The organism is Desulforhopalus sp. IMCC35007, from assembly GCF_005116575.1.
GTDB lineage: Bacteria > Desulfobacterota > Desulfobulbia > Desulfobulbales > Desulfocapsaceae > Desulforhopalus_A.
Map to the genome: position 1 here is coordinate 1 of NZ_SWCN01000017.1, position 57,671 is coordinate 57,671.

Here is a 57,671-nt window from a genome sequence, read left to right on the forward strand (position 1 = left end):
AGTGTATAGTAAAAAATTATTTTTAGCGGCTTGAAAAACGAAGTCACCCCTTCCCCGCGGGGAAGGGGTGTGGAAACAGATCTGAAACTATGCGTCATATCTAAAAACAGCCAAGTGGTGGTCTAAACAGCGAGACCACTTCTCTTCCCGGAAAAAAGCTATTGAGCTCCACAAGGTCTTCGTCAATAAATGGGAAATAACTCTCCCTTCAGCAGTTTCTTGTTTGGACAGATCGATTCACTCTTATCTGACTTTTTACAAATTCCCTAAAGAGGAATGGATTTCTCTGCGAACGACAAATATCATAGAGCGATTGAATAAAGAATTTAAACGTCGAACCAAACCCATGGAGATTGTGGCGAGTGAAAATACATGCTATTGCCTGCTGGCATTTTTATCTCTGAGAATGGAATTACATTGGCGATCAAACCCTATTGGGAAGGTGCCGAAGAACGCGCCGTTCTTGAAGAAATTGGCTTGGGATAATTTCACACAAAAGAATTGACACTACCTTGGGTACCATTAACTGAGCCTGTTGGAGGGGGGCGAAATGGGTCCCCAAAACCGACAGACTCCTAGCAGGAACGCGTTGCGCGTAGTAAAAACACAGAGGGTATTGCCAATAAGAGTACAATTTTTAACTGTGTGAACGATAGACATTCAGTACATTTTATGATTAACTGAAAGTATGCTATTAAACTGGTGGTCATTATAGTGTAAGATTACAAAGTTCCAGGCCGTAAATATTGATCAATTATCAGTCAGATAGCATCCGTCGGCGTTGCTCTAATTGCCAGCCGGATTAATATAACGATAGTGAACTATCATCATCAAGCTCCCTCCGGGAGAATTAAATTGTTACTCTGAAAACTCATCATCAATAGCCGTAAAAAATCATACCCATCTGGGAGGTCCCACACATGAAGAGAATAATTATTTCATCTATTTTCTTTTTAACCTTTATATTGCCGCTTCAATTGTCAGCAGCTGACACAAGCGTTCAAATCCAGTGGGCTATACCCACAGCAAACGTAGCAGCTATACAAAACTACATCATTAATTATTCGCCATACAGCGACATGCGAGAATCTTACCCTCTAAATTGTGACCCATGGGAGACAACAGGTGCGGATGCTGAACAGACAACCTTTTCCATAATTTGTCATAGTGTTCCAGATCTTCAAGTTCAACCAGCATATTTTGCTCTGGTAGCACAAGATATAGACGGGACCTCATTTATTTCGGAAACTTTCTCTAAATTTATTATCCTGCCGACTGTTGCAGATTTTCGTTTAGTATCTGTAGATACCTTTATTGAAACCGATGAAATACAAACGACAACTGGGATAAAATTAAACTGGACGGCCTCCTCAGACATCATAAACAATCCTTTTGAAAAATCTGCAGTTAGAGTGGGAGACGGAGAGTATGTCTCAGCAGGATGCTTCCTAGACAACTGCTATGACAACAAAAGTACAGATAACTATGTTAGTTTTCCAATAGTCGCTGGGGATATTTTAAACCAAGACGATTTCCAAATCGAGTTTTACTTTAACCCTCAAACTCTTGGCAATTATGATTATCTTTTCGGGATAGGTAGTGACACAAACAATAGTCATCTTGTACATATGTATGAAGATGGCAGACTCTACTGTCGAAGTATATTAAATGGAACATCATATTATGGTTTTATCCTTAATAGCGATAATGTATTAGAAATCAATACTTGGTACAAGCTAACCTATAGTTACTCAAGAATAAATGGACAAATTAGAATTTTCATTAACGACGAATTAAGGCTTGAGAAAAATACAACAGAAGTAATGCAGGGCGAAGCTACCAATGTTTATTTAGCAGCTGACTCTAGGGGCACACAAAGAACAGACTGTTTACTAGATGAACTAACGATCAAATAACCATTAAGGTAGTTTTTTACTTCTAGGCAAGAACAATTCGAATTTTAAAACATGGAGAATAAATAAAATGCGCCTTCTAATAGGAATTCTGCTGACAGGGTTCATTTTCAATAGTTTTACTTTAGCTTATGCTGCAAATCCTGCATTATTTTTCTCTGACTTAATCAGTGGACCATCGTCCGGATTAAATGATGGTTTAGGTGATGGTGTTATCGTAACCGTATGGGGTTATGGTCTCGGAAGCTCACAAGGCGACTCAACATTAAGCATATCCGGTCAACCACCTGCACATATTTATTACTGGAAAAATGCAGACGGCAAACTCCCTAGTGGGCCTGCTGATCTTTACACCTACAATGGAATGCAGGAGATTGCTTTCTCAATACCATCTTCTTTGTCTTCTGGCACCCATGATATCACTGTCAAGGTTGGTGGAAACATAACAAATTCACTCCCATTTACAGTCAGAGCAGGAAACATTTATCACGTTAAGACAACAGGTAATAACGGCACCGGAAATGGTTCATGGACATCACCATGGGCAACTGTTGAGGAGGGAGCAGATAATTATCTTTCTATTGGAGATACTGTTTATATCCATAATGGAGTCCAAGATGTAAGCACAACTTATGCAATTCGTTTTTCTTACACAGAAGGTAGCCTTGCACAACAAATTGGCCTAATCGCATATCCCAACAGTAGAGTTCTAGCACAGGGATATGAAGATGGATTTGATATGTATCATTCAAGAGCATTTGTCATATCAAAATATAATGTAGAAGTAGGTAACTATGTTGAACCCACGACCCTACACACTGGTGTAGATACCGTACTTCATTATGAGCATGCACGAGGGATTCAAACTACGGCAGATGGTCGAATAGTTGGTTGTGAAATAACAGACATAGCTGGACGTTGTACCTCAGGAGGGCAAGGTGCAATATCTTCCAATGCAGCAAGCTACGACAATGTCGGCAATGCAAAAATGTTTGGCAATTATATTCATGACTGGGGATGTGATCAAACGTCTAAATTACAGCATACATTTTATTTGTCTATTCGTAGCGACACGATAGACAATGTGGACCCTTGGGAAATGGGTTGGAATCTGTTGCTTAATAATAAATCGAAATATGGCTTACATATTTATGACGAAACATTTGGAACATCGTGTGGTAATTGGACAGGAATTGTTAAAATCCACAACAATTTTGTAAAGAACCAAAGAGGCCCTGGAATCAATGTTGGATCAAGGGCCGCAGATGGCAGTGTGTGCTGGACAGGGGGCGTTGACATTTACAACAACATCTTAATTAACACTGGGCTTGGCCCGTCCGATGAAGCCAGTGCTGAAGCAGCAGCTATCCGCATTGGTGACAGAGGAATGTCCAGCAATCTGCGAATATTCAATAATACAATCTATGGGTACGGGGATGCTGACGGAGGCGCCGGAGAAGCGGGGATTTGGTTCTATACAATAGCAAACTACGGCGAAGTAAAAGCCGAAATAACGAATAATATAATTATTGACACAATGGGGTATTCATTTACTAATATCCCCAGCGATGCTTACCCATACGTTAATGGAACAACGAATATATGGTACAGCACTCAAGGCACACCTGAAACTACTATAACATCGCTGCTTAGTAACAACATTATGATTGACCCTCTCCTTTCAGGAATAGATTTACCAGGCTTCTCTTTATCAACAGATTCCGCCAGCTTAGTAGATATTGGTGTTAACAAAAGTAGTATAGTTTCAACTGACTTCCACGGGGTAATCAGACCCCTAGGAAATGCTATGGATATCGGTGCATTTGAAAGTAGTGGTATTATGACTCCTCAACTTAAGATTACTATTCTGGGGGTAACAAAAATCACCCCGTAAACAATTACGAACAGAAAAGCACTGAGTTTTGTTTGTCACACTTTTATCAATTGTGACAAACAAAATCATCAAACTCTTTTTGCGGAGAAAGTACTACCACATCCCCTTGCAAGTAAATACACAAAACACACAATATAATTCCTAAAGACATTGACTATGGAAGAGCCAAAAACCATTTTCTTTACCATCATCATTAATGGGAGTAAGGTTATACTAGATAAAGAAATTAAATATATAAAAGACAAAATATCATTTTGAAACCATATATTTACCATATAAGAGAATATACCCCCAACAAGGCAAAAGAAAAATAATAATGGTACTACTACAGATGGGAACTCTTGGAGGCTCATGCCATGACTAATGAAACCTGTGATATTATCTCTTCCCCTCCACATCTCACGCCGAAAAAGCTCTATTAAAGTCTTAGATCCTCGTAAGTGCTGAAACGGGACAGAAAAATCGATGACTATGGCCCCAAACTTGGATAACCTAGAGCCAAGATCAGCGTCTTCACATGTTGTTAATTGTTCGTTGAAACCTCCAATCTTTAAAAAATCAGCTTTCCTTATCAACAGGGCACCACTTGCACACCAAGTAGAAAGTAATAACCCATTAGCAGGAGGAGCACCATGCTTCAAACCTGACCACGTCGTTTCAACCCACGTAGCCCCCACCACAGGCGCAGATTCTGGTGCACCCACTGCGTAAATAGACTCATCGGTCATCAAATGACTGACTCCTTTTGCTAACCAATCAGGATGAACGATACAATCAGCGTCAACAAAACCGAGTATCTCACCACTTGCCATCTGAGCACCATAGTTCCTCATACTTGCAATCGAACCATTATTGCGCGTTAGGACCTTGGCATCCAAAGAAGCTGCTATATGAGGAGTCTGATCAATAGAACCATTGTCGACAACTACAATTTCAATACTATCTGATCGATACGTGGATTCAAGCACACCCTGGAGACAACGGGAAATGTATAACTCTTCATTTTTGGCTGGAACGACAATTGAAACTATAGGTTGAACTGTCAAAGTATATCTCCAAGTATGGTTATTCTGCAAAAGGATCTTTGTTAAAATATTTAATCATAAACCCATCAATTATATTCAATTTAAAGAGAAATATTAGTCGCATCAGGAATTCATGGAATTTGAACAACTTTTTATACATCCAATTAATCTCACCTTCATCATATGTAAACGTGTAGCCGTATTTATCTAATGTAGTTGATGCCATATTCTCAAATATCTTTATATTTCGATGTGACATTCTTGTTTTCCATTTGTTAAAATTTCTACCTCGGATACTTTGGATCAGTGCAGCACACTCATCAGGGATAATTTTTTCATCAAGAAAGCTATACAAATTTGGAACAATTTTTTTAGCATCACGCAATAGATCTTCATACTTAAGGTATAAGAGCTGATCATTATTTTGGAGTTTAGTGAGAAGTTCACTAGAGGTATTATACTTCTTCCATAACTCAGCGCAGCAAAATATATTATTAGGACCCCAAGGCCGCTCTAATAAAGACAAGGCTACATCTCTCCCATCGCGAACTATAAAGATATATTTTGCTTCCGGGAATAGGGAATGGATGATATCAAGGTCTAATGTATATGTTGGTGTCTTATCTCCCCAGTGAACATAACCTTTTTTTGTACTTTTGAGGCGGCAAATATAGTCACAGATATGTGAATAATCGATCTTATCTAGCTCATCATATATATGATCTGCATTAATATCTACTTTCCACTGGCTAACAACACGCTCTACGGAAATATCATGTACTAATTTTCGGAAATTTTCTCTCTGAGAGATATCACCATATGAAGATAACAATTTATAATACTTTGTAATAAAATGCGTTTCAAAAGGTTTACCATACAAAGAAAACTCAAGCAATTCGGCAAGAAGTGTGGTCCCAGAACGTGGACATCCAAGAATAAAAACAGGTGATTGTAACATATTTTAGCCTGACAACTGAATTATAGAAAAAAAATCAATTCATACAATATTTCTAGCCTTCGTAAACAAATACGTTCTCTGTTGTTTATCAAAACTAAATAATAAACCAAATAGAATAAAAAGCAGAGAAACGCAAATACAATACGACAGAAATGAGAAGTATGTTTCGGGTCTTATTGGATAAATATAAAAAGCATACCCTAACAACATTACAAACGTAGATAAAGCCAAGTATACTTCACAAATATACTTAAAGAAATCAATCTTTAGCACATAGCATGTATAGAGAGGAACTATTACCAGATTTGTAACAACTAGCGGAACAGTTGTCCCGAAAGCTACACCATTTATCCCATAATATTTTATCAACAAAACACTTAAACCGAGATTGACAATTGCTTCTATAGCCAAGATATAGGCAAAGGCCTTGTGCTTGCTAACTCCTTTCAAAATACTACTAGCTATGACCTGCGACATTGCAAAAAAATACCCAACCGATAAAATCTTTATAACACCGCCACCTTTCTCACCATATTCAGTTCCCATCCACAGTGAAATAAAACTGTCACCATTCGTATACAAAACAAACAATATTGGAGCACAAGCTAACACTGAATACTTTGACCCCAGCACGTATAATTGTTGGTTTTTACCATAGTACCCCAAGGCATCATTAACACTTATGATAGGGGTAAAAACACTAATAGCAGAATAGACAAATCGTTCAAGATATTGCATCAATGTAACAGGTATAACATAAAAGGTTACCGATGCTACTGAAAGTAACGAGCCTATAACAATTGAGTCGGTAAAAAACAAAACTTTTAGTGCAATACTAATAACGAAACTATAAATACTATAGTCAAATATTTTTTTTACAGTATCTTTATCAAAGTCAGAACGCTCAAAAAACAAATAATTATATTGTTTATTTATAAGTAGATATTGCAGCAAATTTCTTAACAAATCAGAGCACAATATCACTATTGCTAACGCCAGCAAACCAAACCCATTAAGCAAAACAACTGCTATAAGTGAATTTTTCAATAAAAGGACAACTATTGAAATCACATTTAACCGATAAAATTCCTGTAATGCGCGAAGCGTACCAATGAATGGAGACAATAAAATATTGATTGCAAGCCCAATACCAACCACTAAGAACACAATGTAGACTTCTGATCTTGACGAACTAACAACATTGAAGACATCGACAAAAAAATAGGCAAATATTAAAGAAAAAATGGCAACTGCCACACTTACATAAAAGAAAAAAATAAAAGCATTACTATATATCTTTCTGGCATCAAGATGCCTACCTTCGGCATCATATTTAGAAATAAAGCGAATAATCGCTGTACTCACCCCGAAATCAAGGACAGAAAAATAACCTGTAACCGAAACAATAAGCGTCCAAATGCCATACTTTTCATTCCCTAACTGGTGAACTAAAATTGGACTCACAACTAAAGCTGCAATGACAGTGAAAACAAATGTTGTCCAATTCGAAAAAATATTTGCTATGAGCTTTGAATCTTTTATTGGTTTAATGTCAGACATTTTCAATTTATATACAGATAATTGATTTATTATTTAATGCATATCGAAGAAGATTCAAAAAATCATGCGATACTTCACTTGACCCGTTAAACAAAAAATTGCGCAACAGAATCTCTACAAAACATAAATGGAAGAGACACTCAAATGTATTTTTGGAATACTCAAAGTTGACCCGATAAATGTCTAGGTATTTTTTAAGAAAGATATGGTTAGGTCCATCATTACAATACAAGCCACTTACAATTGCCTCAGACAAGGTTATGTTTGCACGGTGTCTTTGACTTATGCAGTAAGCAAGGTTAGACACAAACCAAATGATATCAGTAGAATAGTCTTTAACAGATGCAAATTCCCAATCAATCACCCCTGCAACGTTATTTTTTCTACAAAATATATTTGTAGGCCAATAATCACCATGCTGGAAATATTTGCGGTTAGATTCCTGTAGCACCATTTCTTGGGAAGAAATGAGCTTACTAAGATCTTGGTTATTAATCCCTGCATTAATCAAAATCTGGGCTACCTCATTATCTTTTAAAATATAATCTTTCCCAAGCAGAGGAGGCCCTTTCAGATTGTTAGAATCAGGAACTGAAAGGTTTATATGAATGAGGGCCTCTATACTCTTCTTAATGAGTGTGTCAGTTCTAGATGTAAAGCCAGTATTTTTGATAATTTTCCATAGGCTTTTACCAGCGATTGCTTTTTGTATAAAAAAGAACTTCCCATTAACCACATCAGAAAAAAAAGGAATTGGTATCAATCCACCAATATTATTGGTATTACTTAAAAATGATAAAGAAGCAAACTCTTGCTCTAACTTGAGATTAAAATTGCAATTTTTAGAGATTTTCAAGACGAATGAGGGTTCTTCTTCTTTATTTACAAATATCAATACTAAATTATTGCCATATTCCTCCTTACAAGATGAAAGAGGTAACAAACTAATATCCCTTGGTATTTCTTGACCAAAAAATTTTCCCCAATTGTCATATAGAAAGGTTAATAGCATAGATACTCATTGTATTAATTGACCTGATCATTACGCACATAACAAATAACAACATATCCATCAAAAAGAGCTTGAGAATAATTCATTAGCGCCAACATTTTTTTTACAAATATTTTCAGTTGTCCTTTGACTGAATGATCGAATTTCAAATCCAGCACATACTTCTCAATATTTCTTTTATTCTTAGAGCATAAGGGAACAAGAGTAAAAAAATAATCTGGATCGACCCCATACATTTCTATACAACCACCAGCTATAGCATCTAATTTTTTTCTTGCACTTCGAGCTTGCTGGATGGTTTCACATAAAATGAAACATCCAATTTTTTCTAAATCCTTAATGATTTTTATGAAATTATTTATTGCACTGCTCTTATCAGCAACCAAACCATACAAAGGGTATTGCAGAGAAGACTGAACTGGAGTGTAATCCTCTCTATTTAAATTGTACATCAGTAACTCAACATCTTTGAAATTCCAGAACAAATTTGTCACCAAGCTAATCGTCGTATCGATATATTTTTGATCCATTATTATCAACTACCTTGATTTGCAGAACTATTATTATCAATATTGTCTATTTCTATATTCATATTAGTTCTAATTATAGAACAAACTGTTATTTGGACATATTGCATCACTCCAGTGTTTCCATCAATAAACATGTTGCAAACACAAATTGCAATAATGCCATTTTCTATAGCTGTCAGTAGGCCTGACATTTTATTACATTTATCTGACCTTAAAAAACGAGCACGTTTTCTTATCTGATGATTTGAGTATATTGTGCCTAAAATCAGCAGCATATATGGCACAAAACCTGCCAAACCGGTATCTGCAAGGAATTTGATATATGTATTATGCGTCACCTTAGGGCTGGTTGATCGAAAGATTGAATTATGGAATTGCTGAGGCAAACTGTTAAATTGGTTCTGATATTCAAACTTAGCTACGGGATATGTTAAAAAACCAGTCCCTAGAAAAGGATTATCGTAAAAAATCATCAACCCTAATTTCCACAAATACAAACGTGATTCCGCAGACCAATCCATCTCTCCTTGTGAGGTGTCTACTTCCTGAAATCGGTCAGAATATTGTTGGCTTATTAGCGGCATTAGTAAGCATGTAACCATTGCAACATAGATGAGTATTTTTGACCTCTTTTTTGATCGAAAAATAGTTAAAATAACTCCAACCAAGAGGCCTAATAAACCACCTCTTGATTTTGTAAATAAGATTGCCACAGTTAACAACCCAGTTGGGACAAAAAACAAAGCTCTTTTTTTGGAGTTTTTAGCAAGAAGCAGTTGACTGAAGCACAGGGGGAAAAATAATGCAAAAAAGGCTGCTATTCCATTTGAGTCAAAGCCTCCAAGTTTTTCCAGGCGAACATTGCCGCGAAAATGTTGATCCACTCCCCATAATGCTAAAAATACTACACAGATCAAAATCCATTTCTCATACCTGTAAATCTTCTCAGCTGAAGTCATTGTTATCAACATAAATGCGCATAAAATTGCAATTTTACCAAATTCATTAGCATACTCATATTGTCTAGGAACGCTATAATCTCCAAAATAGACAGAAGATATCACTCCAAGATAAAGAAGACATAACAAAAAGAATTCTTTTGTTATTAAATTTTTAACAACAATTTTATTAGAATTAAAAAGACACCCGAGAAAAGTGGCGCCGATGATTATCGGCATAGAATTAGCCGCATGCTGAGAGGAACCCCAAAAAAACAGCTCAGGACGCAAAATATTTATACAAGAATAAATAATACATCCAAAAAATGGATTTCTTAAAGAAAGGAGAGCAGAAACTGCTATAAAAAACCAGAAAAGTAGAAATCTCATCGTTGTATCTTGCGACCAAAACTAGTTAATACTAAACGTTTGATTAGAGGCCTTAATCTAAAGACAGCAAAGATGTAGAGCCAATTTATTGGTTTATTTCTCAAAAAATACACATTTTGCTGTTTTCTTGAATGCTTTGTCCAGCGGCTCTTAAGGTGAGTAGCTCCTCTTAAAAGATCAAACTCTTCTATATCATTATCCTTACAATACCTTAATGTTTCATTAATAATCAACTTTCCTGGAGAATACTTGGCACATGCACCCGAATAGGCAGTATTATAAGCATAATATATATTTTTATAAATATAACCATACAGATAAGCTATAATTTCCCCTTCTCGTTCCAACCATGCAAGAAGCACTTGATAACAGCCACAATTGTTTAAAATCTTCTGTTGGAACTCCCATTGTTGCTCAGCAACCATTGTCAAATTTTCAGTTGTAATATTTTGTGCTTTCGCACTTTTCCGTTCAAGCTCACGAATAATCACAAGATTAGGATCATTTTGATTCGGGTTCGTACAATGGTGATATTGGCTATTACCTTCTTTTCTCAGCGTGTTGTTTTTATTGTTTAATTCAAGTCTGGTTTTTTTTGAAAGAGATTTGTAAAATTCATCCCAATTAATCCATTTTCCAAGTGGGACGTAAGGGCATTCGGATCCTTCTTCAACAAAAACCATTGAGCAATTAACAGTCAGCCACTTTCCAAACAAGCTTTCTACAGGGATTTCATTTAGATGAAATTGATCCCAGCCTTTGAGATTCTTTTTTATAAATGAGAATAAAAATGGAATAATCTCATTTTCACCTTGTTGAATTAAAATATCACATCGATCTGAATTTGGAACACCGATAAACTTTAAAATATTTAACCTAAAACCATATTCTGACGATTTTCTAATCATAAGAGGGGCAATTGCTACAATAGTATTACCTTTTTTACCAATGACAACTGCAAAACGATCATCTTCTTTTGCAAAACTATGCCACCAACAGGTGATCCACTCATAAGTACAAAAAAACGAATTAAAGTTAACATTAGTTAACAATTCGCTCCATCTTTTCCCAACAGACTTAAGTTCATCTAACTCTGAAATAATATAAAATTGATACATATTTAACTCTTAAAAACAACATAGACTTTAATTAATCGATCAAGATTTATACAATTCATTATATTCATTAACCATCATGTGAATACTAAAATGTTTATCAACTCTTTTCCTAGAGTTAATTCCAAAAATAGAGGCCAACTCAAAATCACTTGCAATTTTAGAAATCTTATTAGCCATGTCAGCATAGTCATCAAGTGTACATAAATACCCATTGTGACCTGATGTGATTATAAAACTACTTCCACCAACGTCTGTTGCAATTGCAGGGATACCACACGACTGGGATTCCAATAGAGATATTGAAGTTCCTTCAGTCAAAGACGGTAAAACGAAGACTGTAAGAAGGGGCAGTATTTCATGAATATCATACTGCATACCGAGAAAGGTTATACTTTCTCGAATCTTTAAATGCTCAGCTAAATTAACAAGTTCTTCTTCCTGGCTACCTTCACCCACGAGCACTAAATGCCCATTTCCATTCTCAGTTACAAATAGTGCAAAAGCTTTTAGTAACATCCCATAGTTTTTAACTGCCTCAATGCGACCAACACTGCCAATGAGTGTCCTGTTTCCAGGTAACCCATATTTTGACAACAGCTGTTTTTTTTTCTTTGTATCAGATATGGGTTGGAACTTATCAGTATCGACTCCGTTTATTATAGTTCGAAAGAGGGGCCGTTTGAATAACAACCATTTTCTTATAAATAACTCTATCTCATGTGAAACAGAAACAACACAATCTATTAATAAGCCGGCAACAATATCTTCAATATGTGCCTTCCAGCTCATATCTACAGGCATCCCATGTGCTGTGAAAATAGTTTTCCTTACTGCAGCTAGCTTACTAAAAATTGCACTATAAAGGAAACAACCACTATGAGCATGAACAATGTGAAAATTATTTTCGCGAATAAAACGAGCAACTCTAACGAAAAAGCCAAGATCCCATTTATGTTTCTTTTGAATAACATAAACTGGAATATTATATTCTTCTAACTCCTTAGCATAATCAGGGTCAAGCCCACACAGACACAATACCTCTACATCATATCCCAATTTTACAAGGTTTTTACTAAGCTCAATAATAACTGTTTCCTGGCCTCCTATATTCAAGTACTGTGTTACCTGAAGAACTTTGGTGACTGACATTAGTTTATATCCTTCGAAGTAAATGAGATATTTTTATTTGTACGTATTTCAACAAACCCTGATGCATTCATCTTAAAAAAAGAAGGTATTGACAAAAAATCATTCCCAACCGAAAGCCTTGGAATGGCAAAAAAATTATCTTTACTTAAATCAAACATTCCCCTGTTTGTTGCAAAGGCACAGGTATATCCACCATTTCGCAACATATCCATATGTTCTTCAAGAAAGTCCAATCCTAATCGCCCATTAGGATAACAAAAACTAGTAATTGCATGGCCAAGTTGCTTTTCCATTCTATCACGCGAGGAAAATAGCTCCTCATGAAGAGCTGCGGTAGGTACATTGGTAAGTATCCGGTGATTTGCGGTATGAGCACCAAAGTCAATCAGCGGGTCCGAATCCAACGCCCTAACATCTTCCCAACTCATCATTCCAAAATCAGCCTGATATTTATCTCGGTCAATCGTCACTTGCGATAATATTTTGCTTAAATGACCACGTAATGACTTTTCTGGAAGAACCTTGAGGAATTCCACAACAACATAATATGCTGCCCAAGAATTACCATTAGCATAAAAATCTTCTGCTTCTGCAAGTGGCAACTCAAGAGACTCCCCCTTATCATATGCTGTTTGTATAGCCACGTATAGCTCATCAACCCAACAAAAACGATCTGTTCCGATAAAGTCTATCGTTAAAAATATCGTTGCTGGAACCTGATATTTTTGCAGTATTGGATAGGCCACATCAATATTATTTTTTAGACCATCATCAAATGTCACAAGGACTGAATTTTGTGGCAATGGTTCCTGCAACTGCACAGCTCTAATCATTTCTTCTAAACTAATTGGATGAAAATTCTCAGCTAACCATTTAATCTGCTCTTCAAAAATATCCTCTGGTAATTGTGTCCATACAGGGGGGGTATAGATGTTTTTTGTAACACCATGGTACATCACGACCAACAATTTATTTCTATAAATATACCGCAGAAGCCTATCAAGGCCAACAGAGAGCGATGCTTTACAAGCCAATATTTTTATAAGTGTTTTCAGATTCAAAATTTATTAACAATAATTTTATAGTAACCTAGCTCGAAGCCATGACCATTCACGTTTGATATTAGTTTGCGATAGAACTCTCTTAAAATCTAACAACTGCCGCCTCAACATTTCAACAAAGTTATAACGAAAAGGAGAAAGCCCCCAATCGTCAATCATTTCAGTTTCGAAAGAATCATTATCTTCTAAATTACTAGTTCCCCCTATCCATCCATTCTGTAAGACTAAAACCAAGGGTCTTGTCAAATATTTTGAATCCCACTTCTCTAATTCAGCAAAACTGGCCTGGTAAAAATATATTTCCCGTTCATTAAAACGCTCTCTCATTTCTCTACTAGTTGCATAGTTAACAGCTTTATGAAAAATCAAACTCTTACGGAGATCTTGAGCAGCCCACGTTTCATTTGGATATTCCAGTATTTTAGGTTTTTCCAAATAAGGATATTCATTTTGTTCCATCCACATCACATATTGCAACAAACAATCTCTCGCATAAACATAATTCTGGTCCAGTTCATTGAGCTCCCTTTTGACCTCAAGAAACTTGACAAGTGCCACAAGAAACACGGTATATGACCAGCAATACTCAGCATTGAGCAGATCACGTTTTTCGATATCATCAGCGGGATGAACAGTTTCACTAATCAAACTGAACGCAGTATTAATAAAGTGTTTTTCACCGCTCAACTCAAAGGCGTCAAGACACACACTAATACAGTTCCCAGTACCGCGGCTTATTGGAAAGTCCAGCCAAATTTCCCCAGAACTTTTTCCCCGATATTGACTAATCCGATTTTTACATCGTAATAATGAAGCTAATATAGTTTGAGGCCCTCTTAAAGCTAACACTGACCATTTGGCGAGTCGTATTACAGCTTCTCGGCAAGAAGGATCGCCTGTTAAACAATAATGAAGCATTAGACCATTAGCATAACAATGCTCAGCTCCAGGACCTCCACCACAAAAAGCTGGATTTTTCTGTGCAAGATGTTCACGCGAGGCCATACGATGGGTGGCTGTACCAGCATCAAGATAATGATCTGTATGCCAAAAGAGACCATGGCAATATTCCTCACGGTCCTGATCTGTATTATTAATATCTATATCAATAACGTGCCTTGCCAAATTGAAGGCCAGCTCTGACCAACGGCTGTCTCCTGTACGTAAAAACTCACGGTAGAAGCTTGATATAGGATCATACTGATTATTGTAATGCGAAACTAAAGGCTTATCTCCTTTATGATTTACACCCTCGTGATCTGCGTACAACTCGCCGTAATTTCGCCAACCGTATTCGTCAACCGCTTCACACTTGGAAAAAAAACTGTTTTGTCCTTCCAGAGCCGCAGATAAAAATTCCTGATATTCTTGCGAGACACCTGCCTCACAACAAGTAAGGCCACGTATTGCCTTAGTATCATTTATCGTCTGAGGGTCAAGGGACACTTGTATTGGTTCTACCCCCCAGCCAGCATCTTCTTGCGAAGAAGCAAAATCAAAATAGACATTATGCGTTTTCTGCTCCCCTCCTTGCAACTCATGAAGATCTGGATAACATTCTGGGAACAACGAAACGTTCAATGCATTCGAATCTATATCCAACGCCTTTGGAAATTCCTGCCAAAATCGAGGTACAACCAGTGTGAGACCGCGTTTCCCCCGACCCACCCAAACAATAGGTTGTGCTCTTTTCCCTTCAGAAACAACCTGACCATTCTGTGAAACAGAATAACCTCTTTTGGTCATTGGAACTCGCCCATCACGGTTACGGTGATTATGGCTATCCCAATTCTCACCACCGCTCGACTCCTGGTTAATCCTAAATGTGTTATTACTTGTGATTGTCTGCCATTGCTTTTCAGGAGCAAGTTGAAATCGTACCTCATCATCTTGGTTTGTATTATTCAAGACCAATGATAGAGCAAGCTCTTTGAACAAAACCGACGAAGGGTCTCCTAAGTCCCAGAGACCGTCCGGGTGGACTGCAGAATTAGGATTATGGAGGGTAAACTCCAGACAACTCTTGGCGGTGTTGGCATAAAAATGCAATCTGGCTCGAAATATAAGCTGGTTATCTGTGCCAAACCGTCCAGACAGACTAAATGACAGGCGAATATCACCTTGACTTTCTACATCAACTGTATCGATAGAAGAAACCAATGTTTGATTAATTTGGTTCTTCAATCGAATCTGACTGCCATCTTTGGTGAGAACATCCTGTCCATCAACCTGCACTTGCTTGAAAGGTAATCGTTTAGAAAAATCCAGAGTGAAGAGAGCGGCACCAGTATTCACTTCATAATTTCTACCATTGCTTGAATAATTTATGCCTGCTTTCTTTTCCGATTTACAATGGTCAAGCGTTAACAATATTCTCTCTTCAGGATCTAGGTCTACTAGGAAGTCACAGAGTAGCCATTTTACACTTTTATCCGGCCACAAAGACAGTGGTGTTGTTTGCACTACAATCGTTCGATTATGATCCCTTAACACAAATTGACTATCAGATTGCACACTACTCTGGGGACATGGGACACCAAAAGTTACGGGTTCTTGAATCCGCCTGGTATTAGAAGGATTACGGAGATTAATTTTCATAGATAAATCAATAATGATTTTATTGCCGATTTCTGAAACTCTTTTTTTGAAACCTCATAATACAGAGGATCAACCCCATACTAAACATCAAAACACTGGTAGGTTCTGGTACTGGCTCGGCTACAACCCAAGCCCCAACATCCAAATAGCCATCTAAAACACAACCACTCTCTGTATAATAATCATCAGGTCTACCGTCTTGATTATAGTCAGATCCAAATATAATGGCTAGATCTGCATGACTGTTGCTACCTTCATCCTCATTCAACCGCCCGTACAACCCAGAGTGAAGTCCATTATCCACAAATATCTCTCCTATTTCTTCGAGCTTACAATTTTCAACAAGAATCGAAAAGTCAGATGCGGTTGCCATTCTCCACCCACTTATAAAGTAATCACCCCAGGCAATACTATTATTTAACTGCTCAATTGCTTCTAATTGCTCCACGTAAGAGAGGCCTGAAAATTTATCAATATCTTGCAGCCAATATCTATTAGTAATATCGTTTTTCAATACACCGTTATTAGATATTAAGGTTGCATTTACTCCACCTACAAAAACATGCAACAAAAGCCATGCAGTTAAAGTAATCCTGCCCATATTGACCTCCTTGTGTAATTAGCGGCTCTTAATCACTGCTGTTTCATAGTTAACTCCACAAAAGCTGCAGAGATATTTGTTCATAGTGAGCTTTGTCAGGCGGTATTAGCAGATCAGACAACGGTCGCCTCTCAAAATATTCAATTGCAAGAGCCTGAGGATCTTTGAAATCGAACCTCGAAATTTTGCCATGAACTTGAAAAAAACAAAGCAGTAGATAAACACAAAGTGCGATCCATAGCTGGGTCAATATCGCATTTTGTGAGGTTCCCAAAAATGTTTTGCCCCTCAGGTTCTGTTTGATACATTTAAAGAAAAGCTCAATTTGCCATCGTTCTTTGTATATGGCTGCAACCTCTGGTGAATTGACTTTTCTAGAATTGGTGAGAAAACGATACTCTTTACTCGTTTCAGGATCACGGTATGTAATCTGCCGAAAAGTAAACTGGTGACCATGAAGCTTTACTTTGCAATCGGACAAAACATCTTATATATCTGGCTTCGTCGATTACCGAACTTGTAGGCCCCTGAGTTGCCCTTGAGTCGAGTGATGAACGTAATTTTTTGTTTGTCGAGTTTACCATACCATTTGTAGTCGATATCGCCGCGGTCGAAAACAATAAAAGAACCTGCCGGGATACCAAGAGGTCTTGCCCATTCAAGATCATGTGTTTTACCATCTGTTATGTCCATGAAAACTTGCAAATATCTATCGGTATCAAGCCCGAAATGGAGCTTCATCGCACCTTTGGTTTTGCGATAGGTCGCCCAAGGAAAAACAAACAGGCAAAGTTTGATTGTTGTCGCATCAAGGAGGTAAATTTTTCCTTTGAATTTAAATTGGTGCTGGGGATATTTGGCCTCACACTGCTTAAGCAGTTAAAAAAGGAGTTCTCGGTATAAATCGTTCGGCTACTGCTCATTGACTCGCGCAAGCGTTGCTCTGCTTGTTGGCTTCATGCCAAGGTGGTAGATGCTTATACCCTTAACAGCAAGGTTGCTGATTAAATCACGAAGGCTTTTTCTACCTCTTAACTGAGCAATGGTCATAGCCATAAATTGGGTCCAGCGGTTAAAGGAGCCTAACTTTTGCCCTCCATGGTAGATTTGGGCTAACTCTTCAAAATCATGTCTCGGAAGAAATAAAGCAATCTGATTAAGAATTGTGTTACAATGCGCCATGGCTCGGATCTACTTGTATTTAAATGTATTTTCGCAATTTCATTTTAACACAAGTAGCGCCCCAGATCTTTATTCATCTGAGATTACTAGAAAATTTATGGGACCGTATTGGCTCTTAATATAACATTTCTAATGTAATATCCATTATCACCATTGACATACTATCACTAAGATCCTTCCGAAACACTATCCAATTCACCACTTCCTAGAAAGCTAAGGTAATAGTCCTCTAGTATCCGCACCCTCTCAACAAAATTAAAACATTCCTCGACTCGTTTTCTGCCGCTCTTTGCCATTTTCATACGTTCATCCGGCTGCAGAAGTAAATTAGAAACAACATCAGTTAGGGATTGCACATCTCCGACCGAACAAAGGCCCCCTGTTATATTAGGGACAATAAGTTCGGGTACCCCACCTACATTTGTTGAAACAACTGGCACTTCCATTGCCATAGCTTCAAGTATAGTATTTGGCAAACCTTCAGTCAGGGATGTCAATAAAAAAAGATTAAAGGAAGCATAGACATTAAGCAAATCGCTACGATGTCCTGTAAAAAACACTACAGACTCTAACCCTTGTTTCTCTGCTTCTTTTTTCAACTTTTCCAATTCATCCCCATAGCCATCACCTACAATGACAAACTTGACGTTCGGGATTTTCAGAGCTACACGATGAGCCACCTCAAGGAAGGTTGGAAAATCCTTGTCGTAAGTTATTCGCGCTACAGTACCAATTAAAAAGTGATTGTCTGCCAGTTTTAATTCTTTCCGTAACACAGGTTGTGCCTTTGAGCGACACCAGTAATCAACATCAATACCATTATATAAAACAGCCACCTTATCTGGTTGCAGTCCACCATCAACGAGCCGTTTCTTAGTGTTTTCAGATATTGTTAAAATTGGTTTCGCATAACAACCCATTAACCCTAGTTGAATTTTTTTTCGTAACCTATACTTCAAAAAATCAACAAAAGTAGAAAATGATTCTTTTCTGTAGTCTGAATGTGAGTGGCATGTATACATTATCTGTAATCTAGGAACAAAACATTTGAGTAGGACCCCATACAACAATGTCTTGTCATCATGAGAATGTACAAGTCTTATTTTCTCTTTACGGATCAGTTTCTGTAGGTTCCACAAGCATAACAAGTCCAATAGCCTTCCATCAAAAAAATCTACATAATTAACACCTAAAGATTTAGCCATCTCTTCAATCTGAAACTCATTGTCCCCTGGCTGGCGAAGATAGGCAACAAGAACATTAAGCTTGTCAGGGTCATGCCTGACAGCCGATTGCAAAATAGTTTTATCAGGTCCCCCTCCTCCTTTATAGGTACCCCGCAAATCTAGGATATTTGATTTTCCATTGCCACTTTTTTTAAATAATTTAATCTGATTACCCCCATTCTTCAGCACGTTTTAATTTATACTGAGGTAGAGGTTCGGTTTTATTCGCCTGCTTAATCATAACCTCAATAATGGAACCCATATGAAACCTGTTATTAAATCGAAAATTGAATTCAGCTAAATATCTAGGCAAGTGTTTGGAACTTGCGGAATGATATGTACCGTGAATAGACCTTTTGACATTGCCAATCATGGTATTGACCCAATGAAAAAACTTGTTGTCAGGATCTTCATATATCCCAGCAGTGTTGATTGAATGATGAAGATCCACTACATGGCAAATTTTAGAAAATGGCCTAAAACCATCTGTAATAACAACACAATTATCGTCGAGGTGCCTTAAAGCCCAACTCTCAATTTCATTGGAGGTAAATGCTTTAACTTTACTCATCCCCATGTGAATCGGGTGGCCATTATCGTTATGAGAGACTGCTGCGAGAAATGGTGTTTTACCAGATGCTCCGCGACCTCGTTTTCCACTTTTTTTACCACCCCAGTACACATCATCAAGCTCAACAAGGTTATCAAGACGTAGAGAATCATCAGAACTCTTCATGACATGCTGAATTTTTTGCTTCAACCTGAAGGCCGCATTTACAGAAATTCCAAGTAGCCTTCTCAAATGGAGAGCCGATAAGCCATCTTTAGATTGAGTTATGAAGTAGATAGCCAGAAACCAAGTGGTAAGGGGAAGTTTAGGCGATCCGAAGATAGTTCCACTTATGAGAGAGCTTTGATGTTTGCAAGCAGTGCATTGATATAGATTGCCTGTTGTTATGGTATAATAGTGGTTGCAACCACATTGAGGGCAGCAAAACCCAGTAGGCCATTTCATGTTAAAGAGCCTATTTCTACAATCCTCTTCAGTACCATATGATTTTAGAAAGTTCTGCAAGCTCAAACCTTTTTGAAATTGTATTTTGTTTTTAGGCATGTCCCTCCTCCTGTTTTTTAGAGGTATTATGACACACCTGGTAGGACAAATAGTGTCCTATCTCAATACTCTTTTCACCTCTACTGAACTTTAGGGGTAATCAGATAGTTTAATATTTTAATCAACTACAGACCATGGAGTTTCATTATGAATATCGTTAAAATCCTTGGTCCAGCAGAAAAGATGTTTTCAAATATCGAATTTAGTGTGTTTAGACTCACTCGCTTTTCAGAATTCAATCAGTTGCACTTATTGTATTACTTCAGTACCCTTAATAAAAAAGATGTGTGCCTCTTAAGGAAACTCAGCTATCTTTACAGGATCGTAGGTCAAACATGCATTGAGTAGTCTCAACGGTAGTTCGGGCTCCCAGAATCTGCAGTTAAAACGATAACAAAATTCATCTAAATATTCTTGGAGATAGCCTGAAGAAACACCATAAAAAGTGCCGTTAATAAACTTCTTCATATTGCCGATAATTATATGAACCAAAGGAAGCCACTCCGATGCTTTTTCCGGAGGAGTTACTTTCTTATAATGAAAGTACTTTTCTGCAACGGCGTTCAGAGCGTGAAAAGCATCTGTTTTAACGTCTTGGCCTGGCTTCAAATGATATGTAAGGAAGCTACGAACTGTTTTATGAGATACCGTTTCAACAGCTTTCATCGCTACATAGCCAGCACCTTTGGTACGAGTTTCAACGGCAATAAGAACATGTCTCTTTCCTTCTGCCCCGCAACCCCGCTTGCCAGCACGTTTTCCTCCAACATAGGTATCATCGAATTCAATCAGGTTATTCAGTCTATAGATACTGTCACGATAAGCCATAGCTGTACGGATCTTTCGCAAAATAGTACTTGCGGTCAACCAAGATACCCCAATATGTTTAGACAACCTAAGGGGCAGAAACGCCGCCTTTATTAGAGGCGGTCGAGTAAATTGCCCAGAACCATTTTACAAGTGGTGTTTTTGTCGCATGAAACAGTGGATCACCTGTTACCGATACTTGGTGTCGACATTGAGAGCACTGATAAAACCTCCGGGTGGCAATGAAATTGTATCTCTGATAACCACATTGAGGACATTGGAATCCTTGTGGCCAAAGAACTTTAGCAAGTGTATTAGCACAGGACCTTTCTGCTCCGAACCGCTTCTGCCATTCCAGAAGAGAAATATTTGGCATTTTCATAGCAAGACCTCCTGTGTTTCATTATATTGTTGATCTTGCAGTGGAATATAACCATTCGGCTGAGTATTGTATAGAGGCAAGAAAAGATATAATATATGGCATATTGCTCATAAGGACATTTCTTTTATTTCACACTTATATCCTATTACAATACTGTTATCAGATACATCTTCATCAACAACCGTATTTGCTCCTATCTTGCAATTATTACCAATAACTACATCTCCAATAATTTTTGCCCCAACTCCTATCATTACATTGTCACCTATCTTTGCAGCATTTCCGTAACCGCCACGATCACCAATAGTAACATGATGATAAACAGTGCAATTCTCACCAATTTCTACAGTCGGATGCAGAATAATACCACCAAAATGATGTATTCTAAATCCCTTACCAATTTTACACGCCGCTGGTATGGAAATACCTGTGGTGACCTCAATAAACCGCTCTACAAAAAAACGAAAAGGTTGGCCTGGCAATCGTTGAATTAAAAGCCAATGAAAAAAACGGTAAACAATAATAGCCTGAAACCCCTGTGAAAGGACTCCACGCGCTAGAACTCGTAAGGTGATTTTGTTCATACTATCAAATCGCCTTATGTCCGACTTCACATTCTCAAACATATCCCCCCCATAGAAAATGGCTCACATAATTCAAACGATGCCGTGCTATTTAAACTAGTTATCAGATTTCTTGTCATGATCCAAATATTTTAGTAAAGCATTAAACAATTATATATTTACCTGAAATCATGGAAACCTTCACTTACCAGTGTTGTGAATTACAGACAGGATAATTTTCCTGTTCGAGAGTGCTAATGTTTGTTACATTTGCAATAGATAGTTCTCAGTCAGTAACTTTTTCAGGACCGCTTCTTGAACCTTGCGCAATATGATTTGTTTTAGTGAAGCATGTTTTTAATTTTAACAGCACACCACAACTCAACATCTTAGCTAGTTTCCATCCTGAAACCTCTGCTTTTGGAGGAGCCCCAGGGGAAAATTGAAAAAATTTAAAATTTCCATCGTTTGTTGAGTGCTATATCTTCAGCAATAGGCTACGTATTGAGAATATCACTCTAATTTTAGCATAGGTTTCCCTCCGAGATTCAAATATCACCTATGTTACCGGCAATTAAGCCGTTGCCAGCTTCAATCTGGCAAGAACAAGAAGATTATACGATACTATATTGCTCCATACATACTGTTTGAAACCTTGCCAACCAGACCAACTGCACCTGCTAAGGCCATACGCTCGCTTCAAGGTGGAGATATTTGCTTCGATGCCGGCGCGGAAGTTTTTGAGCTTGCGATATACCCAGTTGCTTTTGGCCATGTCCATAACCGACAGACCACGTTTTTTTGAAAACACTGCATCTTTGACCTGGTGCTCTTTGGCGTAGCCAAGGTTCTTTTTAGAGGCAAAGCCACCATCAGCACTGGTTTGTCGAGGAAGACGACCATAGTATTTTTTTTGGCGATCAAGTAATTCCTGGAAACGTTCTGAGTCAGCAGGATTGCCTCTTTCTATAAGGCAATCGATGATCAAATTTGATTGGCCACCTGTAAGAAATATTTTATGGCCATATTCTGTCTTCCGGTTGCCTTTGACAATAATATCGGTATGCGTTTCAAAAAAGGAGACAACCTTTTCCGAAGCAGGTACTTTTTCATTTTTGATTACTCGGCGCTCAGTTTGATCGATAACTTTTTTCAAAAGATTGACGGCTCTCGCCAGTTTCTCGGCAAGATTACGGGCTCGAAACATGTCTAAAACAATGTTCCCTTCGTAAGAAAAAAGCTCTTCGACGGCTGGTTCTGCATAACCACACACCTTCGAAGCATACAACAACATGTCTTTGTAGGCGGCGTCTCGAGTTGTTTTCTTTTTGGTGTTTTGAATTTTAAACAAACGTTTCTTTACAACTCTGCGATGGTCCGAGAAAAAATAAAGTGGTTTCGGCGAAAATTCTTTCCCATCGAAGAGCCAACGGGTGATGACTCGAACGCCATCCCAGAGTAGAGTTGAATCGCTCGGCGAGTGGATATCTGATTCAACGACAGTTGAATCAAGCCGGATCTTCCGACCCTTCTCAAGATTTTCATCATTGGCGTAAGCAACGATAAAATGATGGATAGCGACCCAGGTTTCTTCGCTGAGGGACTTGATATTGCTTTGCAGGGCTGATTTGCTGGGGTATTGACCCATTTTAAATTTAACAAAAGCTCGAAAAGAGAGCGAATCAGCAAGATAATATTCCAGGTCATCGTAGGTCAGTTCGCGGAGTTGCTTTAAGATAGCGCAACGTAAAACTTGTTCAGCGGTCATGCCATCTCTTCCTGTGTCCGTCCTACGGCCTTTTGTGAGATCTGCAAAAGCCAGGTTTAAGATCTCAGGATTGGCCTCAAGGATAATGGACATTTGTTCAAGTTCTTTTGGCCCAGGATTTTTACCGAGGACTTCGAAGATTGTCCTTTGTGGATTCCGTTTTTTGCGCATATTGACATTTTCCCCTATGATCTATTTGAACCATTTCAATAGGTTGCTATATGCATCTTACAACAGTTTACAAAAATATCGACGGTTTTTTGACGACTTTCATGTGTGATTTCTGACTCTTATGGTTTCAGGATGGAAACTAGCTAGCAGGGTAAAAATAATGACTTTGGCCTGGATCGGACCTAGAATAATTTAAAAATTGCTAAACAGGCCCCATCTTCATCTAGTTGCCTTTTCTTTCATTGTTGCTTTAGCAAAACTATTAGTGAGACAATTTTGAAAATCAGTAAGAGCAAAGGAAAAGAATGAAAATGCTGCTAATAGCTCGAAAATTTCATCATCCATTTGTGTATAATACCCCCACAATGAAAATGGTGAAAATCCAAGTGTGCCGAATCTAACACCGATTATCCCCCAAACTATTAATGAAAATATATAAATCTGTAGTATTGCATTATTTATGATTGGTATATTGTGTTTACAAATAAATTTTACAATAGCATTTTTATTCTTACATAAATATGGGTATACTATAAAAAACAGTACTGTCAGGAAAAAAAAAGAGTTTGAAAAAATACTAATTGACCCAATATTATGTATATTAGTTTCATTTTGTTTGTTTATTGATACAATAAAATCTGGTCCATCAAATCCGAAGTATCGTTGTCCCCAACTTATTTCTTCACCAGCACAGATAAAAAACATAAGAGCTATCAAAGACCTAAACACATTATTACCAATAGTTTTATTGGGCTCAGCAAATATAGCACATAAACAAGCGACACAAGCAACTACCCAAAATAATGCTGAACCAGTTTCAACAATATTATCCTCATAAATACACAAGAAATAACGAGGGATATCCGAGCAAGCAATATAGAGCGCAAACACTCCTACAATCACAACAAAAATAAGAAGTAAGTTCTCCATGACACTTTTTTTCCCAAAGAGCGACATCTCTAACATGATAATTAAATATCTAAAAAAAGGTTAACCTAGTCTAATAACAAGTCAAATGACATTCCTTTATAAATTTTTTTTCAATATTTTTTCTAAACCGTCATGTTCGCGTAGATAAAACTTTTTAAAAAGCAACGATTCGTAAATCACAGCTTGTCTCCTCCCTTCTTCATCCAACTTCAAAATGCGACTGTAACATTTTTCAATTGTATCAAAAGAGAAATCAGTTTTTTGTGTATTATAGTCTGTGGCTTTATGTGCACCAAAAGACAAATTTACTTTTTGTTTATCGTAGTCAGTCGCGTATACAAGAAACAGAAAAAATATAATTATACTAAAAGCATAAAGGAAAAAGAATCGATTGTTCATCATTCTCATTTTTTCTTGAGATTTATGTCTGCGAACACTGGTAGCTCAACCGCAATAACACCAGGTTCATGCTCATACTTTCATAATTTATACATATGTTTTCATCTATCTCTTTCATTTTTCAACCAAAGAGAAAACATAAGTATAGTCCACAAAAGAGTTCCATTTTCCACCTTCGCACTTTGGTGTTCACCCCAAATATTCTCAACACTCTTCAGATTCAAGAACTCATTTAAGAAGTTGTTGTGAAAAATTTCCTTCTCTGCCATCTCTTTCAACTCATGTCGAAACCAGTGATCCAAAGGCACGACAAACCCACGTTTTTTACGGCTTCGTATTGCCTTGGGTAATACCTTTTTCAAAGAATTCTTTAAAATAAATTTCTTTTCTCCATCTTTTAGCTTTAAATCTGAAGGTATACTAGCAGCGAACTCAATGAGCTTGTGATCCAATAAAGGAGAACGAACTTCTAAAGAATTCGCCATGCTCATACGATCAACTTTTACTAATATATCCCCTGGAAGATACATTTTCAAATCAGTATATAGAATTTTAGACAAGTGATCTGGGCCGTTAGCTTTATCATACAACCGAACAATATGCTTGCTGGGATCATATTCGGCAGAAAGATTGAGCATTTTTTCAGATAGAATCAGATCTAATTGACGATTTGTAATAAAACTATTAGTGAGAAAAAAAGCTTTTCCTGGTGACAGGGACGTTGAGCGTAACAGAGAGTTTGCCCTTTTTAATAATCCAACATCAGATCCATTAGTGACTCTTGCACCCAAAGCTAACAAAGAATTTGGCAGCATAGAACGGACTCGGTTTTCAAACATATCAGCAGAATATTTTTGATATCCAGCGAAACTTTCATCGCCACCATCACCTGTCAAGGCAACAGTTACATTCTTTTTTGCAAGTTTCGAGACATAATACGTTGGCACCATGGAGGAGTCAGCGAATGGTTCACCAAAGTGATACACAAGCTTTTTAATAATTTGCGCTGGTTCATCCCGCACATAATGCTCATGATGGTTAGTTTGCATTACTTCAGCAAACTGACGAGCATCAGTAGCTTCATCGATAGTTTTATCAAAAAAACCTATAGAACAAGTAGTAACTGGCTCAGTTAATGCTTCTGCCATTAAGGCAACGATACCAGAAGAATCTATACCTCCACTCAAAAATGCTCCTAAAGGTACATCAGAAATTAGACGACAGCTTGTTGCCTCACGCATTTCAGCTAGCAACGCTTCGCTGATTTCTCCAACGGATCCTTGAATTTGATTAGAAAAATCTACATCCCAATATTGTTGAATGGCCAGATGATTGTTCTGAAAGATGAAAAAATGACCAGGTTCTAGTTTATATATATTTTGATAAATTGTTTTAGGGTCAGGAATAAAGAGATAATGCAAGTAGTCAAGAAAGGCAGTGTTGTCAATTTTTCGTGGAATAGACTTAATGGCAAGTAGTGATTTTAGTTCAGAAGCAAAGGCAAAGTCATTTTTCCTTTGGTAGTAAAAAAATGGTTTTTTACCAATACGGTCTCTTGCCCCAAATAATCTCTTTTCCTTCTTGTCCCATATCACATAAGCAAACATGCCTCTTATCATTAATAAGGAGGTCGAACCATATTCAGCATATAGATAAAGTAGTACCTCTGTATCTGTGTCTGAGTGAAATTCATAGCCTAAATCCTGTAGTCCTTTTCGCAATTCGAGGTAATTATAAATTTCACCATTAAAGACGATTGTAAACCTCCCATCCAATATAGACATCGGTTGTTTTCCATCTTGAGAGAGATCTATAATTGAAAGCCGGCGATGACATAAACCTATCTCATCATCATAGTTGATATCACCCATATCAGGACCACGGTGTATCATGGCCACATTCATCTGGAATAATACCTCTTCGGGAGTTTCCCCAAGTAAAGTTCTAGTTGCTCCAGCTATTCCACACATTTTTTCCTCTGTTAACTTGAACGTTTACCCCATTAACGGAAGCAACAAACCCAGTAGTATTGCGAATTATTCTGTTGAATAATTTAGAAAATTGACAGTAAAATTATCGTTTGAAGATTGCTAGTGATCTCGAAGAATAATATACATTATAGAGTAGCCATAGCCGCCCGATATCAGCAATTGAAATAGAAGACCTCAACTTTAAGATAACTAATAGGCAGATAGGTAGTTGCCATAATAAACCACTCAAAAGAAAGAGATACCATCCCCAACCTATTGTCCATAAAGTGACAGCCAACAGTGGCATCATTAAGTAATAAAGGGGTAAAATAAGGCTTGGCAATTCTCGTAGCTTTATGCCATGTGCCATTGAGCCATTATAATTACTCTTTCCACGCCATCTCTCTTTCTTGAAAAATTCCTTTAAAGTCCGTGCTTCTCCATGATGAACAGCCTTTATATTTATGTCAGAAATAATTTTACCGTGCTCGAAAAGGCGATAAGAAATATCAACATCCTCACACGTGATAAGATCCTCGTTAAACCCACCCACCTTAAGAAACAAATGATGCGGTATAAACATATTCATTGACTCAAGCCAAGTGACATATCTCACATCGGCATCTCTCTTGCCGCGTACAAGAAACCAAGTGCGCTGAACCCAGGTAGAATTCTCAGGAATCCCTGGTGGTGAACCAAAAAGAGCAATATCTTTTCGTTCCAAGTATCTGGAGGCTTGTTCTAACCAGTCCTCAGCGACTGTACAATCCGCGTCTATAAAAACCAAGACTCGCCCTTGCGCGAACCTGGCACCATGGTTTCGAAGCGCCGCAATGGTAACTTGAGGTATCCGGACAACCTGAGCACCATTTGATTCCGCCAAGGAAACAGTCCTGTCATCTGAGCCGTTATCAACAACAATCACCTCATATCTGTCTTTAGGATAGCTGTTGGAGAAAATTGACTGCAGGCAAGCAGAAATACACCTTTCCTCATTCTTGGCCGGAATTATCACCGAGAAGTCTAACACAGTACGCATCAACTACTTGGCAACGCGGCTGAATACGCGCCATCTTGTTGCCTGCTTATTGAAAATCCCTTTATACATACCATACAGTGCTGCACTATTAACCAAGCAGAAATAAAAAGGCACATACAAAAGTGGTGTTTTTATTCTACCTGGAATAATTCCTGCAGTAGTTGCTAAACCATAAAATATTACCTGTAATATCAGAGCAATTTCAATGAATAAATTAGCTGTTAACAAATAGAGCAAGACAGTTAAACCCAGCAAAGAGATTAAGAAGAGAGGCGCGTTCCATCTCAAAAATTTATGGGAAAAATAACAAAAAAAGAGCAATCCTTTTTTAAAATCTGGAATTCCCTCTCCCTGCTTTATAGCCTGAAACGCTCCAGCTACAACCCTTGATTTTTTCAAGAACTCAATTAAACTGGAACTAATATTGTTCTCACACCCTATAGCCTCTCCTTCGTAAATTAGGCGATATCCCTGCAGGGCAATATTCATTGAAATCACGAAATCATCGAGAATAATATTGTTGGATGGCGCCAAAAAGAGGTCACGACGGATGGCAAACATACCTCCATCGGCACCAATGATGGAGCCAATTTTTGACTCAGTATGTTGAATCCAACGTTCATAACGATAATACAATGATTCTGACTCACCAAAGGTGGTTTTTTCATTGGTCAATATAACATTAGCACTCACTCCACCGACAGACGGGTCAGCAAAATTGCGTACCAATTTCTTTACAGCATCAGGCATATACATAGTATTAGCATCTGAGAAAAGGATAATGTCGGTGTCTATTTTCGGCACTGTAGCTAAAATAACACCTATCTTTCCCTGACGATTCTGATAATCATAGAGAATAACCCGACTACTCGTGTGTTTTTGCACAATTTTGCTAGTCAGATCCTCTGAACCATCCGAGGCAATAATAAATTTTATCCTTTCTGGAGGATAGTTGAGAGAAAGACAGTTTTGAACTTTTTCTTCAATGACATCTTCCTCATTATAAGCACATATCAGCATCGTCACATCGGGGGTATAATTCTCATCACGCATTATTGGTTGGGAGAAACTTTTCGCAATAGCTGCAAGCACAAGAGGATAACCAATATAGATATAGAGAAGAACAAAAAGAGAGAAAAGCCAGGCGAGTTTTGCTGGCCAATAAGTTATATAAATAGGACCTACCGCCCACAGCAATACTACGATAAATGATGTCCAGGCAAGCCCATGTATCATCACACGACCTCGATCTAAGCCCGGCTGCTTATCAGTTCCAAGACGAGGAGGATTCCAGGTAGACTGAACATTACCACGTAAACTCCGACTGAGCCCAACCAGAGATGCTATATTAACCAATATAAAATAGTAAGGATAATGAAATAACGGCAACTCTTTATTACTATTAGAAAATAGATATCCTCCATATGCGAACCAGCCAAACAAAAGGGTTATAAAGGTAATATATTGAAAAAACAATTCACCTTCGCTAGCGAGACCCAAAGAGGCTATAACAAAAACCATCATAAAAATAGGAGTGAACCAACGTAATAATTTATGGGAGATAACTTCCAAAGCAAAAAAACCAGTATGCAGTGGGTTAAGAACCCCCTTAACTCTGAGAAGACCACTGAACGATCGGTTGACTATTCGCACCTTTCGAGCAAACTCCTTGCTGTAAACTCCAGCAGTTTTTTCCCAGCAGATGGCCTGAGGGGCATAAATACCGCGAAATCCTTTGGCTATGATTTGAAGTGGATTTACAAAATCATTAATATCCGTTTTTCGCATATCCTCGTATAGTTCTCGCCGAATAGCATAAATAGCCCCATCCCCTCCAACTACTGAGTGAAGCCGACTTTCCAGTGTTTTTATAACAATTTCATATTTCCAGTATGCATCTTCACTTCTCCCAGCAGATGTTTCTTCCGAATTTTTATAGCGAGCCTCTCCTACTACATAACCAACCCGTTCATCAGCAAAATTCTCAATCAAACGTAGAATGGAGTCTGGTTCATACATGGCATTTGCATCAGAAAAGACAATAATTTCACCCTGAGCTGCTGCTACGCCAAGATTCAAACCCAATGTTTTACCCAATCTTTCGGCCTGTCGTATCAGTCTCACTTGACTGCAATTAAAAGATGTCACAATCTCATCTGTCCGGTCGGAAGAGGCATCGGAAACAACAACAATCTCTAAAAGATCCTTAGGGTATTCTATGGCCAGACTGTTTTTTAATTTTTCCTCAATAACATCTTCCTCATTAAAACAGGAAATTATTAAGGTGACAAATGGACGTGCTGTGGGATCTTTATCAATCTTCTTATCAGACACAAGAAACTGTAGGAAAAGCAATAACAGAGGATAACCAATATAGATATATATCAGTGCAGCCAAGGATGACCACGCCAGAATTTGCAATACCGAAATCATAAACGAATCTTTTCCCAGTTAATGGTTCTTCAAGGCGGGCTACAACCCCTCCGGAGTATAGGCGAGTAATGTACGATTTTCATTTATGTAAAAAAACACCGAACAAATTGGAAGGGTCTTAACAGCAAACTTCCACTGACAAATCAAGCTTCTTTTATCCCCAGCAACCTACTGTTGTCATAATTTTTATTAATGATACGTGCGGGATTTCCCGAAGCCAAACAATGCTTCCCAACAGGAGATGAGACTCTGGCCCCCACCATGATAGTGGCATGGTCGGCAACCTTAAGGCCATCCTCTAAGACTGCATGAGCACCGACCCAAACATAATCACCTAAAACACAACCATCCCCTACTTTAACCTGTTGGTGAACATTACAATTTTTGCCAATCTGACAACTGCCGAGTTCAATACCTCCAAAATGGCCGATATAAAAACCTTCTGCAATCACGGCATTTCGATTAATGGCAATACCATACATCTTTTCGGTTAACAATTTCCCAATCGAGTAGAATATATTTGCCAGCGGATAGAGGAAAGAAAGTCTTCCATATTTTAATCGTTGATCAATAAAGCGACCGTACCGATACACAGAGCTGGTATGAAATCCATAAGCAAAAACAATAATAAACAGGGTCCAGATTATCGAATTACTCTCACGACCATCACAGCACAAGTGTCGTTGCAAATCAGCCTTAATATAATCAAACATAATTATACTCTACATCAAATAGACAAAAATGGCATCTCAGCAACTTCCTGCCTTCAGTTCTTTTGATAGTTAATGGGATATGGCCCTGCCTTAATATTTTTATTACGAATACGGCAGGGATTGCCCCCAACCACCATATTATCGGGGAGACTTTTGGCAAGAACAGTACCGTTCTCAATAATCGTATTTCCACCAATAGAAAGAGCTCCATACACCACAGAGTCATGCCCAATCCAGATATTATCTCCAAATTCAGGGGTCTCCCCTTCGACCCCTTGCCCGGTGGTTACATTATGATGAATCGTACAATTCACTCCCATACGCCGAAGACCAAGAATTATATTCCCCTGATTTGACAAGAATAAACCTGGGCCAATATCAGCCGTCACTAAAATTTCGATTTTCGTCAAAAAGACAGCAAATTGCTTTGTCGTAAAATAAAGCAGCTTGAAGAGAAGTTTTAAAGGGTTTTTATAACCATTACCAAAATAACTATTAATCCAGAAGCCAAAACGATGGACTACAATTGCCCAATAGCCTGGAGACTTACAGATAGCTATGATCTTGCTGATGAAATCGGGATTAGTACCATACCCCAAATTGTCACAATATCTTTGTAAATCTTGGCGCAAATTAGAAAACATGAATACAATGGTTAGTCAAGATTTGCCAAAAACATCAAGAATTTTTCCGCTACAACTTGCTTCCCAATTGGACTCAAATGACCTCCATCATCACTATATTCAGGCACCATACTTTCAATATCTTGACCTCCCGCAGAGAAAGTTGAACGGCTTCCGTTCATAAATGTAGACTCTATAGCTGCCAAATCAAAAACAGGCTCCTTACCATTATATTCATTCCGTAACATCTGGTTAAAAGTAAACTTAGCAGTGTTTTCATAGTAATCGTTCTTGCCAAGAACGTTTTTCACCAGTCTTTTCAGCTTTTGCTTCCATTTTGCAAAGCCAACGCTTTCTGAATAGAGTGGCACAGTAACATGAATGAGAGTCGTTGTCGGATACTTTTCCTTCAATTCTGCCATGGACTCTTTGTAGTGACTGAACAATTCCTTTTTATCAGTTAGGGTTCCGATATCGACAAAACAAAATTTCATAAACGCGTAATCTGCATCTCTGCCTACACCATTTTTTACCCAGAATGAAAAATCATCTACCTTCGTCTTGGGAGCAAAATTGTCACCAACATAAGCATGTCCTAATATTCCTTCTCCATTTTTAGCAAAATCTTCTGGCCCATCAAGTTTAACAACATCGAGCTTTATAGCTGGATTCCGAGACTTGACCATATCAACACCATCAAGGATATTTGCTCCGACAGAGTGGTGACCAAAAAATATTCTTTTCTTTGCCAAAACATTCCATTTTTCTGCAGACATTTGATCCAGCTTCATAACAACAACCTCACTCGCCTTTAGATGGTTTCCTCCGAGCAATCCAACTACCAATACAACAATAATAACAACACTTGCTCTTTTAAATACACGTCTATTAATTTCTGAGATCATCATATCAACTTTCCTCTTCAGCAATTATTCGCGCTCGCTTATCCGTATCGATCAATTCTATATTCAACCCCTGTTTTGCAAAAACAAAAGCAATATTTTCATCATCAAAGGCTTCACCAGGCTCAGGAGAAACCAGCACGCGCAAACCAAGTTCTTCTAACCTTTCAAGCTCTTCTTCCATTTTATCACACTTAAAGCAAAGATGGTGAAGACCACCTCCTTTTTTAGCGAAACGGTAAATTGGGGAATCACTGCCTACAGGCTCTATCAGTTTAACAGGGAGTGAGTTTTCCTTTTTGAGAAAGACAACTTTCACTTTTTGCCGGGTATTGATCACTTCTTCAGTAAATTGCTTGTAACCAAACACCTTTTGCCAGTGCTCGACTCCAGCTTGTAATGAAAGTACAACAACACCGACATGGTCAAGATCCATCATTTCATTTCCATTTGTGTCATTCACTCGCCTTTATGGCTCTTTTTAGTGCTTCTCTCCAGAAACCTGTCATAATAGACAGAAGCACCGGAGACAATTATTAAATTGAAAAATTAACCTAACCACCATGGCAATTATACCCATGAGGGGCTGAACCGAGTCCTGGCTTACTTCCAATTTGCCGAGGTTCGCTCCATCATAAATACAACTACATCATTTATGACATTATTCAATGTTACCATCACAGACTAATATACCTCCTAACTCTTGAGCCAATAAAATTAGCCATCGCCAAAGGCAACTTTTGCCAAATGAGCTCCAGCATTTTCCTGGAAATCCTCGAAGAGGTCTCATTCTCAGTTTGCGATTTACCTAAACGATACCAATAAAGCTGCCTAGGTTCAGCACCCCATTGTTTTTTAAACAAATATGTTCCTTCATCAAGAGTGGAACGGCCAAAATCGAACACTTTTTTTTCATTATCCGTCGCATACTTTAGAAGATTCCAGTATATCAGCATATTCGGAGCCAATCCATTAAACTCCCTAAGGGTTGAGGCCCAAGGAATACTTACTATGTTTTTTGTAAAGAGAATAATACCACACCCAACGGGGAGGTCATCTTTATATACCAGCCCCATTCGGGCATTTTCCCCATAATTAACAAGAATTTTCTCAATCCATTTTTTGCTGTGCACCGGGGAACCGAGTGCATGCATGTTACGACTGAAGACCTGATAGAAGTCATCGATTTTTTCCAGTCCTCCCCATCGAAAGGTCAGTCCATTTTTTTCTGCCTTTCTTACCTGACTTCGTAATTTTGATTTGAATCCACTCCAGAGTTCATCGGAAGAACCTGGCAGATTCAGAAGCATGCGAACCTTTTTAGTCTCTACGCTTACATGCAAATTATCAGTATCAGCCTCAAACAGATCCCCCTGGTAACTACGCACATCCAATTCTTTCCCTTTAGATTGTTTTATCAAGGATATGGCTTCAGCCATCAAAGCCTTTTTAATATCATCATTATCAGCAAAAACATCACCGACATCACAAAAAGGCAAAGAGACAAAAGAGCTGCCACAAAAAGGGATTCGAAAATCAAACAACGGCAAGATTCCTTTTATCACCCCATCTTCCTCAGCAAGCAGATAGCAACTCTTGTGGCCATAAGCCTGCTCCACCGCCTCTTTCCATGAAAAGCAACAATAAGGGGCCGCATCTGGACAATTGTCTACATAGTTGTCCCATGATTTTTTATCTTTTAATGTGGCTAATCGTACTTGCATTTCATTTTGGCAGTATTAAGCTGCAGATTTTCGTTCAATAATTTTATTGACTAACAGCAACATTAACAAGCCAATAACAAAAGTAAAAACGCCGGAGAAGTCATGTAAAAATCCTTCGGCCACCTCAGAGCCATACTTCGAGGCCAGGATCGCTGTAACGGTCAGTCTAATGATATTCGCACAAATGGCAGCAGGTGCTGCAGCAAAAAAAAGAAACCATTTCCTCGCTGAAGACAAGCTTGACATCCAGACAAGCAAACTACTCAGCGCAAACATGGTAACAAGAGAGCGCAACCCTGAACAAGCTGCAACTACCTCCAATGTTGTTTCGGACAAGTGAAGGATATTACCTTCTCTGAAGACAGGTATTCCTAAAAAACGGATGATTTGTTCAGTGAGAAAGGATCCGAACAATTGCAACGGAAAGGCTATTTTATTCCAGATTATCGCCGGCAACGGGACCATAAAAATAAGATAGAGAATCGGTATACTTAGGATCTTAAGATACTCCCTACCCATCAGAAACAATACAATCCCGAGCAAAACAATGATCAGAGAAAAACGCTGGAGAAAAAATTCAGCACCAATCTTGCCAACAATGAGAATAGCAAGGCCGAGGGCAACAAGGATAAAACCAATATTCACAGGATACATTTTTGTTTCCAGCAACTTATCCTTAACAGAGTAGATCATGTAAGCGAAGATGAACGGAACAAAATAACCATGGGAGTAGTTCTCGTTGGTATCCCAATCTGCAAACAGGGATTGCAAAAAAGGGATATAAAGTCCCAGGAGTGCAACACCTACAAGCAGCAATGGTATCAACATGTCACTCTCCCATCTGCTATCGTCTGTTCTCATTGTCTCTCCCCGGTAGGTAATTTTCCAGCAGTGGCATTACCTTTTCAGCAAACACCCTGACCCTTGCTTCTGTTTCAGTAATCTCCGCGTTGGGAGCATAGGATATAATACGTACAAATGATCCATCCCGACGGCCTTTGAATAGGGCATCAAGAACAAGATAAATTTTCTCCCAATATTCGGAAGCAATAACGCGACCGCGATTCTGAAACCAATAGAGAACAACCTGGTATTCATCTCCACTACGGATGAGCATTTCCGAAACTGTTGATTTTGTACCGCCCTCTATACCTTGGTTAAGTCCAACTTTCTTGATTCTATCAATCCCCCAACCACCGCCGGGAATACAGTTTTTAGGTGAATGGTAACTCCCCTCAACACCAACAGCACGATAATACCCTACATAGAGATTGATGTTATCTCCTGCATCTGAAACATAGTTATATTGGATATAATCATTCACCCCAAGCAATTCGAGCACTCCTGCAGAAGACTGGAAAGAATTGCTCAGTTTGTAATTGCCTATAACCTGAGGAAACGAGGATAGTGATTTTTTAATCGAAACCGGTGAAACTGTAGAAGTAAACTGCAGGATGTACCAGGTGCAACCAAATAGAATAATAAGGGTCAACACTCTGGCCCAATGTACCTTGTTTTTCATAGGATGTTCGCCTCTTGCTTCTGCCAACTCATTGGTAATGCCCTTATTATTTATTGTAAGTCTACCCATATTACTTTTGTCCGATAGGGCAAAAGTCAAAGTCATTCAATAACAGCGCAAACCGCTCTGCGGTTTTATCCAGGTTATTGTAGTGTCTGAACTTAGACAGTCGTTTGGCGTTTTGCATTCTCGGCTGGTCTGGATCAACCTCCCAGGGATGCAGATAAAAAATAAATGGCCGGTTTTCCTTAGAATTAATTCGGTTAAAAGCCATTTTGGTAAACCAATAAGGGAAGAGACGAAAATATCCTCCTCCGGCAACGGGAATTTTACATCCCATAATATACCAAGTGGAAATTGGATACTCTTTCATATCATAGTTTGGCAATTTATACTCAAATCGCGGGGCATCAGGAATACCGTAGTTATCATGATACACTGGAAAAATACTTGAATCGTATTCAAACCCAAGTTCCTCCAGAATGTCCAAGGCCCATAGGGATTTCTTAGTAATTGAATAGCTAGGTGCCCGATAGCCGTAAACCTTTTTTCCAGTTATTTGTTCAATAGTATCTTTTGCCTGCCGGGTGTCCTCACGAAATTCATCAGGCGTAAGATTGTAAACCAACTGGTGATAATAACTGTGACATGCCACTTCATGTCCTTTGAGGGCAATTTCTCTAACCAGGTCAGGATGCTTTTTTGCCGTCCAACCCAGAATGAAAAAAGTAGCCTTTATGTTGTTTACATCAAGAGCATTTAAAATTTTTTGAGTGTTGGGCACAACACGAGAAGGATAGATGTTCCAATCATCCTTAGTTATAATATCCCCAAAGGCTGAAACCTGGAAATAATCTTCAACATCAATGGTCAGATAATTACATACCTTCATAATTCAACCTTTTAAAATCCCAACATTGCAAATGTCTTCTAGGTGATCAATTTACTCAACACCTTATTCACGGTTCCGCACCCTAATACCTATGTAATCTACTATCATTATTTTCTCGTATCCTAGTTTCTCATTTCACATTAAAAATTGTACAGGAAAAACAAGGAACACCAGCACTGCCCCCTAACACATTGCTTTTACAATATCAATCAGAACGCCAAAGGTCAAGTTAACGCCATTGATCATTTAGTATAAGTTCTTTTTCGTGGTGTTAAATTAGAGAACGATTCTTTTAACTGGTAAAAATATATAACTTTTATATAACATTTATTATATGTCCATTATCATCAGTATTAAACTCCAACTATTTGACTTTTTCTTATGTGCGGTATCGCTGGGTTCTACGATTTTTTAGATCAACAACAAAATTCTCACCGTACTCTTGAGCAAATGATCCACCCCATCACCCACAGGGGACCAGATGGATTTGGATTTTTGTTAGAGGGAAGTGTTGGGTTAGCACATGCAAGGCTGTCCATTATTGATCTTGAAGGTGGCTGGCAACCTATCACCAATGAAGACCGTTCTCTATGGATTATTTTCAATGGTGAGATATTTAATTATCCTGAGTTGCGCATAGAATTAATAAGTAGAGGGCATATTTTCACAACACAATCTGACACAGAAGTTATTCTCCATCTTTATGAGGAAAAAGGAGTAAGATGCCTTGACGATCTAAACGGACAATTTGCTATTGCGATCTATGACTCGAAAAGGCAGAGCCTTTTTTTGGCTCGAGACAGGATGGGTATTCGACCGCTTTTTTATACCACTCATAATGGGTCGTTTTATTTTGGATCAGAAATAAAATCGCTTTTCAGCGCAAGCTCATCGATACCAAGGGAGATTGATCCACGTATAATGAGTGAGATTTTTACTTTCTGGTGTCCTTCTGGAGAAGAGTCCATTTTTACTGGAGTGAAACAACTTCTTCCTGGCCATTATATGAAGGTCACTTCATCCGGAGTTACTGCACCACAGTGCTACTGGTCCCTGCCCTTTTGTCCTGATGAGCCAGGGTTGTTATCAGAGCGTGAATATGCTGAAGGATTGAGAGAGTTACTTATCGACGCTGTACGCCTTCGTCTTCGTGCAGATGTACCTGTGGGTGCTTATTTAAGTGGTGGGTTGGACTCATCAGCCATCACTTCTATTATCAAAAACTATACGGATAATCCCCTTAAAACCTTTTCTGTAACTTTCAGGGATGAAGTCTACGATGAATCGCAGGAACAAAATACTATGGTGGAATACCTCGGCACGGATCACCACCGAGTTCTCTGCTCGTATAAAGATATTGCGACAGCTTTCCCTGAAGTAATCTGGCATGCGGAAACCCCTATATTACGAACGGCACCGACACCTCTTTTTCTGCTATCAAAACTCGTTCGCCAAAATAATTACAAAGTGGTGCTTACTGGCGAAGGAGCGGATGAAGTTCTTGGTGGATATGATATCTTCAAAGAGGCCAAGATAAGGGCTTTCATTCAATCTCAGCCAAATTCAGAACTTCGTCCGCAACTTTTGAAACGTCTATACCCTTATCTCGCACTATCTCCGACACGATCCGCTGAATATGCACAAAAATTTTTTGCAACAAATGCCGATATAACAGACCCGTTTTTCGCTCATAGGCCACGTTGGAAAACCACTACTGGAACACATATATTCTTTACTGATGAAACACTGGAGCGCGCATCAAGCACACCTAACGGTCTGTCTTATATGCAAGAAATTCTGCAGGGAATGGATTTTTTTAATAGAGCCCAGTATTTTGAATGTAAAGTTCTTATGGCAAATTACCTCCTATCGTCTCAGGGCGATCGCATGGCAATGGCTAACTCAATTGAGGGCAGATACCCCTTTCTTGATCATAGGGTTGTTGAATATGCTGGCCGCATCCCGATAAAATATAAAATGAAAGTGCTTAATGAGAAGAATATACTCAAACAAGCGGTGAGTGATATACTACCTGAGAATATCATAAAGCGCAAAAAGCAACCCTACATGGCTCCAGATATAAGCAGTTTTTTTGGTGATGCAGAACCTGACTACCTAGAGTATTATCTCTCCGAAAGTTTAGTTAAGGAAGCTGGATTATTTAAACACAAGAATGTAGAGAAGTTAATCAAGAAATGCCGCAAGAAAGGCAGGCAAGGCTTTAAAGAAAATATGGCATTTGTTGGTATCTTATCCAGCCAGATACTTTATGACAAGATGATTAAAAATTTTAAGATTGAAACACCGAAAGTGTTGGATAATGTAAGGGTGGTTGGCAGTTAGCCCGCATTTATCATGAAAATTGTGTCGATTGGGTTAAGATTATTTCAATACAGTTCGTTCATCAAAACGAAAAATTTACACAATTTTCACCAAAGGTCAGCCCAGGCGACGCCATCCGAAGTCTGCGCTTATCTGCTGCAGTATTTTGCCAGCAAACATAGTTTACTATCGGAGTCTACGCTTACCTGTCAACTGCCAAAAACTTTGAACATGACACCACCTGAACTGATGAGAAATACGGACAAACCTCTGATCAGAATATTAAACAATTTGGAAAATAAAACATGAAAGAATACATACCTAAAATCAGAGCATTTATCTTTGAAAATTTTCTTTTTGATGCCGAAGAAGATTCACTGCAAAATGAAAGTTCTTTTTTAGAACAGGGGATTATTGATTCAACAGGAGTACTGGAGTTAGTTGAATGGTTAGAAGAAGAGTTTTCTATTACAGTGGATGATGATGAATTGATTCCAGAAAATCTTGACAGTGTCCTTCTTCTTTCAGCCTATATCGATAGAAAAAAACAGGCATGACAAAATCCACCCTAGTTCAGTCGTATCTTCAGCAAGCTTTCTTTTCTTCTCCGGATAAAACAGCTATAGTTTCCGGCCAAGAGAGAATCAGCTACAGTGAACTTTACAGTCGATCGGAAAATATCTGTCAATGGTTACTACAAAATGATCTCAAGGTTGGTGACCGGGTTGGTTTATTAACGGATCAACCCTGTGAGTATATAGCTGCTTATTTTGGTGTATTGAATGCGGGTGGTATTGTTGTCGGCCTCAACACCCAGACCTCAGACCATGCTCTTGAGGCTGTTCTCGAAGATAGTGGTATTTCTATCGTCCTATCCCACAATAAGTTTCTAAAACATGGTTCCGTTATAAAGAACGCGCCTTCTGTTCGAGTTTTTGAGACGAACATTCCGGCGCTGTGGGGAAATGAGAAACAAGCGGCAATCCAAGCGCGTCCACAGCTCAATACAGAAGATATCTGCCAGATTATCTATACATCAGGGACAACCGGTACTCCCAAAGGTATAATGCTCAGGCATCGTAATTTAATCGCAAATACACAATCTGTGATTGAGTACCTTGAGCTTACTCCGCACGACTCGGTTATGGCCGTCCTGCCTTTTTTTTATTCATACGGTAATTCTGTAATGCTCACCCATATTGGTGTCGGAGCAACATTAATCGTTAACCAGAGTTTTACCTATCCAAATGTCATACTCGACCAGATGGCAGCTGAAGAGGTAACTGGTTTTTCAGGAGTACCATCGAGTTTTGCCATTCTGCTGCACCGCTCTGCAGTGAGAGAACGAAATTTCCCCAAACTGCGTTACCTGACTCAGGCAGGTGCGCCCATGTCTCCAACGCTTGCAACGGACCTCTCGTCGGTGTTTAAAGGAGTAAAAATTTTCATTATGTATGGCCAGACCGAGGCATCTTCTCGTCTGAGTTATCTCGATCCTGAAAGACTTAAAGATAAAGCCGGATCTATTGGCAAGGCAATACCAGGTGTCATACTAACAGTCTGTCGACCTGATGGTTCGGCTGCAGAGCCCGGCGAACTTGGGGAAATTGTTGCAACCGGTGAAAATATTATGGCCGGGTATTGGGGAAATTCTAAAGAAACAGCGAAGGTAATTAAAAGTGGCAGGTTATGGACAGGAGACCTTGCCAGAATTGACAATGATGGTTTTATTTTTATCGAGAGCCGGAAGAGTGATATGATTAAATCCGGTTCCCATAGAATTGGTCCAAAAGAAATTGAAGAAACCATACTACAGCTTCCCTCTACCCACGAAGTTGCTGTCGTTGGGCGGCCAGATGAGATTCTCGGTGAAAAAATTGTTGCCTTTGTCGTGCTTAAAGATGGCTGTGATGTTACAGAAAGAGAGGTAATCGGTCACTGCCGGCGTAACCTTCCCGCCTTTAAAGTCCCACATCAAATTACTTTTATCAGTGATTTACCTAAAACCGTTTCGGGTAAGATTCAAAAAATAGCGCTGAAAAATGAGTGAACAATTTCTCTACATCCACACACCTTTCGGCCTTTCTGCACCTCCAATGAATGTCATTTACATGATTACAAAAGCTGCAACCATCACCAAGAATATCTTGGATAATATTTTAATTTTAGAAACTTAAATGTTTCATTCTCCCTATAAATGGTGTTTTTTAGTCCTCGTTATCGCCTCGCCTCTATTTGTTTGGGGCGGCCCAGATTTATATTCGCATCGCCTGTTGACCGAACTTTGGAATTTGGGGCACCTTGTTTTTTTTGCTCTCTTCGTTGTTCTCCTCGACCACTACTGGTACTCACAACAACGTTCAAAATTCTTTAGAATTTTTGCCACTTTGATTGTTTTGCTGAGTATTGGCTTAACAACAGAGTTGATCCAGTTTGGCATTGCCGGCCGTTATTTTTCTTGGATTGATCTTTGTAGAGACATATCAGGTGGATTCATTGTCTTATTCTGGAAAATTAGTCAAAAAGAAGCTAGAGTTCAAGGCGCACTTTTTAGACTAATTGCTTTACTTCTCCTTTGTATCAATATGATTCCACTGCTAAAAATAAGTTTTGACACATACCATTCATACAGAGAATTCCCCTTACTTGCCGGGTTTGAGCATAAAACTGAATTAAGTCGATGGGACGGACTGGCAAGACTAAGCCTTGATTCACAGATACATCTACAAGGCAACTACTCGGGAAAAATTGAACTTGGCACTGAACAATATAGCGGCGTATTTCTTAATCAATTTCCGCGAAACTGGAGCAATCACAAGGCTCTGTCTTTTAATGTTTATAATCCTGGACCGAGTTTACAGTTACACTATAGGGTCCATGACAATTTGCACAGTGGTGATTTCCAGGATTTCTCCAATCGCTTTAACGGGAGCTCAGTTTTAGATCATGGGTGGAACGAAATAATCATCCCGATGGCGGATATTCTCCACGGACCTCAAAATCGAAAAATGAACCTGGATAAAATTCAGAGTTTTGGTATTTTTGTCGTGCAACAGAAGGACAAACGGATCATTTACATCGACAATGTTCGTCTACAGCAATAAATGCTTTTATTTTGACAGGGCTGGCATCACAGCCATATTCACGCCATGGGATAATTGAACGTAACAAAAATGCCAAAAATCAGAAGACATTGGTTCCTGACTTTTGGCATTGTTGGTAAACAACATTGAAGCGGGTTCTAAAACCGCGATTTATGCTCTCGTACTGTAATCCCTCCTGCGACAGCTCGATCTTACCGTTTATTTGAACATTTTATTCATCATTTAACAGCAGTGAGTTGATTATATTAATGATACTCTTAACCTTTTTCCCGCGCAAAAATCTTTCATACTCAGCAGCTGTCAATACCGCGATAGTCTGACTAACTTCAGTTGCAGCTCCCCTACCATCCTCAACGATAAGTTTTACTGAAAAGACTCCTGTATTTTCATAGGTGTGTTCAACGACAACACCAGATGCAGTAGCACCATCTCCAAAAGTCCAACTATAAATGAGGTTATCACCATCAGGATCATTGGACCCCGAAGCATCAAACTCAACACTGAACGGTACTGCCCCCACTGTCGACGTTTGTGTAAATACTGCAATTGGATCGGTATTTTCTTCAACAGCTGCTGCGCTGGCGGTAATAAATATTGTTGTCTCAGCCAGATTGCCGTTGTTATCTGTTACCTTAAGGACAACCAGATACACCCCTGCCTGACTGAAAGAATGCTCTACGGTGACCCCATATTGGTTCTCGCTTCCATCTCCAAAATCCCACTCATAGGAAGCTATAGTATTCCCGGGAGCGCATGTTGAACTTCCACCGTTGAAAACAGCTACAAAGGGAACAGTCCCTTCACCAGAATCGACTTCAGCAATGGCCGTTGGTGGAATCTGGTCCCCACTAGTTGTTTCAGAAACAGTAATAACTATATGTTCCTGCAGAGATGAACCATTGTCATCAACAACAGTTAGAGTTGCTGTGTAGTTTCCAACGGAACTGTAGCTATGACTGACGGCAGGACCAGTAGCGATATCACCATCACCAAAATTCCAGGAATACGAACTTATTGAACCAGTTGAACCTGAGCCATCAAAATTGACAGTTAATGGCACCTCACCTTCGCTATTGTTAACATTTATGTTAGCTGAAAGTGGTTCTACTGTGCCACCTGATGGAAAGACCGTAATCACATTCGTAAAATCACTTTCATCACTTCCGTTGTAGGCTGTTAGTGCAAAATGGTAGGTTGTGTTGTCTAGAAGTCCACTAATCGTAAAACTTGTCACCTTGCCGAGGTCAATCGGAGATGAGCCTTCTGCAGCACCAGTCCCATCAAAAGGAGGAGCCGCCTCACCACCTTTTTTATAATACAGTTTATACCCTTCAACAGGTTCTGGGTTGGCAGTCCAGCTGAACGAGTAACTTGCTCCTGCTGGCTCAACATCACTGACAACTATCACTACACTTTTTTGAGATATCTGTCCTGCCGAGTCGCTAACCGTTAAAGTAATGGTATAAGTTCCAGGTTCACTATAGACATGGGTGAGCGACTGACCAGAGCCTGCAACACTGTTATCTCCAAAATTCCAAACGTACGAAGAAATATCCCCAGTTGAATCAGCACCATTAACAGTAACGCTCAATGGTGCAGTACCTGTAGTTGCAGAAGCAGTGATTGCCGCAATCGGTGGTTCAGGAAAGATTACTTCTGTAACTGTTATTGTCGTACTTGCTTCTTTTGAAACACCATTACCATCCTCAACCGTCAAGACTGCCGTATATGATCCAGAATTCTGGTATGTATGTGACACACTGCTACCAGTCCCTGTGCCACCATCACCAAAGACCCATGAGTAACCCGTAATAGATCCATTGGAGCTGGAAGCATCAAAATTGACTACTAAGGGAGCATCACCTGACTGTTTATCAACGCTTATTTTTGCTGAAAGTGGGTCCGAAACAGTTATACTGACACTCGCCTGTTCTGTCTGGCCTGCACCGTCTGTAATTGTCAAGACCGCCGTATATGACCCAGAATTTTGGTATGTATGCGATACACTGCTACCAGTCCCTGTAGCGCCATCACCAAAGACCCATGAATAACCCGTAATAGATCCAGTAGAGCTGGAAGCATTAAAATTAACTGCTAAGGGAGCCTCACCTGACTGTTTATCAACGCTTATTTTTGCTGAAAGTGGGTCCAAAACAGTAATACTGACACTCGCCTGTTCTGTCTGGCCTGCACCGTCTGCTATTGTCAAGACTGCCGTATATGATCCAGAATTCTGATATGTATGCGATACACTGCTGCCAGTTCCTGTACCGCCATCACCAAATACCCATGAATAACCAGTAATAGATCCAGTAGAACTGGAAGCATCAAAATTGACTGCTAAGGGAGCATCGCCTGATTGTTTATCAACACTTATTATTGCTGAAAGTTGATCTACAGTACCACCTGTTGGGAAAACCGTGATCACATCAGTGTAATCACTTTCATCAGTTCCGTTGTAGGCAGTCAGTGCAAAATGGTAGGTGGTGTTATCTAGAAGCCCACTCACCGTACAACTTGTCACCTTGCCCAGATCAATTGGAGATGAGCCTTCTGCAGCACCTGTCCCATCAAAAGGAGGACCAGCCACACCGCCCTTTTTATAATAAAGTTTATAACCTGCCACAGGCTCGGCATTGGCAGTCCAGCTAAACGAATAACTTGCTCCTGCCAAGGTAACATCACTGACGACAATCACTACGCTGCTTTGAGATGTCTGACCAGTACCGTCTGCTATTGTCAAGACTGCCGTATATGATCCAGGATTTTGGTAGGTGTGCGATACGCTACCACCAGTTCCAGTATTGCCATCACCAAAGACCCAGGAATAACCCGTAATGACTCCGGTAGAGCTGGAAGCATCAAAACTGATCGTCAAGGGCGCCTCACCTGACTGTTTATCAACACTTATTTTTGCTGAAAGTGGGTCGACAGTGCCAACTGTTGGGAAAACCGTGATCACATCAGTGTAATCACTTTCATCAGTTCCGTTGTAGGCAGTCAGAGCAAAATGGTAGGTGGTGTTGTCTAGAAGTCCACTAATGGTAAAACTTGTCACCTTGCCCAGGTCAATTGGAGATGAGCCTTCAGTGGCACCTGTTCCATCAAAAGGAGGCCCCGCAACACCACCCATTTTATAGTAAAGTCTATAACCTTCTACCGGTTCGGCGTTGGCTGACCAGCTGAAGGAGTAGTCTTTTGCAAAGGAGATACTGCACCCAAGGACGATAGCGAGCAATGTTAGCAGGATAGTGGAACTATATTTAGCTATTTTGTACATCTTCATATACCTTTAAGGTGTTTACTTTCAAGACACTGGCGTTCCCCCCTCCTGTCAACACCCTGTGGCCTCAAATTATGGTGAGCCAGTTATGGCAAACGTTTTTCTACAGCCCAGCCCAGCCAACTACTCTGCTTTTCGGAAAAATCCGCTTTCCGGCGATCCAAAAATCCGATTAACTCTTGTTTGGAATTGAACTCCACCGAGTAATAGCCCTTTGCAAATGCACTGCGACCTGAGAAATTCAATCCACCGTCACGATCAACTTCTAAAATGAGGTCATGATTTCTATACACCTTCGATCCATCAACGATCTCCTCAATGCCATAAGTAGTCTGATGGATGTATTTATAGGTAACTCCTGCAAGTACCACAATCATTGCCATGCAAAGACCAACACCAAATCGAGTCAACGCTGTAGTAAATTGCGGTGAGAAAAATTCTTTCAAACTTAGCGGAATTCTAACAGGTAGTTCCCGTTCTATGTCTGAGTGTTTAGCGAGTTGAGGTTGAACTACCTTCCCTGTGTAATCTTCAAGATTTTGTATGGCTTCTTCATCAGAGGGATCCGCCATAGCAACTTCCAGTATATTATTATCCTGAAAAGTTAGAGGGAGCACATCGTACTTTCGACATAAATAACGAGGCAATACACCAGAAACCTTTGAAGAAAAAGTGTTTGAGATATCACAGATTTCTATGCCGAGTTGGTTTGACAAGGTCTCAGCAAGTTGATCGGCAGTTATAATTTTCATGCGAACCAGGATATGCCCTAATCTTCGACTACCTCCAACTTGGGTTCGCAATGCCTGCTTAACGTCTTTTTCCTCAACGAGCCCCTTTTGAACCAGGATTTCTCCTAAACGCTGCTTATTTGCCATAAGATAATCTCCAAATTTCTCTAAAAATTCACCACCGGTACAGAAGGTGTCGTATTTATTTTATTATTTTCAACCACAGAAACTATTGCCTGCTATGTCTTAATTCTTAAAACGAATCATCAGCTATTTAAACTGATGGCCGATTTCAACGCATATCATCATTATAGAGGCAATGTTGCACATTAATCAAGACGAGCAAGAAAATTATTTTGGCCTGCAGCACATAACAATTTTGTGACTAATTTTCTTAAATGTCTTTCAATTTCAGTATGCTAAATTAGCATTGTTTCAAATTGAAATTAACAAAATGCCACATATTGAACGCCTAATATTTTAAATTTTTCGTTTCAAAAGGGTTTCTCCAATTCCAAAAGAATATTATTCATACACAACCTAAGACCATTTTCAAGAATTGAAAGCAAACCGAAACAGTCACAAACAAAGGCGTTGCAATTCAAGCCTTGATCGTCCAAAGAAATAAGGTAACAACTACAACAAATAAGTCATCTGTGTGTTATAAGAAGACTTCAATGTTTCAACATCAAATGCAATATTAAAAAAAGGTAAATAATCATGACTTCATCTCAATCTATTAAAAGTGCTCTTAAAATAATCCCAGAGCAGACTACTGATCAAATCTGCACAAAGCTGATAGAACATCTCAGAACCCTTAAAAGAAAAGGACTGATTGTCGGTATCTCCGGTGGCATAGACAGTAGTGTAACTCTTGCTTTGGCAATAAAAGCATTAGGCACAGATCGCGTCCTTGCTCTACAAATGCCCGAACGCCATTCCGCAGACGAGACACTATCCCTAAGCGGCTTGTTAGCTCAAACCTTCGATGTAGAAACTGTTCATGAAGACATCTCCGGCCCGTTAGAAGCTGTGAAATTTTACCAACGATACGAAAAAGCCGTCCAAATTGTAATTCCAGAATATACCGCTGAATGGAAATCAAAGATCGTGGTCCCCAATGTGGTCCACAAACCAGGATTTACTTACTTCTCGATTATTGCACAACCACCATCAGGCGAAACCATCAAAAAACGTTTACCGTTAAAAGCATATCTGGAGATAGTTGCCGCAACGAATTTCAAACAGCGAATTCGAAAAATGCTTGAATACTACCATGCAGACCGACTCAATTTCGCCGTAACCGGTACACCAAATCGACTTGAATATGACCAGGGATTTTTTGTCAAACTGGGGGATGGTGCCGCTGATATCAAACCCATTGCACATCTCTACAAAACGCAGGTGTACCAACTCGCAGAGTACCTCGGTGTCCCAAAAGAGATTTGCAAACGACCACCAACAACAGATACCTATTCACTCCCCCAGACTCAGGATGAGTTTTACTTCAGCCTTACCTATGATAAAATGGATATATGCCTTTATGGAAAAAACAATGGAATTTCAGCAGCAGACGTTGCCCCCCAGGTTGGTTTAACAGCAGAGCAGGTGGAAAATGTCTTTAAGGATATTGAAAGTAAAAGAGCTGCAACCCAATATCTTCACAGACAACCTTTATTGATTGAACCTGTCCCAGAGATATAAATAAGTTTTATCTGATGCTATCGAAGAGATCCGATCTGCTGGACATAATGGCTGTCAGTAGCAAACAAGCACCCCACCTTATTGCTAACAGTTACTTGACAGCTATAGTTTCTGGCCATTAACTGCTCAGAAACTCCAGGCCAATATTCTTTACTGAAAAATAGTAGGTAAATCTCTAGAACCGTGGAGGATACGTATGATTTCAATTTGGCTGACATCAAAGCGATAGTAAATCATATACCTTTTATAGGGAAAAGCTAACGTCTTCATCAAGATAAGCTCTCCCTGTGCCAATGTCAGGAAATGCTGCAAGATTCACCGTGCAAAGAGAGTCCAATTTATCCAGGAAACCATCTGCCTAGACCGGACTATCTTGGGCAATGTATAACCAAATTTCTTCAAGATCCTCAATTGCCTCCGGTGAAAAAACTATCTTTCTCATCCCTGGATATTCCCTGCTTTCAACTTCTGCCGACCACTCTTTTTGATGGAGTTGAAAAGCTCTTCTGTCATCTGCACTCCCATTCCATCATCTAAAGAGGAAACCCCTTTTTGGATGTCTGATTTTAGAGCGTAAATTCGGCTTTCATTGAGATCGTCACGAGACTTGAGGAGTCGCAGGGCCTCTCGAACTACCTCACTGGAAGAATTGTATAATCCACTCTCAACTTTCATTTTGACCAGTTTATCAAGTTCTGGGGTAAGTGAAACGTTCATTTTGCACCTTTATATTCGTGGTTAATTGCCTTCACCTAAATATTTATACAATAACAAATATTGTCAATCTTTGTTATTCTGACCCAGGTCCAGATTTAAAAACTTACTCAATGTAAAAGTCAAAAAAATCGTGAAACATTGATAACCCCATTTGCTCCACCAGACTCACGGAGAGTAACAGCACAATTAAGACTAGATACAATCATTTCTTCCATGCTATCACGGTTAAATCAATAGCAATATTCAGCCAAATATTGTGGCACATGTTTGCCACTGATAGCATCGTATACACCACGTGTTGGAGTTTTGATGTTACCTATAGCTGACCCTTCCAACAAAAAAGAGCCGAAGTAACCCCCTGCACCTCAGCCATAAGGCCTCTTACATCGGGGAGGACATAGCGGGAACACAAGCTCCAGAAACGAAAAAGCCCTTACGAAAAATCGCAAGGGCTTATATATAAAAATACCTGTATCAACAGATATATGTGCATTGGTGGCGATGCAGGGAATTGAACCCCGGACACTACGGATATGAGCCGTAAAGTATGCTATTTTTAACGATATTGATTGACGTTGATATGCATTGTTTTATTTCACTAAATCAAGTATAAAGGCAATACCAGAGCACACAAATCAATATGATACAATTGATCTATATTGATTAAATATGCCTACTATTTGCCTACCAGTTCAATCTTTAAAAAACTACGGATAGGCTTAAAATGGTTAAGATTTATTTTTCAAGGAGTACAACCAATGCCTACCAGAATCAGATTAACTCCCAAAAGAATACTCGATTACCCTCATCCAGATACAGGAAAATCATTTTTATGGGATGAAGTCGTTCAAGGTTTGGGTGTACTCGCCTCCCCTAAAAGAAAGAATTACATCTTCGAAGGACGTTTCAATAGAAAAACCATCAGAGTCACCATAGGGAATACTTCATCCTGGACAATCGAAAGTGCCAGAAAGCGTGCTGCAGAAATTCGCCAACTCATTGACAACGGCATAGATCCGCGGCTTGATAAAAAACGCAATCAAGATTCAGAGGCTGCAGAACGTCAAGAGATGGTACGCCAGGACGTAACTCTAGGCGATGCGTGGCCTATCTATATGAAAGAGCGTGAGCCAAAATGGTCAACCAAGTATTACTCAGATCATGAACGTATCATTACCCCAGGTGGTGAAAAGAAAAAAAGGGGAACAGGCCTTACTGTTTCCGGCCCCATTGCAAGTATTGCCCACCTACCACTTTCAGAAATAACAGCCAGCTCTATAAAAAAGTGGTTAACAGCTGAACAACCCAAACGGCCCACTGAAACTAGAAGAGCTTTTGAAATGCTCCGAACTTTTCTAAACTGGTGTGAGGAAGATAAACGTTACAAGGGGCTGGCCGCACTCGATGCATGCTCAGCAAGAATCAAGAGGGATAACTTAAGTAAAAAGAATTCACGCGACGATGCATTGCAGCGAGAACAGCTCTCTGCTTGGTTTGATTCTGTACGGCGCTATGAGAATAAAATACTATCAGCTTACGTGCAGACGCTTTTTCTTGTAGGCGCAAGACGAGAAGAACTTCTTGGTCTCACTTGGTCAGACGTAGATTTCCAATGGAAGAAAATGCACGTCATGGGTAAAGGTGCTGTCCCCCGTGATATACCATTAACTCCTTACGTGTCCTCACTGCTGTCCGCCTTGCCTCGAAGAAACCAATGGGTGTTCTCATCGCCACGAGGGAAAAAAGGTCGACTCCAAAGCCCAACAAAGGCTTTCCAAAAGATGATGAACAGAGCCGGAATTGAAGACTTGACCTTGCACGGACTTCGCCGTTCATTCTCCACACTATCAGAATGGCTAGAAACACCGGTTGGTATCGTTTATCAGATTCAGGGACATACACCCTCCGCTACAGCTGAAAAGCATTATAAGAAACGCCCTATCGACTTGCTTCGTAAATGGCATATAAAGATAGAAGAATGGATTTTGGATGAGGCAGGTATCGAGGTTACCGAAAAAATGCTCGAATCCTCTCAGTTACGATTAATCAGCAACGCCAAATAATATTTTATCTTTCACCGGGATAGATCGACGGATCGAAAAGCCGCAAACCCTAACGGCCTTACTGGTGATGTCCATAGGGTAACTTCAAAGGGTGAAGAGAATGGGTAGAAATGAAGAAGAACTGAAAAAGTTTTTCGCTCAGGATAATAATGATGAAGTTGAGGACACCAGCGAATTTGACCAAATGTTTGATGAAAAAGCGCGACAAAATGAAGTAATAACAAAAATAAAAGAATTAACAAAAGACTCAAATAAATCCCCTAAAGAAAGAAACATCCTAGGAGCACTAGAAGAGGAACGTGACCAAATAATGGCTTGGATTAGAAGGAAGGAAACCTCGCCTACTACACATGACAACAACATCCCTAAACGCCTACGCAGTAAATCTCATGACTGTAGCCATGTAATAAACCAACAACCAAATGATAGTTCTATTGCACAATTGACCGAGAAAGTTAAAAACCTCGAAGCTGAAGTATTGCCTGATGCTAAACTCGGGAAGAAGTTCAGCAAGGGCCGCAGAGATGGAGCTGTTGATGGCTTTACCAAGATGATGCTCAGGATATGCAAAGAGCATCTGCAAAAAGGTAATGAATTACCGAATAGAGCTTTTTGGGATGCCATACCTCTACATGGAGTCGATGACAAGGACGCAGAAACAGGTATCTCCATCCAAGATAAAGAAGAGGATGAACAAACCATTTACTGGATATCAGAAGATGGAAGGAACCGGCTCCCCGTGCAATACAAAAATTTCAAAAAAAGAGCTACCAAGGTCAGGGCTTTAGCCAAAGAATAAATTCACAAATCCCGCTTTTAAAAACCCCTTTTAGAGTCTAAAAGGGGTTTTTTCAGTCGACAACCAGAGCCTACCCAACTCCAACAAATCAAAAAGACACAACATTACAGCACGTTAGAAATCTACCGATTTTAGTTTCAACAAGTAAAAAAACCTAATCCCCATTAACGCTAGATGTGGACTCACACTAGATATTCTATCCGTATAACAATTCAAAACAGCTATTTGTGATGAATTACTTGGCCTTAAGGCTCAAAAAATACGGAGATAGTTATATGCCTACAATTAAAAACACCCCCCGCCCATCCAGAAAGATTACAACAAGCGATTTGGCTGCATATCTCGGTTGCCAGCCCACAACTATCAGAAGAGGCCTCTGCGTGAATGGCCACTACCTTGGTTTAGTTCCAACCAAGCTTCCAAATGGAAGGTTACTTTGGTCAGAAGCTCCAGTCTTTGAATTGCTAGGGGATTAATCTATGGAAAAATCAAAAGAAAAAGCGGCACTCTCTTCAGCTTCGGACCTTAAGAGAACCGCTCCACAACCACATTTAAATATTAACCCATCGCCTAACGGACATCAAGTTCAATCAAGCATAGCCCGACAGGTTAAAACCTTACTATTTAAAACAGAGGAAAACTCACATAGAAGAGTTGGCAGATACATTCTTACAAAAAGCCCACAACTATCACTGTTTGGTAACAGACCTTCTCGGCAGGTTGCAAAGGAGTTGGAGAAATGAGCCGGGCGCACGAAATAGCTGTTTTTTACGGCCAGGGGAAAGAAGTTAAGAACGGAGCGGGATGGCTAACTTTTTGTACTTTACATGGAAACATTAACACCCCTGCTCTTGCTGTTAAAGATAAAGATGGTGGCGATGTTGATGTATATTGTCACGCAGGATGTGACTTTAAAAAAATTAAAGACCAGTTTCGCGCCGATGGTTTGCTTCCTGAGTGGAAACCTGGAGATAACAACAAACAAGAGAAAAAGGACTGGACGCCACCACCAAAGAAAGATGAAGAATCTTTTCCTTGGAAAATGGCTGACAACAAGAAACCTGAAAGCAAGGAGCATATCAAGAAGTATCTAGCTGGTAGAGCGATTACAATTGACCCATTGCCTGTTTGCCTCCGATGGAACTCATACAACGATAAGAACTCAGGCGAACAGGTGAACATGATCGTGGCCGCAGCCTCAAGGCCTGATGATAAAAAAGTTTATGCCTGCCAAAGATTGTTTATAGATACCGACGACTACACTAAGACAGGGGCCAAAATGCTTGGTAATTGTGATGGGAGGGGGGTGTGGCCAAACCGCAAAGGTGATCTTTACACCGTATTGATTAGCGAAGGGATTGAAACAATATTATCAGGGATACAAGCAACAGGGAAAAACGGGGTTGCCACTCTCTCAACTTCCGGGATGAAGAATATCATATTACCGGATGAAACAGAGGAAATTTACATTCTGGTTGATTCCGATCCTATCAGGGAAAAAGCCGCAGCCTCGATGCCTGGCCAAAGAGCCGCTTATATTCTTGCTCAAAAATTCACAGCCAGCCGTGAAGGTAGAAAGGCTTTCATCATATCACCTGACGACACCTGTTTTTCAGATGCACCGAACAAGCTCGATTTCAACGACTTGTTGAAAGAGGATCCCACCGGGGAATCAATACGGCAAAGACTGTCTAAGGCTGTAAAGTTTGAGGACCTTACCTGGACACCACCAGAGAAAACAGAAGATCAGGAAGAATCAGAGAACGATCTTGTTGTTCGGGAGATTTTTAACCGTTACATCTTGCTTACTTCGGAAAATAAGATAATCGACACATATGGTCATGATATCAAAGATTCCACGATGGTAGAGAGGTCTTTCGTTCTTACACACGCAGGAACTCACCATATATTTATGGACGAAGAAGGGAAGCGCCAAATCATGCCTGTTGCTAAATATTGGCTTAATTCACGGGATAAAAAAGTAGCATCTTCACTGTTGTATAGTCCAGGATCACCAATGCTCTTTGAGGGCGGTGATGGTCGTATTTATTATAACACCTTCCGGATGCCTTACCAGCGATCACCGGCAATGTCAGTCCATGAGCTGAAAGAAAGGTTGGGGCCCTGGCATAAGATCATGGACACCGTGTTTCATGAGCACAAAGGATATATCGAGGACTGGTTTTCTTTCTCTATTCAACGCCCCGCTGAAAGGTCCGGGATAATGCCTGTGTGTATATCCGATCCGGGCCTCGGTAAATCCTTGGTGATGTTAATTATGAGCCTTGTAATAGGACATCAAAATTTTTCCAATGGAAAGATACTTGACGTTACTGGTCTTGGAAAGAGTGGGACTCAATGGAGTGATTGGATCTTCAATAAAAAATTATCCTGCATTGAAGAAATTGATCCAGAGGGTGAGTCAGGACTTTCTTATAAAATCCTCGACGCTCTCAAGGATATCATTACTAACTCAACATTACCGTTGAATTTAAAGGGGGGAAGAAATGGAACTTTCCCGGTGTATTCAAATATTATTGGTTTCTCTAATCATAGCGACTGTGTGAAAATTCCTTTTGGAGATCGGCGAATGTTTATTGCCGATTCAAAAGAACAAACAAAGTTAACAAGTGATGAATATAAGGAGATTTGGGACTGGACGCGAGATGAACAAAATATTGTCGCTGTATATCAATATCTGATTAACCGAGAAATCAGTAAAGACTTTATCCCAGGTCAGGCAAAAATGACTAATGCCAAGAGGGATATGCAAGCAGACGGACGAAGCCTAATGCAGACCGCCTTTGATATCGTCCTGGAACAATACCCTTGTGACCTCATTACCAGTGGTGAGCTTCAGATCGCAGTATCTCGAGCGTTATGCCATCTTGAAGGTAATGAGGAAACCACGCCTTCGCATGCGTCGAGGTTTAACAGTGATAAGCAGTACAATGCAATTCTCAAATCAATGACATCGTTGTGGGGTGGGGGGCAAAGAATAAGGGTGCAGAGATTAGGCCAAGGTAAATTTCACCCGACACAGATACGGGTTATCAGGAATAAGTCAGACTGGGCAAGTGCTACCAGCGTGGATGTTAAGGACGCTATGAATGTTGATATCCCCTGGAAATGGATAACCGATGATGAAGAAGTCCCTTTTTAATGGATGCAATGGAGTTGTTTTGCAGAACACAGGCCATGAGAATGAAGCACACTTTGTTTTTTGCGTTGTGCTTCGTTTGCCCCTTTTGTGCGTTGTCTGTGAAAAACGAAACACACCTCCAAATCCCTTGCAGTAAAGGGTCTAAGTGCTAACTGTGCTTTGTTTTTTGTTTTTTATATATAGAAATAAAGATAAAGGCTTAAGGCTATAGCAGGCTTTATGGCTCTTTTAACTCTTCGCGTGGCCTCTATGGAAAAACGAGAACAAAACACAACTTCGAATCAATGTTGTTAGGTAATATACAAGAGGGTTTTATGAATTACCAAAAAGAACTTTTTATACATACGAGAAAAGGGAATCAGTTCCTTATCCAGAGAGAAGTGCTAACCGGCGCCGAGGTTGTTGGTGTTGCAAGCAATGATCATCTTTTCACTGATGAAGTCTTAAGAAAACTCCACAGCATTAATCAGGAGTATAGCATCGTTTACACCGGTGCAGGGTTTGGAATAATCAGGGAGAGGGCAGGAGGTTGCGCTGATTTAGCAGAAATACACATTATGAAAAGATCGGCTTTCCATGCCTGGTATTGCAATCAGCGTGTGACAATGCAGGAAAAGGGTAAGACGATTCACTTAACTCTTTCTGAGGCTTGGCTGAAGTGGTCCGGAAAAAGAGTGTCTGCTTTACAGTGCTTAGGGAAGTGTCCATTCTATGTCGAGGGTAGAACCGTTGCCGGTGATTCACGGTACTTTGATAAAACAACTTATGAGTGTGGGGATAACCTCAAGGTTTCCTCAAGATTTACGCGACGAAAATTCACATCCTCTGATAAAGATGCACACAAGTATTGTCAGTGCAAAACAACGAACCGACATAGGACACAATGCGTGATACCCCAATCGTTCAAACAAAGTGCTGTTCTGTGCTTCCGTTGAGGGTATTATACTTCCCGGTGTATGCTTACTGTTTCGTAGGTACAATATGCAGTTGGGTGGCAATAAGTAAGCGCTGCTTATGAGATAGTGGCCTCGTTACTAGAAACGCCAATATTACAGCAAGGATTCAGAGTTTGAAACAAGTAAGGTTTAAAGTTCTACTTATTCTCTGGAATTTCCTTTTAACAAGCAAGGCACGAGATAGATAGCTATCTGAACTCCGACCGCTGTCCATATCAGGAGATATCTTTACTACCTGAACGTTCCGCCTCACCGGACCCGCGCAGTTGAGGGGGGCCGAGTGCAGACGGTGGTTCGATTCTATTTTCCATTAATTAATAGTGATGCTTTCTTGACGGCGCGATAAAAAGCAAAGAACGAAGTAAAGAAAAACAAAGCTGCCATGCCCATGAGGAAAATGTGAAATATTCTAGGTATATAAAACATGTTCATAGCGACAATTACAAAAACCCCAACTACAAGCGAATATACGGATTGAATCCTTAGTCTTAATTCAGAAAGTTGTTCTGTTATAAAAAAGCTCTGTTCCTTGGCCAGCCTTTCAATGTATAGCAACTTTTCTGTTTCTTTAATTTGGTTTCTTTTTCGAATTTTCGACGAAAAAAGGGAGAATAGTTTATCAATAACTGGTTTGAAGTAGGCAGCAATGAGATTGATTATTATCCCAGCTATTACAACTGTAACCCACCATATTGGATTTGATAATTCTGACAAAACCGTTTCCATTTTCATCCTTTAATCTAACGGTAAGTTCAGGGAAAGCCCGCTGTTTGCGGTTTCCTCTGGCAAACATTTTGTTATCGGAATATTTTTATTTCTCTATTATTTGTTTTAATTTCTGATTTAATCTACCGTTACTACAGTAAATGATACTTTTTTCACCATCGAAGAGAGTTACTAAGTAGAATATGAAATCATTTCTTCTTTTGAACAATCTAATAATATTATTCCAAATAGTTATTGGTAGAATAAAGGTGGGATTCCTCATGCCCCATTCCATAGTCCCAGAAAAACCAGAATTGCTTTTAATACCTGTTAGCTCAAGTGTTTTGATTTCTGAAATAAGTATCTGTTTTGTTTTATTGGGTGCACTTTTCAGTCTAATCGCACTATTATCAACTTCAACTACCTCATTCCTTTCATATTTTAGATATTTTCCGATTGTAACCATGGAATATTTCTTGATCTCGATAACGTTTAAAATCACTGGTGGCGCCAATGAGCTTATCCTTTAGGGCCGCAGACGTTCTCGGCATCCAGTGGATTGACTTGTTGTTTTTTTTGTATAATGGCCTTTTCACGGCTTGTCTGTTTGGCGTTTTGTCTTTTGTTTTTATCTATGGGCAACAACTAGGTATATCAAAGATGTTAGAACAAGCGCCTACCTCGTTTCATGTTTGCATTGAAATCGTCTGATTCTCTTTTTAATCGCTCAGCAGTTTTGTAGCCCTGCCTGCAAACACGACATTGAAAGAAGCCTTTGCCGTCAGAGTGAAGGCGTGATAATTTCTGTTCAGAGTCATAGCAATTCTGGCAATAAGGTTCCTCTAGGCCTTCAGAGTTAGATAAATAGTAGCAAGGTTGCCTCCATTTGATCTCTGTTTTCAATTTTGCCGCAGCAGTTAGTTGCCTTATTGTTTCGTCACGGTCGAGAATTAACTGTTGGACTTCTGCGGCATCCAATTTGGCATCGGCAATCGCTGAGACGAGTTCTGCAAGCTT

47 protein-coding genes and 3 pseudogenes (1 of these 50 running past the window's edge) are annotated in these 57,671 nt (G+C 39.4%); 13 read left to right on the plus strand and 37 right to left on the minus strand.

Annotation, left to right across the window (positions count from 1 at the left end):
• Positions 1–196: 196 nt before the first annotated feature.
• From FCL48_RS25930 to FCL48_RS16815, 3 genes and pseudogenes are all read left to right on the plus strand, one after another.
• A pseudogene (locus FCL48_RS25930) lies at positions 197–361 on the plus strand (transposase); the annotation flags it as partial.
• 559 nt (positions 362–920) lie between these two features.
• Positions 921–1,916: a LamG-like jellyroll fold domain-containing protein gene (locus FCL48_RS16810; protein ID WP_136873744.1), complete on the plus strand. Its 996-nt coding sequence runs from the start codon at positions 921–923 to the stop codon at positions 1,914–1,916.
• 67 nt (positions 1,917–1,983) lie between these two features.
• Positions 1,984–3,807: a choice-of-anchor Q domain-containing protein gene (locus FCL48_RS16815; protein WP_136873746.1), complete on the plus strand. Its 1,824-nt coding sequence runs from the start codon at positions 1,984–1,986 to the stop codon at positions 3,805–3,807.
• A gap of 68 nt (positions 3,808–3,875) precedes the next feature.
• Here the strand turns inward: FCL48_RS16815 and FCL48_RS16820 are convergent, their stop codons facing one another.
• From FCL48_RS16820 to FCL48_RS16965, 30 genes and pseudogenes are all read right to left on the minus strand, one after another.
• Positions 3,876–4,853, minus strand: coding sequence for a glycosyltransferase family 2 protein (locus FCL48_RS16820; protein WP_169309259.1), 978 nt, complete (start codon positions 4,851–4,853; stop codon positions 3,876–3,878).
• A gap of 19 nt (positions 4,854–4,872) precedes the next feature.
• Positions 4,873–5,790, minus strand: a complete 918-nt coding sequence (locus tag FCL48_RS16825) for a sulfotransferase (protein ID WP_136873750.1) — start codon at positions 5,788–5,790, stop codon at positions 4,873–4,875.
• 39 nt (positions 5,791–5,829) lie between these two features.
• Positions 5,830–7,350, minus strand: coding sequence for an oligosaccharide flippase family protein (locus tag FCL48_RS16830; protein WP_136873752.1), 1,521 nt, complete (start codon positions 7,348–7,350; stop codon positions 5,830–5,832).
• A gap of 7 nt (positions 7,351–7,357) precedes the next feature.
• Positions 7,358–8,362, minus strand: coding sequence for a phosphotransferase (locus FCL48_RS16835; RefSeq protein WP_136873754.1), 1,005 nt, complete (start codon positions 8,360–8,362; stop codon positions 7,358–7,360).
• Positions 8,363–8,376: 14 nt separating this feature from the next.
• Entirely contained in the window at positions 8,377–8,892 is a 516-nt protein-coding gene (locus FCL48_RS16840) for a hypothetical protein (RefSeq protein ID WP_136873756.1), read from the minus strand.
• A gap of 5 nt (positions 8,893–8,897) precedes the next feature.
• Complete coding sequence (locus FCL48_RS16845; RefSeq protein ID WP_136873758.1) at positions 8,898–10,220, minus strand: O-antigen ligase; 1,323 nt, start codon at positions 10,218–10,220, stop codon at positions 8,898–8,900.
• Complete coding sequence (locus FCL48_RS16850) at positions 10,217–11,338, minus strand: GNAT family N-acetyltransferase (RefSeq protein ID WP_136873760.1); 1,122 nt, start codon at positions 11,336–11,338, stop codon at positions 10,217–10,219. Before FCL48_RS16850 ends, FCL48_RS16845 begins: the two co-directional genes overlap by 4 nt.
• A gap of 39 nt (positions 11,339–11,377) precedes the next feature.
• Positions 11,378–12,487: a glycosyltransferase gene (locus FCL48_RS16855; RefSeq protein ID WP_136873762.1), complete on the minus strand. Its 1,110-nt coding sequence runs from the start codon at positions 12,485–12,487 to the stop codon at positions 11,378–11,380.
• Positions 12,487–13,548, minus strand: coding sequence for a polysaccharide deacetylase family protein (locus FCL48_RS16860; protein WP_136873764.1), 1,062 nt, complete (start codon positions 13,546–13,548; stop codon positions 12,487–12,489). The genes FCL48_RS16855 and FCL48_RS16860 overlap by 1 nt, the downstream gene beginning before the upstream one ends.
• Positions 13,549–13,566: 18 nt before the next feature.
• Positions 13,567–16,146 carry a hypothetical protein gene (locus FCL48_RS16865; protein ID WP_169309260.1) on the minus strand — a complete coding sequence of 860 codons (2,580 nt, stop codon included), beginning with the start codon at positions 16,144–16,146 and terminating at the stop codon, positions 13,567–13,569.
• A 19-nt stretch (positions 16,147–16,165) separates the two neighbouring features.
• Complete coding sequence (locus FCL48_RS16870; RefSeq protein WP_136873768.1) at positions 16,166–16,747, minus strand: PEP-CTERM sorting domain-containing protein; 582 nt, start codon at positions 16,745–16,747, stop codon at positions 16,166–16,168.
• A 49-nt stretch (positions 16,748–16,796) separates the two neighbouring features.
• Positions 16,797–17,929: pseudogene (locus FCL48_RS25935) on the minus strand (IS4 family transposase).
• Between the two features lie 167 nt (positions 17,930–18,096).
• Positions 18,097–19,344, minus strand: a complete 1,248-nt coding sequence (locus tag FCL48_RS16880) for a glycosyltransferase (protein ID WP_240744870.1) — start codon at positions 19,342–19,344, stop codon at positions 18,097–18,099.
• Positions 19,325–20,269: an IS1595 family transposase gene (locus FCL48_RS16885; RefSeq protein WP_136873770.1), complete on the minus strand. Its 945-nt coding sequence runs from the start codon at positions 20,267–20,269 to the stop codon at positions 19,325–19,327. Before FCL48_RS16885 ends, FCL48_RS16880 begins: the two co-directional genes overlap by 20 nt.
• A gap of 294 nt (positions 20,270–20,563) precedes the next feature.
• A pseudogene (locus tag FCL48_RS16890) lies at positions 20,564–21,458 on the minus strand (IS1595 family transposase).
• A 107-nt stretch (positions 21,459–21,565) separates the two neighbouring features.
• Positions 21,566–22,042: a serine O-acetyltransferase gene (locus FCL48_RS16895; protein ID WP_240744871.1), complete on the minus strand. Its 477-nt coding sequence runs from the start codon at positions 22,040–22,042 to the stop codon at positions 21,566–21,568.
• 553 nt (positions 22,043–22,595) lie between these two features.
• A complete protein-coding gene (locus FCL48_RS16900; RefSeq protein WP_136873774.1) occupies positions 22,596–23,960 on the minus strand; it encodes an ISNCY family transposase in 1,365 nt (454 codons plus the stop codon).
• 219 nt (positions 23,961–24,179) lie between these two features.
• A complete protein-coding gene (locus FCL48_RS16905; RefSeq protein WP_136873776.1) occupies positions 24,180–24,890 on the minus strand; it encodes a hypothetical protein in 711 nt (236 codons plus the stop codon).
• A gap of 96 nt (positions 24,891–24,986) precedes the next feature.
• Complete coding sequence (locus FCL48_RS16910) at positions 24,987–25,292, minus strand: hypothetical protein (protein ID WP_136873778.1); 306 nt, start codon at positions 25,290–25,292, stop codon at positions 24,987–24,989.
• A gap of 98 nt (positions 25,293–25,390) precedes the next feature.
• On the minus strand, positions 25,391–27,259 hold the full coding sequence (gene asnB / locus FCL48_RS16915) for an asparagine synthase (glutamine-hydrolyzing) (protein ID WP_136873780.1): 1,869 nt from the start codon (positions 27,257–27,259) through the stop codon (positions 25,391–25,393).
• Between the two features lie 103 nt (positions 27,260–27,362).
• The gene (locus tag FCL48_RS16920; RefSeq protein ID WP_136873781.1) at positions 27,363–28,298 is read right to left on the minus strand and encodes a glycosyltransferase family 2 protein; all 936 of its coding nucleotides are present in this window, start codon (positions 28,296–28,298) and stop codon (positions 27,363–27,365) included.
• A 3-nt stretch (positions 28,299–28,301) separates the two neighbouring features.
• Positions 28,302–30,731, minus strand: a complete 2,430-nt coding sequence (locus FCL48_RS16925; RefSeq protein WP_136873783.1) for a glycosyltransferase family 2 protein — start codon at positions 30,729–30,731, stop codon at positions 28,302–28,304.
• Positions 30,732–30,874: 143 nt separating this feature from the next.
• Positions 30,875–31,444, minus strand: coding sequence for a hypothetical protein (locus tag FCL48_RS16930; protein ID WP_136873785.1), 570 nt, complete (start codon positions 31,442–31,444; stop codon positions 30,875–30,877).
• 53 nt (positions 31,445–31,497) lie between these two features.
• Positions 31,498–32,088, minus strand: a complete 591-nt coding sequence (locus FCL48_RS16935) for a hypothetical protein (protein WP_136873787.1) — start codon at positions 32,086–32,088, stop codon at positions 31,498–31,500.
• 11 nt (positions 32,089–32,099) lie between these two features.
• Positions 32,100–32,975, minus strand: coding sequence for a hypothetical protein (locus tag FCL48_RS16940; protein ID WP_136873789.1), 876 nt, complete (start codon positions 32,973–32,975; stop codon positions 32,100–32,102).
• Position 32,976: 1 nt separating this feature from the next.
• Entirely contained in the window at positions 32,977–33,408 is a 432-nt protein-coding gene (locus FCL48_RS16945; RefSeq protein ID WP_136873791.1) for a VOC family protein, read from the minus strand.
• A 238-nt stretch (positions 33,409–33,646) separates the two neighbouring features.
• Positions 33,647–34,693: a FemAB family XrtA/PEP-CTERM system-associated protein gene (locus FCL48_RS16950; protein ID WP_136873793.1), complete on the minus strand. Its 1,047-nt coding sequence runs from the start codon at positions 34,691–34,693 to the stop codon at positions 33,647–33,649.
• 15 nt (positions 34,694–34,708) lie between these two features.
• On the minus strand, positions 34,709–35,554 hold the full coding sequence (locus FCL48_RS16955; protein WP_136873795.1) for an exosortase/archaeosortase family protein: 846 nt from the start codon (positions 35,552–35,554) through the stop codon (positions 34,709–34,711).
• On the minus strand, positions 35,538–36,284 hold the full coding sequence (locus FCL48_RS16960; RefSeq protein WP_169309261.1) for an exosortase C-terminal domain/associated protein EpsI: 747 nt from the start codon (positions 36,282–36,284) through the stop codon (positions 35,538–35,540). Before FCL48_RS16960 ends, FCL48_RS16955 begins: the two co-directional genes overlap by 17 nt.
• A gap of 1 nt (position 36,285) precedes the next feature.
• Positions 36,286–37,107, minus strand: coding sequence for an XrtA system polysaccharide deacetylase (locus FCL48_RS16965; protein ID WP_136873799.1), 822 nt, complete (start codon positions 37,105–37,107; stop codon positions 36,286–36,288).
• Between the two features lie 381 nt (positions 37,108–37,488).
• On the opposite strand from FCL48_RS16965, the gene asnB (FCL48_RS16970) reads away from it, so the two are divergent.
• The 4 genes from asnB (FCL48_RS16970) to FCL48_RS16985 all read left to right on the plus strand — a co-directional run bounded on the left by asnB (FCL48_RS16970) (position 37,489) and on the right by FCL48_RS16985 (position 42,533).
• On the plus strand, positions 37,489–39,450 hold the full coding sequence (asnB, locus tag FCL48_RS16970) for an asparagine synthase (glutamine-hydrolyzing) (RefSeq protein WP_136873801.1): 1,962 nt from the start codon (positions 37,489–37,491) through the stop codon (positions 39,448–39,450).
• Between the two features lie 284 nt (positions 39,451–39,734).
• Entirely contained in the window at positions 39,735–39,986 is a 252-nt protein-coding gene (locus tag FCL48_RS16975; protein WP_136873803.1) for a phosphopantetheine-binding protein, read from the plus strand.
• A complete protein-coding gene (locus tag FCL48_RS16980; RefSeq protein WP_136873805.1) occupies positions 39,983–41,479 on the plus strand; it encodes a class I adenylate-forming enzyme family protein in 1,497 nt (498 codons plus the stop codon). The genes FCL48_RS16975 and FCL48_RS16980 overlap by 4 nt, the downstream gene beginning before the upstream one ends.
• A gap of 127 nt (positions 41,480–41,606) precedes the next feature.
• Positions 41,607–42,533 carry a VanZ family protein gene (locus tag FCL48_RS16985; RefSeq protein ID WP_136873807.1) on the plus strand — a complete coding sequence of 309 codons (927 nt, stop codon included), beginning with the start codon at positions 41,607–41,609 and terminating at the stop codon, positions 42,531–42,533.
• 211 nt (positions 42,534–42,744) lie between these two features.
• On the opposite strand, the gene FCL48_RS16990 is transcribed toward FCL48_RS16985, so the two are convergent.
• Both FCL48_RS16990 and FCL48_RS16995 read right to left on the minus strand, forming a co-directional pair.
• Positions 42,745–45,819 carry a PKD domain-containing protein gene (locus FCL48_RS16990; protein ID WP_136873809.1) on the minus strand — a complete coding sequence of 1,025 codons (3,075 nt, stop codon included), beginning with the start codon at positions 45,817–45,819 and terminating at the stop codon, positions 42,745–42,747.
• An 83-nt stretch (positions 45,820–45,902) separates the two neighbouring features.
• Complete coding sequence (locus FCL48_RS16995) at positions 45,903–46,694, minus strand: hypothetical protein (protein WP_136873811.1); 792 nt, start codon at positions 46,692–46,694, stop codon at positions 45,903–45,905.
• A 573-nt stretch (positions 46,695–47,267) separates the two neighbouring features.
• On the opposite strand from FCL48_RS16995, the gene nadE reads away from it, so the two are divergent.
• A complete protein-coding gene (gene nadE / locus FCL48_RS17000; protein WP_136873813.1) occupies positions 47,268–48,251 on the plus strand; it encodes an NAD(+) synthase in 984 nt (327 codons plus the stop codon).
• Between the two features lie 150 nt (positions 48,252–48,401).
• On the opposite strand, the gene FCL48_RS25940 is transcribed toward nadE, so the two are convergent.
• Together FCL48_RS25940 and FCL48_RS17010 are read right to left on the minus strand one after the other, a co-directional pair.
• A complete protein-coding gene (locus tag FCL48_RS25940) occupies positions 48,402–48,521 on the minus strand; it encodes a type II toxin-antitoxin system RelE/ParE family toxin (RefSeq protein WP_136873815.1) in 120 nt (39 codons plus the stop codon).
• A 168-nt stretch (positions 48,522–48,689) separates the two neighbouring features.
• Positions 48,690–48,968, minus strand: a complete 279-nt coding sequence (locus FCL48_RS17010; RefSeq protein WP_136873817.1) for a type II toxin-antitoxin system ParD family antitoxin — start codon at positions 48,966–48,968, stop codon at positions 48,690–48,692.
• A 758-nt stretch (positions 48,969–49,726) separates the two neighbouring features.
• On the opposite strand from FCL48_RS17010, the gene FCL48_RS17015 reads away from it, so the two are divergent.
• The 5 genes from FCL48_RS17015 to FCL48_RS17040 all read left to right on the plus strand — a co-directional run bounded on the left by FCL48_RS17015 (position 49,727) and on the right by FCL48_RS17040 (position 55,928).
• Positions 49,727–51,031 carry an integrase family protein gene (locus tag FCL48_RS17015; protein ID WP_136873820.1) on the plus strand — a complete coding sequence of 435 codons (1,305 nt, stop codon included), beginning with the start codon at positions 49,727–49,729 and terminating at the stop codon, positions 51,029–51,031.
• A gap of 100 nt (positions 51,032–51,131) precedes the next feature.
• The gene (locus FCL48_RS17020) at positions 51,132–51,830 is read left to right on the plus strand and encodes a hypothetical protein (protein ID WP_136873822.1); all 699 of its coding nucleotides are present in this window, start codon (positions 51,132–51,134) and stop codon (positions 51,828–51,830) included.
• Positions 51,831–52,309: 479 nt separating this feature from the next.
• On the plus strand, positions 52,310–52,573 hold the full coding sequence (locus FCL48_RS17030) for a hypothetical protein (RefSeq protein WP_136873826.1): 264 nt from the start codon (positions 52,310–52,312) through the stop codon (positions 52,571–52,573).
• Positions 52,570–54,993 carry a toprim domain-containing protein gene (locus FCL48_RS17035; protein WP_136873828.1) on the plus strand — a complete coding sequence of 808 codons (2,424 nt, stop codon included), beginning with the start codon at positions 52,570–52,572 and terminating at the stop codon, positions 54,991–54,993. Before FCL48_RS17030 ends, FCL48_RS17035 begins: the two co-directional genes overlap by 4 nt.
• 314 nt (positions 54,994–55,307) lie before the next feature.
• Positions 55,308–55,928 carry a hypothetical protein gene (locus tag FCL48_RS17040; protein ID WP_136873830.1) on the plus strand — a complete coding sequence of 207 codons (621 nt, stop codon included), beginning with the start codon at positions 55,308–55,310 and terminating at the stop codon, positions 55,926–55,928.
• A 321-nt stretch (positions 55,929–56,249) separates the two neighbouring features.
• On the opposite strand, the gene FCL48_RS17045 is transcribed toward FCL48_RS17040, so the two are convergent.
• The 3 genes from FCL48_RS17045 to FCL48_RS17055 form a co-directional block, all read right to left on the minus strand.
• Positions 56,250–56,675 carry a hypothetical protein gene (locus FCL48_RS17045; RefSeq protein WP_136873832.1) on the minus strand — a complete coding sequence of 142 codons (426 nt, stop codon included), beginning with the start codon at positions 56,673–56,675 and terminating at the stop codon, positions 56,250–56,252.
• 85 nt (positions 56,676–56,760) lie between these two features.
• Positions 56,761–57,168 carry a hypothetical protein gene (locus tag FCL48_RS17050; RefSeq protein ID WP_136873834.1) on the minus strand — a complete coding sequence of 136 codons (408 nt, stop codon included), beginning with the start codon at positions 57,166–57,168 and terminating at the stop codon, positions 56,761–56,763.
• Positions 57,169–57,317: 149 nt separating this feature from the next.
• Positions 57,318–57,671, minus strand: the 3' portion of a protein-coding gene (locus FCL48_RS17055; RefSeq protein WP_136873836.1) for a hypothetical protein. Its footprint extends 111 nt past the window's final position; 354 of the gene's 465 nt are visible here — the last part of the coding sequence; its start codon lies off the right edge, out of view; its stop codon occupies positions 57,318–57,320.

What these genes read in the sequence shown, in the direction of transcription:
- FCL48_RS16810 (WP_136873744.1), top strand. Translation starts at nt 921, where the DNA reads ATGAAGAGAATAATTATTTCATCTATTTTCTTTTTAACCTTTATATTG.
- FCL48_RS16815 (WP_136873746.1), top strand. Translation starts at nt 1,984, where the DNA reads ATGCGCCTTCTAATAGGAATTCTGCTGACAGGGTTCATTTTCAATAGT.
- FCL48_RS16825 (WP_136873750.1), bottom strand. Translation starts at nt 5,790, where the DNA reads ATGTTACAATCACCTGTTTTTATTCTTGGATGTCCACGTTCTGGGACC.
- FCL48_RS16830 (WP_136873752.1), bottom strand. Translation starts at nt 7,350, where the DNA reads ATGTCTGACATTAAACCAATAAAAGATTCAAAGCTCATAGCAAATATT.
- FCL48_RS16835 (WP_136873754.1), bottom strand. Translation starts at nt 8,362, where the DNA reads ATGCTATTAACCTTTCTATATGACAATTGGGGAAAATTTTTTGGTCAA.
- FCL48_RS16840 (WP_136873756.1), bottom strand. Translation starts at nt 8,892, where the DNA reads ATGGATCAAAAATATATCGATACGACGATTAGCTTGGTGACAAATTTG.
- FCL48_RS16845 (WP_136873758.1), bottom strand. Translation starts at nt 10,220, where the DNA reads ATGAGATTTCTACTTTTCTGGTTTTTTATAGCAGTTTCTGCTCTCCTT.
- FCL48_RS16850 (WP_136873760.1), bottom strand. Translation starts at nt 11,338, where the DNA reads ATGTATCAATTTTATATTATTTCAGAGTTAGATGAACTTAAGTCTGTT.
- FCL48_RS16855 (WP_136873762.1), bottom strand. Translation starts at nt 12,487, where the DNA reads ATGTCAGTCACCAAAGTTCTTCAGGTAACACAGTACTTGAATATAGGA.
- FCL48_RS16865 (WP_169309260.1), bottom strand. Translation starts at nt 16,146, where the DNA reads ATGAAAATTAATCTCCGTAATCCTTCTAATACCAGGCGGATTCAAGAA.
- FCL48_RS16870 (WP_136873768.1), bottom strand. Translation starts at nt 16,747, where the DNA reads ATGGGCAGGATTACTTTAACTGCATGGCTTTTGTTGCATGTTTTTGTA.
- FCL48_RS16885 (WP_136873770.1), bottom strand. Translation starts at nt 20,269, where the DNA reads ATGCCTAAAAACAAAATACAATTTCAAAAAGGTTTGAGCTTGCAGAAC.
- FCL48_RS16895 (WP_240744871.1), bottom strand. Translation starts at nt 22,042, where the DNA reads ATGAACAAAATCACCTTACGAGTTCTAGCGCGTGGAGTCCTTTCACAG.
- FCL48_RS16900 (WP_136873774.1), bottom strand. Translation starts at nt 23,960, where the DNA reads ATGCGCAAAAAACGGAATCCACAAAGGACAATCTTCGAAGTCCTCGGT.
- FCL48_RS16905 (WP_136873776.1), bottom strand. Translation starts at nt 24,890, where the DNA reads ATGGAGAACTTACTTCTTATTTTTGTTGTGATTGTAGGAGTGTTTGCG.
- FCL48_RS16910 (WP_136873778.1), bottom strand. Translation starts at nt 25,292, where the DNA reads ATGATGAACAATCGATTCTTTTTCCTTTATGCTTTTAGTATAATTATA.
- asnB (WP_136873780.1), bottom strand. Translation starts at nt 27,259, where the DNA reads ATGTGTGGAATAGCTGGAGCAACTAGAACTTTACTTGGGGAAACTCCC.
- FCL48_RS16920 (WP_136873781.1), bottom strand. Translation starts at nt 28,298, where the DNA reads ATGCGTACTGTGTTAGACTTCTCGGTGATAATTCCGGCCAAGAATGAG.
- FCL48_RS16925 (WP_136873783.1), bottom strand. Translation starts at nt 30,731, where the DNA reads ATGATTTCGGTATTGCAAATTCTGGCGTGGTCATCCTTGGCTGCACTG.
- FCL48_RS16930 (WP_136873785.1), bottom strand. Translation starts at nt 31,444, where the DNA reads ATGTTTGATTATATTAAGGCTGATTTGCAACGACACTTGTGCTGTGAT.
- FCL48_RS16935 (WP_136873787.1), bottom strand. Translation starts at nt 32,088, where the DNA reads ATGTTTTCTAATTTGCGCCAAGATTTACAAAGATATTGTGACAATTTG.
- FCL48_RS16940 (WP_136873789.1), bottom strand. Translation starts at nt 32,975, where the DNA reads ATGATGATCTCAGAAATTAATAGACGTGTATTTAAAAGAGCAAGTGTT.
- FCL48_RS16945 (WP_136873791.1), bottom strand. Translation starts at nt 33,408, where the DNA reads ATGATGGATCTTGACCATGTCGGTGTTGTTGTACTTTCATTACAAGCT.
- FCL48_RS16950 (WP_136873793.1), bottom strand. Translation starts at nt 34,693, where the DNA reads ATGCAAGTACGATTAGCCACATTAAAAGATAAAAAATCATGGGACAAC.
- FCL48_RS16955 (WP_136873795.1), bottom strand. Translation starts at nt 35,554, where the DNA reads ATGAGAACAGACGATAGCAGATGGGAGAGTGACATGTTGATACCATTG.
- FCL48_RS16960 (WP_169309261.1), bottom strand. Translation starts at nt 36,284, where the DNA reads ATGGGTAGACTTACAATAAATAATAAGGGCATTACCAATGAGTTGGCA.
- FCL48_RS16965 (WP_136873799.1), bottom strand. Translation starts at nt 37,107, where the DNA reads ATGAAGGTATGTAATTATCTGACCATTGATGTTGAAGATTATTTCCAG.
- asnB (WP_136873801.1), top strand. Translation starts at nt 37,489, where the DNA reads ATGTGCGGTATCGCTGGGTTCTACGATTTTTTAGATCAACAACAAAAT.
- FCL48_RS16975 (WP_136873803.1), top strand. Translation starts at nt 39,735, where the DNA reads ATGAAAGAATACATACCTAAAATCAGAGCATTTATCTTTGAAAATTTT.
- FCL48_RS16980 (WP_136873805.1), top strand. Translation starts at nt 39,983, where the DNA reads ATGACAAAATCCACCCTAGTTCAGTCGTATCTTCAGCAAGCTTTCTTT.
- FCL48_RS16985 (WP_136873807.1), top strand. Translation starts at nt 41,607, where the DNA reads ATGTTTCATTCTCCCTATAAATGGTGTTTTTTAGTCCTCGTTATCGCC.
- FCL48_RS16990 (WP_136873809.1), bottom strand. Translation starts at nt 45,819, where the DNA reads ATGAAGATGTACAAAATAGCTAAATATAGTTCCACTATCCTGCTAACA.
- FCL48_RS16995 (WP_136873811.1), bottom strand. Translation starts at nt 46,694, where the DNA reads ATGGCAAATAAGCAGCGTTTAGGAGAAATCCTGGTTCAAAAGGGGCTC.
- nadE (WP_136873813.1), top strand. Translation starts at nt 47,268, where the DNA reads ATGACTTCATCTCAATCTATTAAAAGTGCTCTTAAAATAATCCCAGAG.
- FCL48_RS25940 (WP_136873815.1), bottom strand. Translation starts at nt 48,521, where the DNA reads ATGAAGACGTTAGCTTTTCCCTATAAAAGGTATATGATTTACTATCGC.
- FCL48_RS17010 (WP_136873817.1), bottom strand. Translation starts at nt 48,968, where the DNA reads ATGAACGTTTCACTTACCCCAGAACTTGATAAACTGGTCAAAATGAAA.
- FCL48_RS17015 (WP_136873820.1), top strand. Translation starts at nt 49,727, where the DNA reads ATGCCTACCAGAATCAGATTAACTCCCAAAAGAATACTCGATTACCCT.
- FCL48_RS17020 (WP_136873822.1), top strand. Translation starts at nt 51,132, where the DNA reads ATGGGTAGAAATGAAGAAGAACTGAAAAAGTTTTTCGCTCAGGATAAT.
- FCL48_RS17030 (WP_136873826.1), top strand. Translation starts at nt 52,310, where the DNA reads ATGGAAAAATCAAAAGAAAAAGCGGCACTCTCTTCAGCTTCGGACCTT.
- FCL48_RS17035 (WP_136873828.1), top strand. Translation starts at nt 52,570, where the DNA reads ATGAGCCGGGCGCACGAAATAGCTGTTTTTTACGGCCAGGGGAAAGAA.
- FCL48_RS17040 (WP_136873830.1), top strand. Translation starts at nt 55,308, where the DNA reads ATGAATTACCAAAAAGAACTTTTTATACATACGAGAAAAGGGAATCAG.
- FCL48_RS17045 (WP_136873832.1), bottom strand. Translation starts at nt 56,675, where the DNA reads ATGGAAACGGTTTTGTCAGAATTATCAAATCCAATATGGTGGGTTACA.